We start from the raw sequence: 57,671 nt of genomic DNA on the forward strand, positions 1-57,671 counted from the left end.
CCACCACGCGGGATCGCGCCGGTCTCTTCCCACCCGATCCCAGGAGGCCCCCAGGGCCGAGTGGGATCGGGTGGGAAGAGACCGGCTAAAGGCGATCCCGCCGCCGAGGCGAAGCCGAGGCCAATAAACACAGCAGCCAACAACTCCCAGCAACAAGACAAAAACACGACAGTTACCCGCCACTACCAACACAACCCCCGCCGCGACTTCCGCGTAGGTGTTGGGTAAGCACCGTCAAGCGGACCACCACCGCCAAGGAAGCCCCGATGCCCACAGATGTCCCCGGAGAGCCCACCGGCACCCCCGAACACCCATTCGACCTGGACCTCGACCCCACCGAGCAAGGCCAACCGGTCGTCAAGCCCGTCTGGACCGGCTCCAAAACAGTCCAGGTCCGCATCCCCATCGCCGAGGACGGCTCATTGGTCAGAGTCCCCGGCGGCGGCGCAATGGGCGAGGACATCCACTTCCGCATCCGCTTCCCCACCCAGCCACGCCCGACCAAGGGCAAACGCCCCCTGTTCGCAGGCATCGGCGCCGCAGCCGTGGTGGCCGCACTCCTGGCCTGGCTGCTCTGGCCCACCGAGCCCGACCAAGGCCCCCGACTGACCGCAGCCCCGAACCTCACCGTCGACTACGCCCAGGCAGCCGACCGGCTCGCCTCCCTGACCGGCCCCGAAGTCGACGACCAGGTACGAGACTGGCTCCGCACCGCGCTCGCCGCCCACCTCGACATCGACACGGACACCCTGCGCGACAACCTGTTCGACGCCCTGCCGATCCGCGACGACGGTTTCGCCGACCTCTCCCGCCAGGCCGTCGGCCCCGGCCGCGCTCTCGTCGACGGCGACACCCTGCACGTGCTGGTCCCCACCGGCGACCCGCACGAGGCCAGGACGATCGCCCTGCTGCTCGACCAGTACCGCACCGACTCCGGCCACGACCCCGCGTCCTTGGCCGTGCACCACTACACCGACGACCGGCAGGCGAAGACGATTCAGGTAGCCGCCGACCCGGCCGAGCCGACCGCACAGGCCCGGGAACGCCTCGGCTACGTCACCGCCCCCGTCGACACCGACGACCGGCTGCGCGAGTTCCTCGCGGGCACCAGCTCACTGTCCACTGTGGAGAACCGGGCTGGCACGCTCTGGGCGGGCGGCTGGCGCTGGGCCGACCAGCCGAACCCGATCACCGCCGAGGATGTCGCGGTCCTGCAGTCGGGGTACGAGGCGGGCGGGACCCGGCCCGGGTTCTCGCTCGACCCGGCGGAGACCCCGGACGCCGCGACGCTGCCCTCGGTGGTCCCCGGCCTGACCCCCGCGACCGCGTTGGAGGTGTCCAGCGGGGCGCTGTCGCCGGAGCTCGCGGACGTCCTCGACAAGGCTGTGTACGACAACGCCCTGCCCGACCAGGCGACGGCGCGCAGGCTGGGCATACCGACCGACCGTGCCTGGCTGGTCGCGCTGTACACGATCGGCAGGCCCGGCGGCGGTCCGTCGTTCGGCCAGGCCCGCTACGAGGGCGGCCTGGCGGGCACCGAGGTCGGCATGACCATGTTCTACACCGACTACATGGCCAAGCGGTGGGCCGCCGACGGCGGTGGCGCCGATGTCGGCGCGCACGTGCCGGGATTCCTGGCCAGCAGCAAGGTCGACACCGCGTGGGCACATTGCGAGACCGGCGACGAGAGCGGTCGGTTGTGGTTCGGGCAGAACGACGGCGCGTTCGGCGGGGACGACGACCACGTGCTGCTCGGGGCCCAGCCGACCCGCTTGTTCAGTCGCACGCAGCCGGAGGGCACGACCGGCGCGACCAGCGAGGTCGAGATGGGCTACGCCCTCGGCCGCGGCATGCGGTGGTGGGACCAGCACTTCCAGGCGGTCGCCGACTACGAGCCGCAGTACGCCCGGCTCGACCAGATCATGCGCTGGTCCGGTGCCATGGACTGGATGTCGGCGCACGACGGCCCCACGCTGCCCACGACGGCCACCCCGAAGCGCACCCTCCGCTTCGACGCCTGGTACGCCGCGCACACCGAACTGCGTGAGCGCTCCGCGGTCGTCCAGGCGGACTTCGGCGACGACGAGGAAGTCGTCGTGCAGCCCATGTCGTCCGGTTACCAGGATTGCGGCGGGATCTACGTCTCCGGCGGCATCTCCCTCGCCGACCGGTCGGCGCGCAACGCCAAGGGCTCCTACACCGACGGCGTCCCCGGGGTGGGGCGCGCCGGGACCTTCGACCCCGACTCGCGTTTCTCCCGCGCCGACGGTACCGGCCGGTTCACCCGTGACGTGGTCGGCGACGGCGGCGGTCGGGCCGAGTGGACCCGCTGGGACCTGGGCAGACGAGGCGCCGACGACGCCACCGTGGACATCGCCGCCAACCCGCGCAAGGTCGCGCAGTTCGGCGAGCTGAAGCTGTGGACGGACGAGAAGAGCGACCGGTCGCTGCACGTCGATCTCAAGTCCGGGCACGGCCGGGTCGACCAGCACCTGGACATGGCGGGCAAGTCCGTCGGCGACCTCACCGCCACCAAGGACGGTGCCACCGTCCGCGTCCGCTGGTCGCGCGGCCCGCTCGACCTGGCCCGCGCGATCGCGGAGTCCGTGCAGGCCAGGATGATCGCCGATCCGCGCGCCAAGGTGACCGACGTCCCCACCGACGGCCTCTACACCATGCCGGTCGACGGCGGTTTCGCCACGAAGGTGGGCGCGGACTGGGTGTCGTTCACCGACTCCCCGCCCCCGCGCGGCACCGATCCCGCGTTCCGGCTGGGCGCGCCCACCCCCGGCGGCGGCGACGCCCGGTTCGGCTGGGGCCTGTTCGTCCACCCGACCTCGGGCAAGCCGTGGCTGGATGTCGCCGGGACCAAGGCGAACCTCGTCGACCAACGCGCGTCCGACGCGACCACGTTCAAGGTCACCACCCGCGACGGCCACACGACCGAGGTGCTGTGGAAGGACGGCCACGCCTACGCCCACCCGGAGGACGGCGTCGTCGGCCTCGGCGGGACCGCCGAGGGCGCCGCGCTGCTGCGGGACTTCGGCAAGGTCGTCGACGCGCAGCACGACGGCCTGTGGCGCGGCGTCGGCCTCGGCGCGGACGGTGTCGCCCTGGTCGGGCGCGGGGAGGTGCTCCTGGTGCCCGCCACCGACCCGTGGACGAGCCGGGTCGTCGCCGCGCTCCACCCCGACCCCGGGACCCCGAGGTACTTCCAGGTCTCCGGCGACCGGTTGGCGCGGGTCGACGACAGCCCGATGACCATCGTCGGCGGCGGCACCGAGCGCGACCTGGCCGACCTGCTCGGCGGGGACACCCCGGTCTACCTGAACGAGAAGTTCCGTCCACTGTGGTCACTGGCGGACGGGCCGCTGGTCGCCGACGCGGTCGCGCGGCACGTCACCGTCAAGGTGCAGGAAGCGCGGCCTGCGGAACAGCCGCGCGCCGCCGAGCAGCCCGAGGTCCGGGTCGCCGCGGGCGGCCGGTGGGACCTGGTGCCCGGCGGCGTCCGGGTGACGGGGCAACCACCGGTCACGGCCACCACGACCTCGGTTCCGGCCGGCCCCGGGCAGCCTGACCAGGGCGGGACGGTCCTGCTGGTCTGCCCGGTCGAGGGCTGCTGATGGCCGGACCGGCTCCGCTGCCGCCCGAGCACCCGGCGGCCCGGCACGTGCTCGACGCCGACGCCGCCTTCGCCCGGGGCGATCCGGACGGGGTGGACGATGCCTACGGGTCCGTGCCCGACCCGTGGCCCGAGCTGGCGATGGACCATGTCGCCCGGCTGGTGGCGTCGCGTCGGCTGACCCTCGCTCGGGCCAGGTGCGCCGACTACCTGGACAGGTTTCCCGGCCACCCGCCGTTGCGGTTGCAGTCGGTGGAGATCGCGTCCGCGCTCGGTGAGCACGATGTGGTGCGGGCCGGACTGCCGGTGTTGCGAGAGGCCGATCTCGGGCTCGGCGACCGCGCGCGGCTGTTGCGGGTGTGGGCGCTGGCCGATGCCGACCGGGGTGACATCCGGGGCGCGATGGACCGGTTGGCGTCGGCCCGCTCGGTGTTCGCCGAGGCCGGTGCCGACGACGCGGTGGCGGCCGTCGACCGGGATCGGTTCGTGGTGGCCGTCCGGGCGGGCGACGCGACGGCCGCCGGGGTGTTGGCTGCCGACGCGGGCCCACTGTCCACAGCGGACTCGATCAACCGGGCGCGGGCGCTCAAACGGCAACTGCGCTACGAGGAGGCCCTGGCGACGGTGACCCGGGCGCTGGCGGACCCGGCCAAGGACGTCGGACACCGGTTCACCTTGTTGGCCGAGGCCGCGGTGCTGCTGCGGTTGTGCAGGCAGGAGGAGAAGTTCGAGCTGGTCCTGCCGATACTGCGGGAGTCGGCGACGACCCCGCGGCAACAGGCCGTGGTGGACGGTCTCGTCGCGGATGGGACGGTATGCGACCTCCGGTCCGCGGACTTCGACGACACGCTGTGGCGGGTGCGGGCGGATATCGATGCCGGTCGTCCGGCGGACGCGGAGACCGCGCTGCGCGGCCTGCGGGTCGATGTGACCGGTGATCGGGACGACGCGCTGTGGCACCTGGCCGCCGGTGAGCTGGAGTTCGCCCGGAACGCCGATGACGAGGCCGCGCGGCACTTCATGGCCGCGGTCGACCGGGCCGGGGAGACGGCCCTGACCGAGGTCCGGGTGTTGGCGTTGCGGCTGCTCGGCCGGGTCCACGCGCGGAGCGCGCGGGGGACGGAGGCGGCGCATCTGTGGGCGGCGGCGCACCGGCTGGAGGAGCACGTCGCGGCCAGGCAGGTCTCGGACGAGGTCCGGGTCGGCATGTTGCTTGCCGCCAGCGACGAATACGACGAGCGTGTCCGGGCCGCCGCGGCGGGGGTGGGCACGGGTGGCCCCGGGGCGTCGGCGGAACTGGTCGTGGCGATCGAGGCCGCCCGGGGGGCGACGGTGCTCGACGGGATCGCCGGTGCGCGGGATCTGCCGGGGTTGGGGGATTCCGAGGCCGCTCGGCGGTGGTGTCTGCGCGTGACGCGTGGCCTGCCCCGGTCGCGGGTGCTGTGGATGATGCACGCCGTCCCCGACCGTGTGCACCACGTGCTGGTGACGCGGCGGGGGATGAGCAGCCTGTCGGTCGCGGTCGACATCAACCGGCTCGCCGAGGCCGTCGACGAGCTGCTCGCCTGCCAGGGGGCCGATGTGCTCGCGGCGGCCGTCGCCGGGGGCGAGTTCGACGCCGCGCTCGATCGTGTCGGCGCGCTCATCGGGTTGCCGAGGGTGCTCGCGGAACTGACGGCGGGCGCGGACCGGATCACGGCCGTGGCAGGGGGACTGCTCGCGGATGTTCCGTTGAATGCGTTGCGGGGCGAGGGTTTCCACTTGGGGGAGCGCTACGCGATCACGGACCTGCCTTGTCTGTCCATGCGTTTCCCGTTGCGCGCGCGTGCTGGTAGGACCCGAGGTGACCAGGGGTTGCTGGTGCGGCCGCCCGCCGAGGGTCTGATCGCGGCGGCGGACATGCCTCATCGCACCGTGCTCGAAGGCGACGGTGCCACTCCCGCCGCGTTGCGGGACGCGGTCGCCACCGGGGCCCATCGTCGGATCCGCCTGGACGCCCACGGCAGGCACGACCCGGACCACCCGATGCGCTCGGTGGTCGCCCTCGCCGGACCCGACGGCGACCTGACGGCCGACCGGCTCGCGGGCATGGACCTGACCGGCTGCGGCACGCTCATGGTCGGTGCCTGCGAGTCCGGCATGGCGCAGCGCCGCGGTCGGGACGAGCCGCTCGGGTTCGTGCGCGCCGCGTTGCGGGCCGGTGCCGCGGCCGTGGTCGCCGCCCGGTGGGACGCGCTCGACAGCGGGGCCGCCGCCGTGCTGGACCGGTTCGAGCACTATCTGCGTTATCTGCCGCGGGACCTCGCCCTGCACCGCGCGCACCGCGACATCGCCCGCGGCCACCTCCGCCTGCCGACCGGCGGACTGGACCCGACCCACCCGGCGGCGTGGGCGTGCTGGACCCTGTACGGCGATCCGGGCGTGCAGACGGGAGCCGGGCCGATCCGCAGGCGGATCCGCGGGACACTCGACGACCGGCGGACACCCGGCAGTGGGAGGGCACCATGACGAGGGACGGCATCGTGACCAGGGACGGCATCGTGACGAGACCCCAGGCGTTCCTGTCCTTCGCGGGCGAGGACCGCGACACCGCCGTCCGGCTCGGCGCCGACCTGCGCGCCGCCGGGATCGAGGTGTTCATCGACACCGACATCCGGCCCGGCCAGGACATCGCGCTCGCCATCAACGACGCGCTCGGCACCGCGGACTTCTACGTGCTGCTCTGGTCGCGGCACACCCCCGGCAGGCGCTGGGTGGAGGCCGAGTACTCGGCGGCCCTGATGCACGACCTGGACCAGAGCCGCGCGTTCCTGTTCGTGCTGCGCCTCGACGACACCCCGCCGCCCCGCCTGCTGGCTCCCCGCCGCTACCTGGACGCCTTCGCCGACTGGACGGCGGCGGTGGACCTCCTGATCACGGCCTGGAGCCGGGACCACGCGCTGGACACACCCGTGCGGCCCGCGCCGAACCCGTCCCAGGGCGGGATCGAGGTGTATGTGCGCAACCGGTCGCTGAAGGTCTCGCACGTGGTGCTGGTGTCACCCGAGATCACCGGCGAGGTATTCGACAAGCACGTGCGCGCGGCGTTGGTGCTGCCGGAGGAACAGAGCATGTTCGGCGGCCGCATCGGGGCCCGGTTCGGCTACTCGTTCCGGCTCGGCGACACCACGCTGGGCGAGCGGTCCATCGCCGCCGACGGGGTCACCGACGGCAGCGTGGTCGATCTGCGGGTCCGGATGGAGACCTACGGGCCGGACGGCACGATCTCGGTCGACACCTTCCGGGACGGCGACCGGGCGGGGTTGACGGCGGCGCAGGTGCGGACGTTGGTCAACACCGCCTTCCGACACCTGCTGCCCTGACCCGTCACTCTTCCGGGCCGCGACCGTCGACCGGCGCCGAACGCCGGACCTGCGCGACCCGGGATGCTCGATCTTGTGTCCACTGTGGATGAATGCCGGGATGGAGCAGTGGCGCGCACGGTCGGTCCACTACCCCGTGCCGGTCGGGAACCGGGTGTTATGGGCACTGTTCCCCTTGTCGGACAACGGAAGGAGGTAAGAGGCTACGGGTCCGTCGTCGAAGGCAGGGGAGTCGGGATGTCGAAGAGGGGCTTGGTGGTCGGGGGAGCGGTACTCGCGGCGCTGGTGGTGTTCCCGGGGCAGGCGCAGGCCGCCGCGCGGGAGTATCAGCCGGTGGAACTCCCGTCGGCCGAGGAGTACAACGCCAGCGGGGTCGCGGATATCAATGACAGCGGTACGGTCGTGGGCTATTCCATCCTGATCCCGTACCAGATACAGCAGCGTCCGCTTCGCTGGGACGGCAACTCGATCCCGGTCGACCTGGGCACCCTGGGCGGCGACCGCGGCCGCGCCCTGGCGATCAACAACCCGGGCACGATCGTGGGCGAGGCACAGACCGCGGCGGGTGCCTGGCGGGCGGTGCGGTGGGACTCGCAGGGCATCCGGGACCTCGGCACGGTGACGGGGGACGACAGCGGTCGCGCGGTCGCGGTCAACGACCGCGGTGTCTCGGTCGGGATGACCGGCACGGCGGCGGGGCTCACGCACCCGGTGCGCTGGAACCGGCACGGCGTGATCACCGCGCTGGCGCTCCCGTCCGGTTATCCGGCGGGCACGGTCACCGGCATCACCGAGCACGGCGTCGCCTACGGCCAGCTCACGGGGACCGGTGGGGAGAAGCGGGCGGTGCTGTGGGACCCGGACGGGTCGGCCCGCGTCCTGTCCACGCTGGGCGGCACATCGGACACGGTCAGTGATGTCACCGAGTGCGGGGTCGCGGTCGGTCAGAGCGATGGCAGACCCGCGCGGTGGGCCGCCGACGGCAGTGTGACCGCGTTGCCGGGACTGGAGTTCGGGCCGGACGGGTCGGCCGTCGCGATCGCCGAGAACGGGCGGATCGCCGGCCAGGTCAAACGCAAGGTCGACGGCGGCGTGGTCGCGGTGCGGTGGGACGGCACGGGTGCCCCGGTGCGGCTGGAGACCATGCCCGACGCGGCCGACACCCGGGCCTGGGACATCGACGAACAGGGCACCGTCGTGGGGCGCGAGGACCGGCCGCTGCACAGCCGGGCCGCGCGGTGGGACGTGGCGGGACACCTGACGGAGCTGCCCGCCGACAACACGGGCTACCGGTCCATCGCGACCGCCCTCAAGATCACGCCCAGCGGCCTCATCCTGGGTGCCCTGGGCTACTACGGCGCCATCCCTCGGGGCGTCATCTGGCGCTGACGGACCTTGGCCCGGTGGGTGGTGCTGGCCGGGGTCGCGGCGCACACCTCGCGCAGGCGGGTGGTCAGGACCTTCTCGTTGACGTCCGGCATCCTTCGGCGCAGCTCGCCGTAGCGGGTGCGCGCCGTCCTTGAGGTGGGCTGGTGGTGCGACCACGGCCCACTTGCCGCCGATCACGTCCACGGCGAGTTCGACCGGAATGGGGCACCCGCACGGCCGTGATCCTCTCCCGACCGGGGCGGACCCGGACCTGACCGAGCCGATGCCGACCTGGGGCCGGGGCAACGTGCGCCCCTGGCGGGGCTGACGCGGAGTTCTTTCCTGCTTTCGGGGAGAAGTCCCTCCGTCGCGGCACGTCACTGCCGAAGCGAGGAGGGAGAGGCGTCATGGTGGTGTACGACCGGGTGAGCGCGCGGCGAGGTGTGCCGAGGCATCGGTCCATAGTGGTCATCGACATCGCCGGTTCGTCCCGATGGGACAACCCGGCCCAGCTGCGCGCCAGGAGAACCCTGGAACTGTTGGTAAGGAACGCATTCCGGCGCGCGGGCATCCCGTGGTGGCGGCTGGCGGTGGAGGGCACCGGCGACGGGATGATCATCCTCGTGCCGCCCGGGGTGTCCAAGGTCGACATCCTGGACCCGGTGGTGCCCGCCCTCGCCGCCGGGCTGCGGGAGTACAACGGGGTGACCGCGCCGAGGTTGCGGATGCGGCTGCGGATGTCGGTCCACGCCGGGGAAGTGCTGCGCACGGACAAGGGCTGGGTCAGCCGAGACGTGACGACGGCGTGTCGGATGGTCGACGGGGAGCCGCTGTACCTGGAACTGGAACGGTCGCCGGAGGCGGATCTGGTGGTGTGCGTGTCCGAGCAGATCCACGAATCCGTTGTGCGGCACGGGTATCGGGGAATCGACCCGGGCGCCTACACGCGGGTGCACATCGTGCTCAAGGAAGCCGACCTCCAGGCCCGACTGTTCGTGGCGAGATGACGAACGGCCCGGCGACGGACGTGCCACGAGATCGCGGCGCTGGTCGGCGACTCCGGCAAGCCGATCTGGCTGCTGATCGCGGTGGCCAAGGTCGACCATTATCCCGCCGAGGTCGAAAACGCCCTCGCCCACTACCTGACCTCGGACTCGTCGCCGTTCGCCGCCGAGGTCCGGAAACTCGTGCACAAGGTCGGCGAATCGAATCTCACCGTCGCCGCGATATCCACCTCGGCCCTCCTGGACGACTTCACCCTCGCCGACGAGTCCGTCCCCAGCACCACGACCCGGGACCAACGCGACCGTGACCTGGACGCCTGCACGACCCGGGTCCACCAGTTCTGCGGCCACCAGTCCTGATCGTGCCGTGTGCAGGGACGGATCTCGGAATGGCCCATCGCGCCACCGGTCGTCAGTCGAGCGGGAACGCCAGTTCACAGACCTCGTCGTCCGGTTCGGCGGACATGAACTCGCCGAAGTACACCTCGCGTGGGGCGCCGCCCGGCGTCAGTCCGTGTTCGTCGATCCAGCGTGCAACCTGGTCGTAGGCGCCCAGGATCTGGGGGAACTCCACCTGGACGCGGCGCAGCGGGGTGTAGGCCTCGCGGTGGGCGGGCTCCCGGCGGATGGCCACGTCGGTGCGGTCCGCCCGGCCCGGGTCGATCGGTACGCAGACCTCGGCGGGGCCGTCGCTGTCCGCGTCGATGGTGCCGTAGTAGACGACGAACGGGTGCCCGGTCGAGCCGCCTTGGTCGACCGCCGCCGTGCACAGCCTGCGCAAGGCGGCGCCGATCCAGCAGGACAGCTCGTCCACCTGCACGTGGCGCTGCTCGGTGAGCACCCACTGTTCGGGCACGTCCCGCTGTCGGACGACGCAGTCGCTCGTGGTGCGGCCGGTGAGCTTGCCCGCCAGGTAGTCCACCAGTTCCCGTTGGCCGGTCACTCGCCGCTCGACCTCGGCCCAGTAGGTCACCAGCTGTTCGGCGGCGGCGGGCGCCGGAGCCACGATGACCTCGCCGATCCGCGCCAGCGGCATGTCCAGCCTGCGCAGCAGGCCGACCAGCCGGGCGGTCTCCAGCTGGCTCTCCAGATACCACCGGTAGCCGTTGTGCGGGTCCACCCGGACGGGCCGGACCAGGCCGAGCCGGTCGTACAGGCGCAGCGCCTTGATCGACAGTCGGGAGCGACGCGCGAACGCGCCGATGCTGAGCTGCTCCGTGGGGGACGGAGGGTCGACGGGCTCGTGCTCCACCGGGTCGAGCCTATCGGTGCGCGCGGGCCGAGCAGGCCCGGCAGGCTGGATCACCTGATCGGGAACGCGATGTCGCAGACCTCGTCGGTGTCGGCGGCCTCGGTGAAATCGGTGAAATAGACCTCGCGCGGGGCATCGGCGATGGTGTGGCCGTTGCGTGCCAACCACTCGGCGATCGCGGCGAAAGCGCCTGCCACCTGGGCGGGATCGGAGAACTCGGACTTGCGCAGCCGGACGTACGCTTCCTGGTGCGCGGGCTCGACGCGCATCGGCACGTCCGCAGTGCCCGCTCGGTCACGGCCGATCGGCGCGCAGACCTCCACCGGGATCTCCGGCGTGTCCTCGGTGAACCGGCCGTGGTAGACCACGAAGCAGTGATCCACCCGGCCGCCCACCTCCTCGGTGGTCCGGTGCAGGCGGTCCATGGCGTCCATCAGCCAGGGCTTGATGTCGGGCGCGGCGATCGTGCGCTGTTCGGTGAGTACCAGCAGCTCGGGGATCTCACGCAGCCTGACGTCGGTCATCCGGGTGCTCCCTGGTCGAACCGGTCACCCGGACGGTCGCCCGGGGCCGCCTCGACCCTCAGGCCTGCCCCAGGGGCCGGGTCAAGCGGACGTCCCGGGACGGCGTCGCCGCACCGACCGGATGGCGGCTCGTGAGCGCCCGAGGGGTCATAGCAAGTGGTGTTCTTGTTCCTGAGGGCCGGTTTCCACCAGCAGGGCGCTCCAGGCGGCGGACGGGCTGATGTTGAAGAGCAGGGCTCGGGACCCCGGGGACAGCTCTCCTTGTTCCAGTGCGGTGTAGAGGTTGAGGAATACGTCGTTCGGGCCGAGGTGCCCGTAGCGGGTGAGGTTGTCGTGGCAGGACTTGGCCACGGGCGAACCGAGGATCTCCTCAAGATTGCGCAGCGACGACGTGGACAGGTTCTGGGTGATGTGGCAGGGGACCTGGTCCAGGTCGTTGCGGTGCAGGATCCGGTCGGCGAGGGCGCGGAGGCGGTTGCGGGTCTCGACCGCCAGACGGAAGGAGTAGGTCGGCAGGTCGGTGCATTCCTCGGTCCACTCGGTGTAGGGGCGGTCGCGGTAGTCGAGGTGGAACAGGTCGGAGTAGGTGCCGCTGGTCTGCAGGGCGATGTCGCGGACGCGGACCGGGCCGTCCCGGGCGACGACCAAGGCTCCGCCGCTGTCGCCGTTGAGGGTCACCGGGTGCCGGTAGCGGGTCGGGGTGGCGGGTTTGCTGCCGTGCGCGATCAGGATGGTGCCGAGGTCCGGGTCGGCGCGCAGCAGGCCCTCGGCGGTGAGCAGGGCCGGGGTCAGGGAGGCGCAGCCCAGGCCGCCGACGGAGAAGGCCATCGCCTGGTCGGCGCCCAGGGTGGACTGCAGGCGGGTGGCCTCGGAGCTGATCAGGGTGTCGGGGGCGCGGGGGTCGACCAGGAGGATGGCGTCCAGGTCGTGCGGGGTCAGGTTTGCCGAGGCCAGGGCGTGGCGGGAGGCATGGGCGGCCAGGTCGGTCGCGGTCAGGGAGTCCGCGACCGCGATGGTGTCGATGCCCAGGGCCGCGCACGTCGCGTGTTCGGCGGGGGACAGGGTCGCCAGCTCGGGCAGGTCCGTGATGGGGACCCGGTCGGGTAGGTACCAGCCTGCGGCGGTCAGGGCGATCATGGGGCGGTGAGGTCGGCGAAGGCCGCCTCGATGTGGTCGGCCAGGGACTCCACTTCGGACTGGTCCAGGCAGGCGGTGCTGGTCAGTTCGATGTGCAGGCGTCCGTCCCGTTCGGCGATGGCGATGATCAACGGGAAGCAGGCGGTGGCGGCCGTCTTGAGGTTGGTGGCCAGGTCCCAGCGGGTGCGTACCAGGCGGACGCCGGTGTCGAAGGCGGTCAACGCGGTGGGGGCGCGCAGGACGATGGCCTGGGGCATGGGTGCGGCGCGCAGTCGCGAGACTGCGGGGGTGTGCGGGGACAGGTGTCGGAGTATGCCGTGGCCGACGCCGTCGTGGGGGACCGAACGGGTGCGTTCGATGACTCCGGGGAGGCTGTCCCGGGCGGTGGTGTCGGGGGCGATCGGGATGGTGACCGGGTGCAGCGTGGTGAACCAGCCGATGGCGGGGCCACGGCCTGCGTGTCGGTAGGGGCTGGGAGTGGTCTCGCCTTCCATGGTCAGGTAGGCCCCGGGGGCGCCGCTCCAGCGGGCCAGGCCGTGGGCTGCCGCGCATAGGGCGATCTCGCGTTCGGTCGCCGAGTCGTGCGGCGGGAGTGGGGTGAGCGTGCGGTTGACCAGGCCGCTGCCGCCGTTGCCGGGGAGTGGGCCCAGGTCGGCGCCCGCGCGGGCGATGGTGGTCCAGTAGGACAGTTCGGCCGCCAGGTTGTCGGAGGTGGCCATGTCCTGGAGGTGTTCGGACCATTGCCGCCAGGTCGGGGGATGCGGCTCGGTGGTGGGGACGCGTCCTGCCGACAGGTCGGTCAGGGAGGCTTCGAGATCGTCTATGAGCACGACGGTGGACATGTTGTCGAAGACGAAGTGGTGGATCAGCAGGACCAGCAGGCCGGTGCGGTCGTAGCCGCGTTCGTAGTAGCGGGCGCGCAGCATCGGGCCCCGGGTCAGGTCCAGGTCGGTGCCCAGGGTTCGGCAGTCGGCCGCGATCAGGTCCTGTTCTTCCTGGCCGCTCATCGGGGGCAGGACCGACACATCGAAGGGGACAGTGCCGTGTGGATCGAGTTCGATGTGTCTACTCAGATCATTGCCCCGGAAGCGATACCGCAGTGGCTCGTGTCGGGCTACCAGGGCGGTGACTGCCGCGCGGACGTGTTCGGCGGTTACCGCAGTGGAGGTCATCTCCAGCACGTGCGTCTCGATGAAGTCCCGTCCGCCGTGGGGAAGTAGCGCGAGGAACTCGTGCATGATGGGGGTCAGGGGGATCGGGCGATCCGGGGTCTTCTGCTGAGTCTCCACTGCGGTCTGCTGTCCGCCGACCACTGCGATCGAGGCCAGCTCGCCCACGGTTCGGCACTGGAGCAGTTGCAAGGGAGTGATGTGCACGCCCGCCCGTGCGGCACGGGCCGCGACCCGCACGCCGAGGACGGAGTCTCCGCCCAGGTCGAAGAAGTTGTCCGCCGGGCTGACCTCGGGCAGGGCGAGGAGGTCGGCCACGACGCGGGCCAGGACCCGTTCGGCGAACGGGGCGCCGGTCCGGTCGGGCGGGGCGGGCGCGGGGTCGGTCTGGGGCATGGCGTCCCTCCACTGTGGAGCATCGGGGAGCAGTTCGGCGAGTCGGCGGTCCGGGGTGGCGGCGACCTCGGCCACCAGCTCGGTCAGCAGCCGGGCCAGGTGTTCGGCGGTCGAGGCGTCGAACAGGGCGGTGGCGTACTCGACGTAGCCGGTCAGCGGGCCGGTGCCCTGGTCGACCACGCCCAGGGTCAGGTCGAACTTGGCGGTGCCGGGGGCGATGCCCGCGATGGCGCCGTCGAGGTAGCGGGTGCAGGCCAGGCCGCCGAGCTCGGCGGTGTCCTGGGGGACGTTCTGGTAGGTGTAGACCACGTCGAACAGGGGGTGCCTGCTCGGGTCCCGCCTGCCGAGTACGTCGGCGACGATCTTCTCCAGCGGCACCTCCTCGTGGTCGAGCACGTCCGCGACCGTGCCCGCGCACCGGCGCACCAGGTCGGTGAACGGCAGGTCGGCCGCGACGCCGGTGCGGAAGGGCAGGACGTTGTTGAAGTAGCCGATGAGGTCGTGGGTGGCGGGGTTGACCCGGCCGGAGGTGGCGGCCCCGATCACCACGTCGGTGAGCCCGGCCCAGCGGTGCAGCAGCGCGTCGACCACCGCGAGCATGGTGACGAAGGTGGTGACGCCCAGCCGCCTGCTCAACGCCCGGATCCGGTCGGCCTGCCCGGTGTCGACCTCGAACTCGACCATCGCGCCGGTGAAGTCGCGAGTGGACGGACGCGGTCGGTCCAGGGGCAGCTCGTCGGTACGCAGGTCGGCGAGGGCGCCACGCCAGAACTTCAGGCCCTCCGCGAGCACGCCGCCCGCGAGCCGTTCGCGTTGCCACGCGGCGAAGTCGGCGTACTGGGGGCCGAGCGCGGGAAGGTCGGCCGGACGACCGTCCACTCGGGCCTGGTACAGCTCGGTGAAGTCGCGGAAGAAGACCGTGGGGGACCAGCCGTCGAAGATGATGTGGTGGTATGTCCACATGAGGACGTGGTCGTGTTCGGCGAGCCGCAGCAGGGTGGCCCGGACCAGCGGCCCCCGGGCCAGGTCGAACGGCCGGACGGCTTCCGCCTCGATCAGGCGCCGGGCCTCGCGGTGTCGTTCGTGCTCGGACAACGCGGACAGGTCGTGCACCGTGAGGGTGGGCTCCTCGTCGCGGACCACGGCGTAGGGCACGCCGTCGTCGTCGGTGATGGCGGTGCGCAGCACCTCGTGCCTGCCGATCAGGTCCCGCACGGCGCCCGTCAACGCGGTCTGGTCCAGTGGTCCGGCGAGCCGCAGGTCGTGCGGGATGTTGTAGAGGGCGGTGTCGGGGGCCAGCCGGTCCAGGAACCAGAGTTGCTCCTGCCCGTAGGACACCGGAAGCCGACCGCCCCGGGACAGGAGGGGAATGTCCTGGTTGGCGCCGACGGAACCGCCCTCGGCGCGCAGGTGGGCCACGCGGTCGGCCAGGTCGCGGACGGTCGGGTGCGCATAGAGGTCGGCGAAGGTGAGGGTGATGCCGAACTCGGCCTCCAGCGACCGCAACACGCTGATCCCGGCGATGGACGTGCCGCCGAGCGCGAAGTAGTTCGAGTCGGGGGACAGGTCGTCCTCGCCAAGCACCCGCCGCCACACCGCCATCACCTGCTCGTGCGGCGCCGGATCGTCGCTGGTCAGCCGTAGTGCGGGAGTGCCGCCGGTCGGCCGTGCGGCCTGCTCGCCGGTGGTCGGGCGTGGTGTGCGGGTGCCGGTCGGCCGCAGTGTGGGATCGCTGCCGCTCAGGCGCGGTGCCGGAACGCCGATGGTCGGGCGGGGTGCGTCGAGGGGACGGCACCAGCAGCGGATCTCGTCGAAGGGGTAGGTCGGCGCGGGGATCCGGGGGATGGCCGTTCCGGCGTAGTGCGCGTCCCAGTCGAGGTCGGCGCCGAGACGGTAGAGCAGACCGAGCCGGCGGAGCACTCCCCGCCGCCCGGGTACGGCGAACAGTTCCACCAGCGGCAACTCCGGGCGCAACCGGCGGATCTCCCGGGCCAGGATCCCATCGGTGGCCAGGTCCACCAGCACCGCGCCGTCCCGGGCGAACCGCTCGGCGACACCCGCCAGCCGGGTGCGGTCCAGGTCGGTCGTCAGCGCCATCCCCCGCGCGGCCCGCCGGGCCTCGTCCAGGGTCGTCTCCTCGCGGGCCACGCGCACCACCAGGTTCCCGGCGCCGGAACCGACCAGGTGGGCGTGGCGCAGGCCCAGCGACCCGGCGAGGTCGAGCAGGGCCGCGCGCGTGACCACCAGCCGTTCCGCGTCGGAATCGGGCAACGGGACGTCCGCGAGAGACGGGAACGCCGCGCCGAGTTCCCGCCAGATCGGCTCGTCCACGACGGTGTCGCCCGCCAACAGCACCACCACCGGCCGCTCGGCTGGCACCGGCTCCTCCGGCGCGCCCGCCGCCCGCAACGCCGTGACCAGCTCGTCCTTGGTCCGCGCCGGGAACGCGCCCCGGTAGGGGTGGTCGTGCCGGTAGCGGTTCATCGCGTGTGCGACGGTCCGCAGATCGTGGTCGGTACCGGCGACGAACCGGGCCAACCGTTCGCGGTACCGGTCGAACGCGGCCGCCGACTTGGCCGAGACGGTGACGATCTCACCCCCAAGATCCGGAACCGGGACATCGACCGACGGCGGCTGTTCCAGCACGGCGTGCACATTCGTCCCGGTCAGGCCCAGCGCGCTCAGCCCCGCCCGGCGCTGTCCCGCCGGGTTCCACGGCCGGAACGCCGGGTTGACGTGCACCGGGCCGGACAGGTCGAGCATCGGGTTGGGCGTGGTGAAGTGCGCCGTCGGGTACAGCACGCCCCGCCGCACCGCGAGCAGCGCCTTGAGCAGCCCGGCCATCCCGGCGGCGCCGTCGAGATGACCCACGTTGCCCTTGATCGAGCCGATCGGGCAGCCGGGGGCGGGCACACCGGCGTCGGCGAACGCCTGCCGCAGCGCGTCCACCTCGATCACGTCGCCCAGCGGCGTCGCCGAGCCGTGGCACTCGACATAGCCAACGGTGTCCGCGCGCACCCCCGCGTCCCGCCACGCCGCCGTGACCACCTCGGTCTGCGCCTGCCTGCTCGGCGCCCCCATGCTGGCCATCCGGTGTCCATTGTGGTTCACCGCGATACCCTTGATCACTCCCTGCACCGGGTCGCCCGCCGCCAGGGCGTGGTCGAGCCGACGCAGCAGCACCACGGCGCCGCCCTCGCCCGCCGCCGCGCCGTTGGCCCGCTCGTCGAACGGGCGGCAGCAGCCGTCGGGGGACTCGACCCCGCGTGCGTGGACATGTCCTTCGACCGGGAGCAGCACCGGGCGCAGGCTGATCCCGCCCGCCAGGGCCAGATCCGCCGTACCCCGGCGTAGTTCGGCGACCGCTTGGGCGACGGCGGCGAGCGCGCTGCTGCACGCGGTGTCCACCGTGTACGTCGGGCCGGTGAGGTCGAAGTGGTAGGAGATCCGCGCGGCCAGCGCGGCGGGCAGCGAGCCCAGGGTCTGCAGGAGGTCGTCGTCGGTGTAGAGGGTCTCGTAGTCGGACGGGGAGTGGCCGAGGACGACGGCGGTCCGCGAGCCGCGCAGCCCTTCCGGGCGCAGGCAGGCGTTCTCGATCGCCTCGTGCGCCAGCTGCATCAGCAGCCGGTGATGCGGGTCCATCACCTCGGCCTCGCGCAACGGGATGCCGAAGAAGCGGTGGTCGAACAGGTCGACGCGGTCGAGGTAGGCCAGCGGCAGGTAGTCGGTGCCCGGGGTGCCGCCGGTGTGCCGCACCCGGGTCGGGGTGGGCGGCGCGACCAGGTCGCGGCCCTCGGCCAACAGCCGGTGCAGCCCGTCGAGGTCGGTGGCGCCCGGCAGCAGGGCGGCCACCCCGATCACCGCGATGTCCGATGTGGACTCTTCCGGCACGGCGCTCTCCAGTCTCACAGCTCGTAGTCCCGAGTGGATCGTTCGACCAGGGCGGCCAGCGCGCCGACGGTCGGGTTGTCGAACAGGGCGCGCGGCGGGACGTCCACCCCGAACACCGCGCCCAGCCGGGCGGTGGCCCGCAGGCAGGTCAGCGAGTCGCCGCCGAGGGCGAAGAAGTCGTCCCGCACGCCGACCCGCGCCACCGCCAGCACCTCCGACCAGATGTCGGCCACCGTCCGCTCGGCGGTGCTGCGCGGGGCCAGGAACTCCCCGACCGGCGCGGGCGGCTCCGCGATCCGTGCCGGGGGAGTCCGGGTGACGGTGGGAACGACGTTCCCGATCAGGTCCCGCAGCAGATCGGCCAGGTCGGCGGCCAGGGTGGCGATGGTCGCGGCGTCGAACAGGTCGGGGTCGTAGCCCAGGCGCAACGCCAGTGGTTCGCCGTCCCGGGAACCGCCCTCGGCGACCAGGTGCAGTGGGTAGTTCGTGCTCTCCACCACCACGACCTCCGCCACGCGCGGGCCGTCGCCGGTCGGCTCGTGGTCGAGCGGGTAGTTCTCGAACACGACGACGCTGTCGAACAGCGCCGCACCCGGCGGTATCGACGCCGACCGCTGGACCTGGGACAACGGGAGATGCTCATACCGGCGGGACTCCGCCTGGGCGGCCTGCACCCGGCCCAGCCAGCCGAGCACGTCGGCGGTGTCCACCTCGACGCGGACCGGCACGGTGTTGACCATCATGCCGATGATCGCGTCGGCACCGGGCAGGTCGACCGGGCGACCGGACACCACCGAGCCGAAGCACACGTCCCGTGTCCCGGCGTGGCGCGCGAGCAGGACCGCCCACATGCCCAGCACGACCGTGTTGAGCGTCAGCCGGTTGCGCCGGGCGAGCGCGTGCACACCCGCCACGGTGTCCTGGGAAAGCGGCACCTCGTGGGACTCCGACGAGCACGACCGGTGTGCCCGGTCCGGCGGCCGGTCGAAAGGGAGTGGGGTGGTCTCCCGGAACCCGGCGAGCACGTCCCGCCAGTGCCGCTCGGCGGCGGTCGTGTCCTGGGCCAGCACCCAGGCCACGTGGTCGCGGAAGGGGCGGCGTGGTCGTGGCATGCCGCCGGTGAGGACGGTCAGGATATCCGAGAGAAGCTGGAACACGCTCCAGCCGTCCAATAGCAAGTGATGGAAGGTCCACACGACACGCACTGTCGACTCGTCGATGTGGACGAATGCCAACCGTGCCAACGGCACCGATGCCGGATCGAGCCCGGCGGCTCGATCGTCGGCGAGCAGGCGTCGCGACCGGTCCTCCTGCTCTGCGGCGGGAAGACCGCGCCAGTCGTGCCGGGATACCGGGATCGAGACCTCGCGGTGCACGACCTGCAACGGCATGGGCAACCCCTGCCACACCACCGCCGTCCGCAGTGCCGGTGTGGTCTCGACGACGCGCGACCAGGCGCGCTCCAGCGCCGCAGGCTCGGGGACACCCGTCACGGTGATCACGGCCTGTTCCAGGTACAAACCGGGACGGGACAGGCTGTGGAACAGCATCCCGCTCTGCATCGGGGTCAGCGGATAGACGTCCTCCACCCGACCGTCGAGCCCGAGCCGGTCCAGCCCGGCCTGGTCGAGTCCGGCCAGGGGGAAGTCCGACGGGGTCAACCCGCCCGCGCCCGGCTCGGCGCAGTGCGCGGCGATCTCGCGCAAGGCGGCCAGGGTCTCCTCGGCGAGTTCGCCTACTGTCTCGGGGCTGTGGGTGCCGGGGGAGTAGGTCCACTCGCATTCCAGCTCGCCATCGGCGGTGACACTGGCGGTGATGTCGAAATGGGACGATCCCGTGGTGGCCGTGCGCTTGTCGAGCCGGATGCCGTCGGGGACCCGGGCGAAGGGGCCGTCCTGGGTGGAGTCGAAGCGGCCCAGGTAGTTCAGGCTCGCCATCGGACGGTGCGTGGCGGGCTCGTGGTCGGTGAGCCAACGCAGGACGCCATGGCTGAGGCCGTGCTCGTGGGCGGTGCGCAGCCCCTCCTTGACCGACCTGATCACCGCAGGCCAGCCCGACGCGCCGCGCAGGTCGGCGGTGAAGGGGAAGACCGTGGTGAACCACCCGACGGTGCGGGACAGGTCGACCCCGGCGATCTCCTCCCGACCGTGCCCCTCCAGCTCCAGTGGGATCCGGTCCCGCCCCGTGTGGCGGGACAGCACCAAAGCGAGAGCGGCGGCGAGAACGTCGTCGACCCGCGCGCGATAGGCGGAGGCAGCGCCGTGCAGCAGATCGGATGTGTCCTGATGAGACAGGGAGACGGTGACGATGCGCTCCGGGGAACCATCCTCGGCCGCCACGGTCGGCAGGTCGACGACCGCTCCCGCCCAGTACGGCAGGTGGTGGTCGAAGGCGCCGGTCGCGGCACGCTCGGCGAGAAGCCGTGCCCAGTCGCGGAACGAGGTCGTCTTGGGCCCCAGCGTGACCGGATGGCCTGACATCACCTGGTCGTAGCCGGTGCGCAGGTCCGCTAGGAGAACGCGCCACGACACCCCGTCGACCACCAGGTGGTGGGCCGCGAGCAGCAACACCGGACCCGAGGTGAGCACGGCCTGGAACAGCGGTCCGGACTGGAGGTTCATCCGGGCCCGGACTTGGTCCAGACAGTCCGACACCGTGGACGCGCCGACGACCAGCACATCCTCATCGGACGGCTGGGATGTCCGCTGTGTCCATTCACCGTCCACATGGGCGAATCGGGTGCGCAGCGCGTCGTGGTGCCGGGGCAGGGCCTCGACCGCCGATCGGAGTGCGTCCCGGTCCACATCGGCGGGCAGTTCGACGGTCAGCCACTGGATGAAGTGCTCGCGGTGCTCGGTGGTGAGGAACCAGCGCTGGATCGGGGTCAGCGGCGCCTCTCCGGTCACCGGACTCTGTTCGGCCTCGACCGCCGTCCCGGTATCCGCCGTCGCCGCGACCGCCGACAGGGTCTGGTGCCGGAACACGTCCCGGGGCGTGAGCCGCAACCCCAGCTCCCGCGCCCGGGACACCACCTGCAAACTCAGGATGGAATCGCCGCCCAGCGCGAAGAAGTTGTCCTCGGCGCCGACCCGCGCCACCCCGAGCACCTCCGCCCAGACCCGCGCCAACACCTGCGCGTCATGCCCGTCCGGCGGCACGTGAACCGGTGTCGCCCGGGTCGGCGGCTCGGGCAGCGCGGCCCGGTCGAGCTTGCCGTTGGGCATCAGCGGCAAGGCGTCGAGCAACACCACGGCGGCGGGCACGAGGTGCGCGGGCACCGTCTCCGCCAGGAACGCCCGCAGGCCCGGCCCGTCCGTCGCGGCCGGATCGACCACGGCGTAGGCGACGAGCTGCTTGTGGCCTGCGGCGTGGTCGCGGGCGACCACCACGGCCCCGGTCACCGCCGGATGGGCGCGCAGCGCGGACTCGACCTCGCCCACCTCCACCCGGAACCCGCGGATCTTGACCTGCTCGTCGGTCCGCCCGAGGAACTCCAGCACCCCGGCCCGCGTCCACCGGACGACGTCCCCCGTGCGGTATAGCCGCTCGCCGGGGGTGAACGGGTCGGCCACGAACCGTTGCGCGGTCAGCCCGGGATGTCCCGGATAGCCGCGCGCGAGCCCGGAACCGCCGACGTACAGCTCGCCGGGCACCCCGACGGGCACCGGGTCCAGCGACCGGTCGAGCACGTGACAACGGGTCCCGACGACCGGCCGCCCGATCGGCACCGGTGACTCGCCCGCCCCGACCACGTGCGCGGTGGCCATGGTGGTGATCTCGGTGGGGCCGTAGCCGTCGACCAATCGCAGGTCGGGCACCCGACGCAGCACCTCGGCGCAGCGCTCGGCGGAGACCACGTCGCCGCCGGACCCCAGCCAGCGCAGACGGGCGAACACCCCGGGATCGGTGGCGGCCACCTCGTGGAACAGGCCGGAGGTGAGCCACAGCGTGGTGACCGCCTCGGTGGTCAGGAAGCGGCCCAGCTCCTCGGCGGAGAGCAGGCCGCGCGCGCAGACGGCCAGGTGGGCGCCGTTGAGCAGGGCCACCCAGATCTCGAAGGTGGAGGCGTCGAAGGCGAGCGTCGAGTACTGGGCCACGACGTCGTCCGGACCGGCCCGCAGCGGTTCGCCGGTGACCAGGCGGACGATGCCCCGGTGCTCGACCAGTACGCCCTTGGGACGGCCGGTGGACCCGGAGGTGAACATGACGTAGGCGCCGCCGCGCGGATGGGTCCGGACCGGCGGAACGTGATCGGGACACCGGGACAGGTCGCTGTCGTCCAGGGCCACCGTCGGGGTGCCCGTGGGCAGGCGGTCGCGCAGCTTTGCGTGGGTGAGCACCAGGTCCGTGCCGGCGTCGGTGATCATCAGGGCCAGTCGCGGCCGGGGGTAGTCGGGGTCCAGCGGCACGTACACCGCGCCCGCCTTGAGGACGGCGAGCATCGCCACGACAGCGTCGATCCCGCGCGGCAGGCACAGGCCCACGCGCGCCTCCGGGCGCACGCCCCGCGCGAGCAGTTCGTGTGCCAGCCGGTTGGCGGCGATGTCCAGCTCGCGGTAGGTCAGCACGACTCCGTCGCAGCTGAGGGCGGGCGCGGCCGGGCGAGTGGCGACGTGGGCGGCGAACGCTTCGGGCACGGACCGGTCGGTCGTCGGCGCGCCAACGGACCAGCGTGCCAGCAGGCGGGCCTCGTCGGGCGGGATCAACGGGAGCCGGGCCAGGGGCAGGGGCAGGCCCGGGTCGGTGACCACGCCGTCGAGCAGTGTCAGCAGCTGGTCCGCCAGCCGGGCTGCGGTGGCCGCCTCGAACAGGTCGGTGCTGTACTCGACCTCCAGCCGCAGGCCGTCCTCCGCCGGGATGAACTCGACGGTCAGGTCGAACACGGCCGTTCGACGGGGGATCCCGTACTCGGTGGCGGTCAGTCCGGCGAGGTCGGGTGCTGCGGACGGGGCGTTCTGGAGCAGTACCACCACCTGGGTCAGCGGCGCGCGGCTGAGGTCGCGTTCGGGCCGCAACAGCTCGACGAGGCGGTGGAACGGGACCGCGTCATGGTCGAGCGCGTCGAGCACCGTGCCGCGCACCCTGCTGAGGAAGTCCGGGAAGGACGCGGAGAGGTCTACATCGGACCGGATGACGACGGTGTTGACGAAGAAGCCGACCAGGCCCGCCAGCTCGGTGCGGTCCCGCCCGGAGGTGACGGTGCCGACCGCGACATCGCGCTGGGCCGAGAGCCTGGCCAGCAGGACCTGGGTCGCTGCCACGAGCGTGGTGAACAGCGTCGCGCCGCGCGTCCGGCCGAGTTCCGCCAGCCTGCGCACCACATCCGGGGACACTGAGCGGATCACGCGGTCGCCTTGGCCGGTGCGGATGGCGGGTCGCGGTCGGTCGGTGGGCAGCTCCACTGTGCTCATCCCGCTGAGCTGCCGCTCCCAGTAGGACAAATGTCTGTCGAGGGTGGTACCCGTGAGATGCTCTCGTTGCGCACGAGCGAAGTCGATGTAGCGTGTGGCTGGTGGGGACGGTTCTGCCTGTCCTGAGTAGAGGATTCCCAGCTCCTCGGCGAGCACGCCCATCGACCAGCCGTCGGTGACGATGTGGTGCAGACACAGGGCCAGCACGTGATCCTGCTCGGCCACATGTACCAGCACGACGCGCACCAGCGGGCCGCGTCGTAGGTCGAACGGCTCGTCGGCGAACGCCGCGAGCACGTCGTCGAGGTCGGTTTCGGCGCAACTGATCCGGTTGGGCCGCAACGCGAACGGCGGACCGATGACCTGCGCGCCCCGCCCATCCGCCTCCCGGAAGGTGGTCCGCAGCGACTCGTGCCGCTCGACCAACCGGTCCAGTGCCGCTGACAGCGCGTCGAGATCGAGCGGGCCGCGCAACCGGAACCCGACGGCGGTGTTGTACTCGGCGGAGTCGCCGAGTTCGTGCAGGAACCACAGCCGTTGCTGGGCGAACGACAGCGGTGCGGTGGTGTCGTCCTCGTTCGGCTTGCTCGTGCCGGGATCCTCGGGACGATCGGCCAAGTACGCCGCCATGGTCTCGACGGTCGGGTGGGTGAAGGCGAACCGCGCGGGCAGCGGACGGTCGCGGCCGAGTTCGGTGGCCACCCGCATGGCCAGGATGGAATCCCCGCCCAGCGTCACGAACTCGTCCGTCACGCCCACGCGCTCGACCCCGAGCACCGCCCGCCACACTGCGGCGACCCGTTCCTCGGCCGGTGTCCTCGGCAGGATGGCGGGTTCGTCGGGCTCATCGTGTCGAGCGGACAGCGCGCGCCGGTCGACCTTGCCTCGGTCGGTCAGCGGCAGATCGGCGAGGCTGACGAACCTCGCAGGCACGAACGCGGCAGGCAGCAACTCGTCGAGGAAGGCCCGCAACCGTCGGGAACCGGGATCGCTGCCAGAGACCGGCACGACATACGCAACCAGCCGTTCGTCCCGAGGTACGACCGCGACGGCCGCAACTTCCGGGTGCCGCAGCAGCGCGGCCTCGACCTCCGCAGGCTCGACCCGGACGCCGCGCACCTGCACCTGGTCGCCGACGCGCCCGAGGTAGTCGAACAGCCCGTCGGCCCGGCACCGCACCACGTCGCCCGTCCGGTACATGCGCGTGCCCGGCCCGCCGAACGGATCAGGCAACATCACCGACGCGGTCAGACCGGGACGACCCTGGTACCCCCGGGACAAACCGGGACCGGCGAGGAACAGCTCCCCGACCGGAACCTCCCGCAACTCGTCGTCCAACACATACGCCCAGGTCCCGGCGATCGGGCGACCCAGTACCGGCCGTTCCACCTCGGATACGGGACAGATCAGGCTCTCCACTGCTGTCTCGGTCGTCCCATAACCGTTGTAGGCCGTGACGCCCGCGCCGACCAGGGCCGCGCACAATGCCGGATCGACGGCCTCGCCGCCGGTGACCACGATGGCCGGGGCGTTGCCGCCGTCCAACAGCCCGGCGCGCACGAGTTCGCGGAGCCGGGCCGGGGTGTCGTCGAGAACGTCGATCCGGGCCCCGGCCAGCGCGGCGACCATCGCGCGCGGGTCGGAGAGCGTGTCCCGGTCGAGAACGTGCAACTCGTGGCCAGCCAGCATCCACAGCAATGGCATCCAGGACGCGTCGAACGACAGCGCGGCGGTGTGCGCCACCCGCAGCCGCCGTCCGTGGGCGAAGACCTCGGTGCGGTGATGCGCATACAGGGACAACAGGCCGCGATGGGTGCCCATGACGCCGTGCGGTGTGCCGGTGGATCCCGAGGTGTGGATGACGTACGCCAGGTTGTCCGGTACGACCTCGGGCAACGGCCGGGTCGACTGGTCACCCCCGACGATGATCGTCGGCAACTGCGCGGGTAGTCGGTCCAGCAGGTGCGGCTGGGTGAGCACCACGGCATCGCCCGCCAGCGCGGCGATCCTGGCGGCGGGCAGGTCCGGCTCCAGCGGGAAGTACGCGCCGCCGGACCGCAGCACGCCGAACAGCGCCACCACCATGTCGACGCCGCGCTCCACGCACAGCCCCACCCGCGTCTCCGGCCGCACCCCGTGCCCGACCAGCACCCCGGCGACCTCCCGCGAACGGGCGTCGAGCTCGCCGTAGGTCACCCGGTCGCCGCCGCACACCACCGCGACCTGATCCGGATCGACCCGCGCGCGCTCGTCGAGCAACCCGTGCACCCCGCCGACGAAATGCGAATGTGATTTCACTGATCGACCCGGCAAGCTCACCCCAAGACGCATTCACGTCCCGTCGGTCGGGACCGAGAGGAAGTGTCCGATGACACTTCCTTTCCCGGCACCGCCGATCGGCGGACAACGAAGTCCGTGGTGCCGAATGGCGGTGCCCACGCGTACGAGGATACGAACGCCATGGTCCGTTCGGTCCCGTTTCCAGACCTCGCCGGGCGTGTTAAGTTCAAGGGTGGCCCGGCTCGGAAAGGTCGGTTGAGCACTCGGTTTCCGGACCGAAAGACCAGCGGGCCGTCTGGCCCGGGAGCGGCTGTGCTTTATCGCCGGGTCTCCTTGACGATTTCGTCGGGTTCGACGGCAACCATTCGGGCCGAGTGGTCCGGTGAATACGGATCGGACTCCGGTCGACGTCCCGATGAAATCCGTTCGCGTTCGACCCATTCGGCCCCGTGTGTGCGCCGGGAGGCATGTACGACGGCCGCGAAGTCGGGTGCCGGACGGTATGGCGGCGCGCGGGGTGGACGGTCTACGGTTCACGAGGTCGACGGCACCGGCACGGTGTCGTCGCCGCGCCTGCGGATCCGGGAGTGGCGCGTGGATCCGGGATTGCTCGTCGACGGCCCACCCCCCACCTCGACCAGGAGCGCGAACCCGATGATGACCAGGAACAGACCCCGGCCCGGCACCGACGCGACGCGGGTGGTGCGGGTCTGATGTCCGAGGAGCCGATGGAGCGCGGCACCTGGCTGCGCCGGTTGAACGCCGCCCCCGCCCAGCGCCCCGCCGAGTTCACCATGTTCGACCGCACGTGGGAGCTGATGGACGGCGTGTTCGCGCCGGTGTTCTGCCTGTCCACCCGGCTGTTCACCGAATGGACGGTGTTCCCGGTCGGCGGCCGGTTCCTGGAGATCGGCTGCGGTGCCGGGGTGACGGCGGTGATGGCCGCCGTGCACGGGTGCGCCGAGGTGGTCGCCACCGACGTGTCCGTCGTGGCGGTGGAGAACGCGGCGCGCAACGTGCGCAGGCACGGAGTCGCGGACGTCGTGCGCGTCCGGCACGGCGACCTGTTCGCCCCGCTGGATCCCGGCGACCGGTTCGACGTGGTGTTCTGGAACTCCCCGTTCATCGAGGCCCCGGACGACTTCCGCGCGGCCGACGACCTCGACCACGCGATCTTCGACGCGGGCTACCGGACGCACCGGCGGTTCCTCGCCGAGGTCGGCTCCTGGCTGACCCCCGATGGTCGGGCCCTGCTCGGGTTCAGCACGCTCGGCAACCTCGACACCCTGCACGACCTGGCCCGGGACGCGGACCTGGCGGTCCGGATGGCTGCCGAGACACCGCCCGGCACGGTGCCGGGCATGGCCTACCAGTTGGTCGAACTGCGCAACCGGGACCGCTCACGAGCGTGAGCACCCGTCGTGCCCCGACCCGACGGCCATACCAGCGCAGGCAGCACCCCATCGAGGCACCCACGCGAGAGGCGTTCGTGGTGGAGGGCGGGAACCTGCTGTCACGCCTGGGACTTCAGCACGTCGATCTCGCAACCCGGTGCCGCCGGGTCGAAGCCGTGCTCGACCAACCAGCGGATCGTCAGCAGGCCGCGCACCGACCACCATGCGCGGATCACATCGAGGTCGACGTCGGTGCCGTAGCCCGCGATGACGTCGCCGAGGTGTTCGCGGTGCCCGAGCGTCAGCATGGCCAGGTCGTAATGGGCGTCCCCCTGGGCCGCCTCGGACCAGTCGAGCACACCGGTGATGTCGTCGCCATCCACGAACACGTGCCCGACTTGCAGGTCTCCGTGGACGAACACCGGTTTCCACGGTCGGAGCGCGCCCTGGGCGATCCGGCGATTGTGCTCGACCACGTCGGCGGATAGCACATCGTCGGCGATGAGCCACCGGCATTCGCGGTCGAGGTCCGCCGCGATCTCCTCGGCGGAAGGGCCGGACCGCGTAGGCAGCGGCGCGTCGTGCAGTGCCCGAATGGCGGTACCCGCGGCCGCCCATGCCGCCGGGGACGCGGTCGACGGCCTGCCGAGGCAGCCGAGTGCCGTGCCGGGAAGAGCGGCGAGCGCGAGCACGGGCGGCGTGTGCCACAACACTTTCGCGGTGGGGACCGGCGCCATGGCCATCGCCGCAAGCTCGGCATCCACCCGCCGCCGATCGCCGTCGACCTTCAGGAACACGGCACCGACCCGCAGCGTGGCCCGCTCGTCATGGGCGACGACGACCTCGACCCTCTCCATACCTGCCAGTATCAAGAGAACGACCACCGGTGTCGTCGCCTTTTCCGCTCACGGCAACGTATTGCGGCGGCAGCGGAGCCGAGAAGGCGGACAGTGCCGCGGAAGTCGCGTCCCGGCAGGCCAAGCAGGTTTCCGGGGCACTCGCCGACCGGTGGGAGTCCTTGTGCCTTGCGGATCTCGTGGAGAACCGGAATCTCATGCTGAACACCGAGTCGGGCATCCGCGCCCTGGTCGCCTGCGAGATCGGCGACCTGCACGAGCTGACCGCACGACCTCCCTCGCGCCGGTCCGTGGGTACGGCGCGAGGGGGCGGATCGTGTCGGCGGTCGGGTCAGCTCGTGACCGCGTCGGCCCGCTTGACGGCGTCGACCGGGTCGGGGGTGCCGTGTCCGTCCTGGGTGAGCAGCAGGTCGCGCAGCAGCGCGGACAGCTGCTCGCGGGCCTCCGGGCCCACCCGGTCGATCACGTCGGCGGTCGCCGCGGAATGCGCGTGCACGGCCCGTTCGGCGAGGTCGACACCGGCGGGGGTGAGCGCGACGAGCAGCGACCGGCGGTCGCCGGGGTCGAGCCTGCGGGCGACCAGGGCGCGGTCCTCCAACCGGACCAGCCGCTTGGTGAGGCCGCCGCCGGAGATCATCAGCCAGCGGTTGAGCGCGCTGGGGGACAGCTCGTGCGCCCGCCCGCTGCGCAGCAGGATGGCCAGCACCTCGAACTCGCCGGGGTCGAGGCCGAGCGGGGCGAGGGTGTCGACCGCGAGCCGTTCCAGGTGCCGGGCCAGCAGGCTGATCCGCTTGGACACGGCCATCTGCCGCAGGTCCAGGTCGTAGTCGGACCAGCCCCACTCCCCGAGCATCCGGTCGACGTCATCGCGTTCGCTCACCCGGCCAGGGTACTTCACCCCAAGGGTATTTCGCTCGAATATAGTATGCTGGAAAAATAAACGCCAGCGAAGCAATCCCGCAGGAGAGCCGCATGAGCTCCACCAGCACCACCGACCCGACAACCGGCGCCCCACCGACCCAGCCGCCCGGCGCGGGCACCGGCCGCCCAGTGGCCGTGGCGGTCGCCTTCCTGACGCTGCTGGTCATCGGCACCGACCTGTTCGTGGTGTCCCCGCTGCTGCCCGCCATCGCCACCGAGTTCCACGTCTCGCCCGGCGCCGCAGGCTCGACGGTCACCGTGTTCTCCCTGGCCTACATGCTCGGCGCCCCGCTCGGCGGCGCGCTGGCCGACCGCGCGGGCCGCCGGACCGTGCTCGTCATCGGCCTCACCGGGTTCGCCGTCGCCAACGCGCTGACCGCGCTCGCCCCCGGATTCGGCCTGCTGCTGGCCGCCCGCGTGGTCGCGGGCCTGTTCGCCGCCGGGGTCACGCCCTCGCTGCTGGCCCTGGTCGGCCAGTCCGCCCCGCCCGCGCGCCGCGGCGCCTGGATGTCCATCGCCATGGCGGGGTTCCTGATCTCCCTCACCACCGGTGCCCCCACCGGCACCGCCGTCGCCTCGGTCTGGGGCTGGCAGGCGCCGTTCGTGGGTCTGGGCGCGTTGTCCACGGTCCTGGCCGTGGTCAACCGCTTCACCTGGCCGCGTGGCGCCCCGGTGGCCGCCGTGGGTCAGACCGCGGACAAGATCCCGCTGATCCGCAAGCTGCGCGCGGTCTCCGTCACCGGGATCTGGGCGTTCGCCGTGTACTCCTTCTACACCTACCTCGGCAGCGGACTCGCCGATGTCGCGGGCCTGTCCACCGGGGCCATCGCCACCGCGCTGATCGTCTACGGCCTGGGCGCCGTGGCGGGCAGTCTGGGCGGCGGTCGGCTGGCCGACCGGTTCGGCTCCCGCGTGGTCGCCACCACCAGCCTGATCCTGGTCGCCGCGACCCTGCTGGCCGTCGACCTGCTCCTGCACGCCCCCGCCTGGCTGCTCCTGGCCGCGCTGGGCGTGTTCGCCCTGGCCGCCTACCCGTGCCTGCCCGCCTACCAGTCCCGCCTGGTCGCCGCGTTCCCCACCGCGAGCGGCTCGGTCATGGCCTGGAACAGCTTCTTCATGTACCTGGGCACCTCGCTCGGCTCCGCGGCGGGCGGCCTGCTCCTGTCCTCGGCGGGCTTCCCCTGGATCCCCGTGGTCGGCGCCGCGGCCGCGCTCCTGGGCGCCCTCGTCTACCAGCACTCCCTGCCCCGACCGACGAGGCCGTGACCCCGCCGCGAAGGGAGGGCCGATGACCGGGCAGGCAACCGAGAACCGCGCCGCGATACCCGTCACCACAAGGGTTTCCCTCCGCGCCAACGGCGTCGAGCACCATCACGACGGTGGAGGGTCTTGGCACGCCCGAGAACCGCATCCGGTGCAACGCGCGTTCGTCGCCAAAGATGCCCTGCAGTGCGGTTTCTGCACCCGGCCGCGTGATGGCCGCCGCGGCCTGCATCGCCGAGGGGAACGGGCCACCTATCCGGTGATCGCGCAGGCCCTCGTGAGCACGGCGATCGCGGTGGTGGCGACATGGTCGAATGTGGACGGGTCGGCGTGGGCCCTGGCGATGAGCACGGCACCTTCCAGGGTGGCGAGCAGGACAGCGGCGTGATCGTCCGGATTCCCTTGTGGACACAGGGTTCCCGAGCGCTCGCCGTTCTCCAGCAAAGTGGACAACCACTCCCGGTTGACGCGGAAGAACTCTGTGACACCGGCGGCGATCGCGGGCGGCACGGCGGCGATCTCGGCCGCGATCACCCCGCACAGACATGCCTCCCCATCGGACAGTCCGTCGCGGTAGAGCGCGGCGTACCGCCGCAGTGCGTCGACCGGGTCGGCGGCGAGCCGGTCGATGTCGGCGAGCCGGGCCTGGAACCGCTCGGTGTAGCGGGTCACGAGCTCGACGCCGAGCTGTTCCTTGGTCGCGAAGTGGTGGTGCACGCTGGCCTTCCGGATGCCGACGGCCTCGGCGAGGTCGGCATAGCTGAACGCCGCGTAGCCCCGCGTCCTGACCAGCCGCGTCGCATGGTCGAGCAGGGCGCCCCGGGTGTCGACTCGGTCCATGCCGTCACCCTACCTGTCGATAGGTAGGCGTGACGACGATCTCACTCCCTTGACGGTCCCGCCGTCCATGACCAGGCTCTGCGGTGCCCTATCTACTAGTAGGTAGACTACCTCGAAGGAGTCTCGATGCCCAGACCACGGCGGATCCTCGTCACGATGTCCTCGCACGCCGACCTCGGTGTCAGCGGGAAGAAGACCGGCACCTGGTTCGAGGAGGTCGCCACCCCGTACTACGTGTTCACCGATGCGGGCTTCCAGGTCGTCTTCGCCTCACCCCGAGGCGGCGAGGCCCCCATCGACCACCTCAGCCTGCAGGCGCCGTTCACCACCGCGAACACCGACCGCTTCCTCGACGACCAGACCGGGATGCGCGCCATCCGCGAGACCAACGCGCTGGCCACCGTCGACCCCCACGACTTCGACGCCCTGTTCTTCCCCGGCGGCTACGGCCTGCTCTGGGACCTGGCCGCCGACTCCCGGGTGATCCGCATGGTCGAGCACGCCCTGGCCGCCGACACCCCGGTCGCCATGGTCTGCCACGCCCCCGGCATCCTCCGCGACGTCAAGACTCCCGACGGCACCCCGTATGTGGCCGGGCGCACCGTCACCGGGTTCTCCAACACCGAGGACGACGAGCTGGACCTGTCCCGCCACCTGCTCTTCTCGCTACAGGACGACCTCACCCTGCGCGGCGCGAACTTCACCAGGTCCACCGCCGACTGGCAGCCGCACGTCGTTCAAGACGGTCCGCTGGTCACCGGTCAGAACCCGGCCAGCGCCCCCGTCATCGCCAAGACCCTCGTCGACCACCTCGCCTGACCCGGCGCGGCGGCCTGCCTTCGAGTCCCAAGAGGACGGGGTCGGCCGCCGCACCGGTCGTTCGTCAGCCCGGACGATGGGCGAGCACCCACCGACACCCGCCAGCCGAAACCGGGACATGTCCACATGACCACCTGGCATGTTCCGGAAAAGTCGAACAGTCACGCCTGACACGAGCCGCCGGGCCGATCGTCATTGCCGACGTCCCGTCATCCGGTGATCGATGCGCCGATAGTCGACGGCAGCGAACCGTTCCTCGGCAATGGCCGGTCTGGTTCATCCACGAAAACCCACTCACCCGACCGGTCCGGTTACGAACCGGGACGCTTCGACGATCAAAGCAGTGCCAGTATCGACCGCCCATGGAGGGCTGACCATGGCGTCTCGCCGGAGTCGACTGGGGGCCTGCCTGTTCGTGTGCGCCGTACTCGGGGGATGCGCGCGGATGCCCACGATCACCGAGACCCCGACCGTCAGCACACCGCCCCCGACCTCCACCACGGCCCCGCCGATCGTGGTCACGATCCCCGCGCCGGGCGCGGGCGAGGCAACGGGCGCGCTCCAACCCACGCCGACACCCACCACGCCGACACCCACCACGGCGAACCACCGCGCCACCACCACCCGTCCTATGGCCGCATCACCGCCCGGACCCGGCATCGCACCGCCGGTGCCGCCCCCGGCACCCGCGCCGACGACGGCACCCTTGTCGTTCGTTCCGGGCGAGACGGACCTGCGGGCGGCGCTGCTCACCCCGGCGGAGCTCCCCGCCGGTTTCGCCGACGCGCCGGGAGCCATCGGGTTCGGCTCGCTCGCCGACTGCCCGATCCTGGCCGACGACCCGCCGGGCGCGACCGCCTCGGTGACGGCCGCGTTCGTCGACGAGGCCGCGGGGTTGACGATGACCGAGACCCTTCTGCAGTTCAACGAGCACACTGCGGGCGCTATGGCCACCTTCGCCACCCTGCCCACCGCGTGCGCGCGGTTCGACGGGTCCCTGCTGGGGATCGACCTGGTGTTCACCACCGCCGCCCTGTCCGCCGCGACGGTGGGGGACCGGAGCGTGGCCGTCCGGATGACCATCGCCACCCCGGACGGGACCGTGCTGTTCTGGCAGGACGTGCTCGTCGCCGCCCATGGCGGCACGGTGATCATGGTGTCGATGGTCAACCTCACCGGGGACCCGGCCACCATCGAGGCTGTGGCTCGGCGCGCCGTCGACAAGGTGTCCGCGCGGTGGTGACCGCCGAGCCGACCCGCGAGCGGTGCCAGGACCTGTTGACCGACAAGAAAGTCCTGCCCACCGGCCTGTCCCTGCGTTTCGCCGTGCTGGTCCTGGTGATCGTCGCGACCTCGGCCACCGTCTACGGTCACCTCTCGCTGCTCGCCGAGTCAGGCGCGGAGGCCACGGCCCGCACGTGCCTGGGCCGTGTTCCCGCGGGGGCCGCCACCGGCGCGGGCGCGACTCCGTTGGCGGACGTGCAGTGTCTCCGTCGGTTCACCGGGTCCATGGTCGTGTGGTCGCTCGTCGGCGTGATCTTGGTCGTGTCGCTGACGTTGCTGCTCTACCTGGCGCAACAGTGGATCCTGGCCAGGTTCTGGACCGGGCGCGGGTGGCGGGGATACGACGAGGTGACCGATCCGGACACCCTCACCCGGTTACACGCCCTCACCAGACTGTTCGAACTCCCCACCGCACCAAGGTTCCTGGTGTATCCCGACGAGTCCCGCACCGACGCCATGGTGTTCGGAACCGGTCGCCGCGTCCAGGTCCTTCTGGGCGCGGGACTGCTTGGCACCGTGCCTCCGGGATGGTTTTCCGGAACGATCCGGCACGAACTGGGACACGTGCGCAACCGGGACTCCGGACCGACCTATCTCACCATCGCCGCGTGGCGTGCCTTCGTTGTCCTGGTCGTGTTGCCCTATCTGGTCTCGCTTGTCGTACCAGGTGTCTTCGGGGCCGGGCCCGACGCGCCTCGGTGGAACGGGCACATGGTCGCCGCGGTCATCGTGTTGGTCGTGTTGGTGTACCTGACCAGGGCTTCCGTGCTGCGGGCCAGGGAAACGCTCGCCGACGTCACCGCGCACCGACACGACCCGGACGGTGACCTCGCCGCCATGATCCGCTCGACAGCCGCACGCAGGCGGCTCCGGTGGAACCCGCTGGCCCCGCACCCCCCGACCGAGACCCGGTTGGACGCGCTCACCGATCCGGCACAGCTGGTCGGGCCGGGTGCGTTCGCGATGTTCGCCGCGGGCGTCGGGATGTCGTTGACCGTCATGACGCTGGTGGTCACCGGCTGGGTCGGACTGCTGGCGACGGGGGTCATCAGCGCGAGCGGCCTGCAGCGGATCATGCTGAGCTCGCCCGGGGTCGCCGACGCCCTGTGGTTGGTGATCGTGAGCTTCGGTCCGGCGACCGTGCTGGCGCTGGTCATCGCCGCCGGGTTCGCCGCCGTGCTGGGCTGGCGGGACGCCGTCCTCCTCCGCCACACCGGCCGGTCCACCGCCTCCTGGCGACGCGCGGTGCCGGTGGCGGTCGGGTTCATGGTGGGGGAGCCGCTGGCCACCGTCTACGCCGACGCGGGTACCGTGGGCGTCTTCGACGCCACGACCTGGGGCAAGGTCCTCGATGTCGGCATCTCCACGGTCGGCCTCGCCCTGATTCTCACACTGCTGTTCCGGTGGGCGCGGGAGACCGCGTTCGCGTGGTCGTCGGCCACGTCGCTGCGGCGGAGCTGTCTCGCGACCGCCGCGTGGGGAGTCCTCGGACTGCTGCCCCCGATGTCGATCTGGGTGTCGGCGCACAACACCTTCAACGTCCGCCTGCTGACGGCACCGGACCACGAGTCGCCCGCGCTGCTGGCCTGGCCCGCCGCGAAGATCCTGATGTACGACTACGCGCCGTTGTCCGCGCTCGTCGCCGTGCCCGGGGTCGCGTTGCTCCCGTTGGCCGCCTGCCTGTTCACGTTGTGGGGTGCCCGTGAGCGTCCCTTTCGAGCGGCCCTGCTCGCGGCCGCGTGGGTTGCCGCGGTGACCGTGGTGGTGCTCCTCGCCGGGGCGTGGGTGGTGAACCTGGTGGACGGGCAGGAGCTGTATACGACCGTCGTCACCGTTCCGCATTTCCTGGAGTACCTCACCTTCGCGATCATCGCGACGATGACGGTGGGTGCGCTGGTCGCGGGAGTGCTGTCGGCTCGTCGGGCAGGTCGTTTCACGCTGTCGGCCTGCCTGCTGGGCAGCTTGGTCTGCGTGGCTCTGGTCTCGTTGTGCGCGACAGTGCCCTACTACGTGGCGGTATGCGGACCGGCCGCGTTCACCTGCATGGGCCATGATTGGTCACATGTCGGCGCCGTCTACAGCGGGCTCACTGTGCTCGGCACGGGGCTCGCGACGGCCGCCTGCCCGATCGTCCTCGCTGTCGCGTATCTGTTGCCTCGCACGGAAGTTGTGGAACACGGTGGAACGCACACCGCCCGCGTGCTGGTCGCGCTGGCGCTGTTCTCGCTGGTGTCCGGGCTGATCGTATACAGTCGGGTGTTCCTCGAACTGTGGTGAGTCTCAGCTGTTCCGCAGGTTTCGCAACATGGCTTCGACGATCTCCCCGGCCTGCTGCTCGGTCAACCCGGCCCGTCGTGCGGCCTCGATCCCTCGGTGCCGCATCAGTTCCACCCGGACGTCGTCGAGTTCCGCCGCGAGTTCCTCGATGGTCCGCGCCCGCACAGTGGGTCGCTTGCGGATCTTTCGGATCATCCGACCGAGCAGGCCCCCGGCGGCGTCCACCGTCCGCTCCGCCGCCGCGTCGACCACGGCCTTGGCCACGACCAACGCCCCCGACGACACCGCGCCCACCACGAAGTCCAACCCGGACCCCAGCACGTCCGGCCCGCGCCGTGGCGTTCCCCGCAGCCGACCGGAGTCGTCCAGCCGCGCCCCGGCCACGGCCTCGAAGGCCGGGAGCTCGCCCGGCGCCACCTCCGCGACCCCCGACCTGGCCAGCCTCGTGATCAGCTCGCGCGTCATGCCCGCCCCTCCACGTCCGGTCACTGGAGAAGTCGTCCCACCGCCCAGGACGTTAGGGGATCGCGGGTCGTCACCGTGCCAGGGTGAGCAGGCCGCAGCCGTACCCCTTGGCCGGGCCGATGCCGTGCGTCAGCGAGTGCCGGAACGCCTCCGCGTCCTCGATCGCCAAGCGGCCGCCGAAGGTTGCGGTCGCCAACGTGACGTCCCGGCTGTCCCGTCGGAACGTCCACACCCGCCTGCCCTGCACCGCCACATCCGGTTCCCCGCCCACCGCAGGCATGATCCGGAACCCGAGCCGCTCGCATCGCGTCAGCAGCCATTCCGTCTGCTGCCGCACGGTCACGTGCCCCAGCCGTTTCGACCGCTTGGCCGTGGGATCCAGTTTCGTCTGGTACACGGGATTCGCCGTCAACCGGAACGCCCACTCCTGTCCCACATCCAACTTCTCCAACAACGGCCGGTACGGCTTCGTCTGCCACGCCTCCGTGGTCGGCCACCCGGCGACCTCGACCACGTGCGTCAGATCCGGCTCGTACGGGCTCACCAGGTACAACAACGCCCGGTGCTCCCGCTGGTCGACCCGCCACAGGATGCGTCCCTCGGGCCGGGCCTCCCGGCGGTCGGTGGGAAAGGCCGCCTGGACCGCGCCGTGCAACCGGTGCGGTGAGGCCAGCAGCTCGCGGCTGCCCCGGCGGGCGGTGTTGAACTCGAATCGTGTCAGGTACATCAGAGGAGGCTCATCGGGTCGTGGTCTTCTCGACCGGGGTTGGGGACGGTGATCTCGCGGCGGATCACGCTGCGCCAGCCGTACTGGCGGTGGCGGGGGTCGAAGGAAAGTGGAACGTCCTGGACCAGGTCACTGGTGGGAGTCCCGGGCGCGCAGTCCAGCACGGCGTCCAACCGCACCTCCGGGTTCCGGTCTCGTTCCCGCACGGCGCGCGCGGCCAGCCACGGTGTGTGTGTCAGTGCGGACAGGACATCGCCATCGACCACCCCGTGGACGAGCTTCCCGGCGGGGGGACAAGACCGTCGTCCCAGGAACAACGGATACGCGGGCCGTTTGAGCGCGGCCACGAGTTCGTCGATCACCGCGTCGGGCCCCTGCACGGCCGCCACGAACACCGCGTCCGCCAGGTAGAACCGGTACGACAACGGCATGGATTCCGTCCCGTCCCGGTTCCGCGCGGTCTGGAAGTCCCGTTCCAGTTGCCCGGCCTGCTCGATCCGCACACCCATCGTCAGCGCGCGGAACTCGTCCAGGGACTCGTCTCGTTGGACGCCCTTCGCCGCCGCCAGCAGCCCGATGACCCCGCTGCGGCTGGGCGCGCGGTCGGTGTTGCGCCGGGTGAACCGGCTGCGCGTGCCCCACGACTGCAACGGCGCCGCCAGCCGCAACACGAGCGTGCTCACGACGGAGCCCGTTCGGCCACCAGCGCTCCCAACGCCGCCACGGCCCCGTCGAGGGTCACCCGTTCGCCCAGTTCCGCCAGCGGTTCCACCCGTTCACCGCCGCCGAACGCCCACACCCGCACCGGCGTCTCGTCGAACGCCTCATGCAACTCCCGCGCGTGGTCGGCCAACCGCCGGATCGACGCCGCGATCCGGCCGCCCTTCTCGCCCTCCCCGACGGCGTCCTCGAACGCGCCCACCAGGTTGATCGGCTGAGTCTCCCGGGCCACCAGCAGCACCGCGTCCGGCAGCGTCCGGTTCGCGAACGTGTTCTGCTTGCCCGTCGGCATGCTCATCACGAACGCCCGCGCGAACGCCTCCACCGCACGCCGGGTCGCGTCGGTGTCGCCGAGGTTCCCGCGCAGGAGGTCGACGTCGAGCGCGGCGTAGCGGTAGAGGGTGGACGAGTTGAACTCGACCGTGCCGATCATCCCGGCCCCGGAGTCCTCCTCGTCGTCGGCGGACTTGTGGTCGTCCACGGCGGTGAAGTAGTCGTACTCGTTGGTGACCCCGTGCACGCTCAACGCGTGCGCCACCTGCACGGCGGCCTCCACATTCAGGTCGGGCAGGTTCGCCACCATCCGCCCGAACAACGACACGTCCACCGAGTGGTCCCGGTCCGCGCGCGCCTTGGCCTCGCCCTTGTCGACGGCGATCTTGTCCCCGGTCGCGGTCCGGGCCGCCTCGACGGCCAGCGCGGCCAGGTTCCGGACCTGCCGGTGGGACAGGAACAGCAGGAACTCGGACTCGTCCTGCGCGTCCTTCTTGCGCGCCGCCTTCAGCTTGAACCCGGCCGCCTCCAGCACGGCCGTGGCCAGCTCCGGCGCCCGTTCCGCCAGGTCGGGCTCCTGCTCGGCGATCACCCCGCCGATCATCTCGACGACCTGCTTGGTCCGCACGCCCAGGTTCTCCCGGTCAAGCAACCGGTCGAAGGCGTCCCGAGTGGACCGTTTCCACGCCTGACTGGACACCCGCGCGCGGCGGACGCCGCCGTACACGGCGGTCTTGGGACTCCCGGTGTCGTCCCGGTTGATGTTGCTGGGCGGGACGGTCTGGATGACGTGGACGTCGATGATGGTGCGTGACACGGCTGGGTCCTCAATCGTCCTGGGTAGCCCGTTTGGGCGGATAGTGGAAGTCCCGTCCCCACTTCAGCCGGACGCGTTCCGGGCCGCCCCGGAACTGCCAGGTGATGAGGTCGCGGGTGAGCAGCTCGTAGTCCAGCGCCTCCCCGGCCGCGCGTAGCAGCTGGATGACGCCGCGCAGGTGGTAGAGCATCTCGTCGAGCTCGTCGCTGGTCCCGAGCATGGCGAACCGGCGCGGGATGGGATCGGTGGGCCGGATCCGGTCGCCGGGGTGCAGGCTGCGGATGGCCCGGCCCAGCCCGATGTTCTGTCGGTGCATGGCCTGCTTCTGCGACTGCTGGTGCAACGCGTAGAGGGCCATCGCGTGGTGGGCGGCGGTCTCGAAGTAGCTGGGCTCCTGGTCCCGGCGGCCGATGAACTCGTCCGCGAGGGTGTACTGCAGGACGTCCAGCACGCTGCCCGGCGGTTTGCCCACCGCGCGCCGCAGCCGGGCCAGGGCCGCGACGCTCTCGGAACGGTTGTTCCGGTATCCGTGCTGCAACGCCCGGATCCGCGCGACCACCACCTCCTCGGGCCGCGGTCTCGGCTCCGCGTCGGTCATTCGTCGTCCTCCGTCCGGACGGGCGCCCGCGCGGTGGACAGCGCGGCGGCGAGGTCGAGCACGAACTTGCGTTCCGCCCGGGGCGTGTTGACCCAGTTGTCCCCGTTCATCCGCCCCTCCCAGGCCACCTGGGGAGCACCGGCGACCAACTGCCTGCCCAGCTCGCGCACCACGTCCCGGGCTGTCCCGTTCCATTCCGTCTCGACATCCAGCACGGCCGAGTCCGGGCCGAGCGCGGCGACCCAGCGGCGGAACAGGGGGTCGAGTTCGGAATAGGCGAGTTCCGTGGCCCGCGCACGGGTGCCTTTGTGCTCCAGCGTGTCCGGTGTGACCCCGGCGGCCAAGGCCAGGTTCGCGGCCAGCAAGCCCAGGACGTAGGCGGCCTTGTCGGTGGCGCGGACCCGGCCGAGCACGGTCTGTCGCAGCTCCGTCGCGCCCTGGCTGAGCAGGATCGCCTGAAGCGAGAGGCGGTCGTCGACCACCTCGGCGGTCGTGGAGCTCTGGCTGCCGTAGCTCATGCCGATGGTTCGCAGCCTGATCGGGTGAGTCCTCGGGATCACCTCGTCCACGATCAGGTCGGCGATGTGGTTGAGGACGAGGGGTGCCAGCCGCGGCTCGGCCTCGGCATTGGCCCTGCTGGACCTGACCACCGGCAACAGCGACTCCAGGCCGCGCCAGATCACGCGTTCCGGATTGTGTTCCAGCGGCATGTAGACGGTGGGTAGGCGCAGCTTCTGCTCCTGGGTCTCGCTGCGGCGCCACGCGGTGTGTGTCTCATGCTGTTGCATGTTCTGCGGGACGATCCGGTCGCCGTTGCAGACCAGGACACCTGTGACCCGGTCGCCGGAACGGAACAGGCGGATCCGCCTGCTCTGCCAGGTGTAGAGGTCGATCGGTCCCGTCGCGTCCCGGTCCTGGTCCCGGGGCCCGAGTTGCGGGCGTTCCCATGCAGGCAGGTCGTCCTTGCTGCCCGGGACGAGATTGAGCAGAAGGGTCTCCAGGAGTGTCGTGCCCTCCACGAGCACACCGCCGAGATGTCCCGACCAGCCCACGCCGATCGGGTAGCCCTTGCCGTTCTTCACCCGGTCGTCGCCTTCCGCGCCGGACTTGATCCCGGAGGGGTCGAACGCGTGGCAGTGCACCACCCAACGGGCGGCTTCGGCGAACGACAGGGTGAGGTCGCGGTCCATGCGCATGGAGAAGAACGGGTTGCCGTTCGGCACGTCGGCGACCAGCTTGCTCAGTTCCGATACCTCGCCCTTCGCCGTGCGCAGTGTCGGGACCTGGAGGAACGGTGTGGTCGGGTGTAGCAGGTCGAACCTGTCGCGGTGCTTGTCCAGGTAGGCGGCGATCCTGTCGACGGGCAGGGTCTTGTCCTGCCACATCCGCACCCAGGCATCCGGCTCGTGGTCGAGTGCGCGGTGCAGGATCGCGAGCAGCATCCGGACCAGGGCGAACGTCTGCGTCGGCAGGTCACCGATCAGCTCGGTCAGAGTGCCCGCGCGGTCGAAGACCTCCAGCAGTGACAGCTCGACCGTCTCCCCGGTCTTGTCCTGAGCCCGCAGCCACGGACTCGTGACCAGATCGAACGACGACACGGCGTCGTGTGTGTGGTGGACCAGCCCGCGATGGAGGTCGTAGCGGAGATGATGGTCGAGCAGACGCGTGTGGCGGTTCTCGTCCAACGTGAGAACAAGGTGGCCGCTGAGCAGCGGATGGTCCTGGAAGGCCGGAACACGGTTCTTGCGGAGTTCCTTGAGCACGTCCCGGACGATCCCGCCGTGGCTGAGCGCGACCGGGAGCCGCAGCGTGCAGGTGGCCAGCGCCCTGGCCTGGTCCCAGCCGATCCCGGTCCCGATCGGCGTCCCGGCTTGTTGCGGAATCCAGTCCGGAACACGCAGCCCGTCCGGACCGCACACGACCACGAGCACCTCAAGCGACTCGGCCCCGTCCCTGACCTGGGCGACACCCAGCGGGTGATCCTCGCTCGCGTCGTCGGTACGCCCACGCAGCCAGTTGACGAGATTGCCCTTGGCAACGGGCGCGTCGAGTAGGAACACACTCGCGCGCTGGATCCGCTCCCGCTCCTGGGCCTTGGCGGTTCGCTCTGCGGCTGACATCGCCGTGCGCCAGCCGGCAGGTCCCAGCGGTTCCGAACCGTAGGCGCTCTGCACGAGAGGTGAGATGTCGTGGGGGAGTGCTAGGGAGTGGCGTTCGTGCAGTAGCGCGGCTGCTCGGAGGAGTAGGTGCTCTCCATAGACACGTCGCGACCCCGCGACCGCGCGTACCGGGGTCGCCTGCCAGTCCTCGACACCGACGATCGCGAAGCTCGGTTTCGCGACGCCCTTGGGTCGCTTGCGCTCGTGCCGGTGAAGTCTGCCCAGGCGCTGGAGGAGGAGGTCGATAGGGGCTAGGTCCGTGACCATCAGATCGAAGTCGATATCCAGCGACTGCTCGACAACCTGGGACGCCACAACGATATGCAACTTGGGCCGTGCGGTCGTCCCCGGCCCGAACCGGCGCAGCAGCTCCTGATCACGAACCGCCCGATCACAGGCGAGGAACCGCGAGTGTGTGACGGTCACCGCGTCCTCGCCGAACTCCCTGGTCAGCCGGTCGGCGGTGGCCTGGACCCTGGTCACGGTGTTGCGGATGACGGCCGCACAACCCCCGGTGGACAACTTCGCGCGGAGGTAGCCGACGAGGGCGTCCAATTCGTCGTCGAGCCGGTCGAGAATGACTTCGGTGGACTTGTCGACGAGAGGGACTTCCCGAGGAGAGAGGCCGGTGGCGGAAATGACGGGATAGGCGGTGGATTCGGCGGCGGTGGATCCGTCGTACGCGCGCAACAACTCGGCCCTGCGGTGATGGGGGAGCGTTGCGGAGAGGAGAACGACGGGGACTTTGTAGGCGCCCAACCAGGTCAGCACACGATGGAGGAACTGTGACATATGAACGTCGTAGGCATGAACCTCATCAATGATCACCACCTTGCCCGCGACGGCGAGATGGCGCAACATGACGTGGCGACTCTTGAGCCCGGCGAAAAGCAGCTGGTCGATCGTGCCCACCACGAACCGAGCCAACCCACCCTTCTTTCGCCCACTGAGCCACCAATGCGCAATAGCCGACTCGTCTCGCTCCTCGCCGATGCCGGTGAACCGCCCACGCCGCACCAGCCCGGAATACTCGTCATTCAAATGCGCCTTGCCATGCGCGAGATTGACCGTGACCGCCCCGTCCTTCCCGGGAAGCCCGTCCAACCACGCCCGAACCCGCCCGAACATCGCATCACTGGTCGCCTGCGTCGGTAGAGCGACGAACACCCCACCCGCCCCACTCCGCCCCGCAAGAACCTCGGCGGCCGCCAACGCGGCTTCGGTCTTCCCCGACCCCATAGGCGCCTCGATGACGACCAGCCCCGGCCGGGGCTGGCTACTCGCCACCTCGATCGCCGCCTCCTGCATGGCCCGCGCCCGCCGCCCGAACCGCGCCCGAAAAAGCTCGCAGGCGTCCCCGCCGAACGCCTCCGGAACCCAGACCCCGCCCAGGTTCAGCTTCGCCCACGCCCCCGCGACCCGCTGCTCGGTGACCAGCTCATCCGGCTCCTGAGCCGTGATCGCCCCATCCCGCAGCGGAAACAACTCCTCATTGGACGCGATCCAGTCAGCCACAATCACAATCGCCGTCAACAACACCAACGCAGGCGTCCCAAGATCCACATCCCGGTACGCCGCCAGCGCGTCCTTACCCCCGATCCGCTCGGCCGCCCGCCCGAGAAACCGATCCCGCACCTGCTTCCAAGCCCCCGTGCCCACCAATTCCGAAAGCCCACTCACCTCGGCGATATGCACGCTCTCCGGCGGCACCCCATGATGACTTCCCACCACCGAAGCCAACTGCTTCGCAATCCCCCGAGGCGCAAACCCCAACTCCTGCGTCAGCCAGGTACGAACAACGAGATGCCCGGCCACCGCGTGATGGACACACCCCCGGTCACTGTGCCTCTTGATCCGCGCGTCAATCCCCAACCCCACCGACCCCATACGCGCCGCCAGCGCGTCCACCATGCAGGCAAAAGCCGGAGAACACTTGGCGATGTCATGCACGGAAGCCAGCCACACAACCAACTTCTCGACCCCGCAGGCCCCGTCGGGCAGATCCTCCCCGATCCGCTCGACCACCGACCGAGGCAACCACTCCCGTACCAACAGCCGTGCCGCCCCAGCAGCATCATCAAGATGCTGCTGCAAGGGCAACCAACTCCGCTGATCCCGGCCCGCCTTCCCCCACACGGACAACCACGAGTCTTCCACCAACGGCAACGCCCACGTCCTCCTCACGCACATGATCCCGGCGAAATGTAGGGGGGCACTACCTGACCGGCAAGGCAAAACCCCACACAGTCCCGATATTGGCCACCAACTGTCCTGCGCGACAGAAACAGGACATGCCGACACCTCGGACTGTCAGCGCCACCCGCGCGGGCCGTCGCGGACGGCTCGCCGGGAGCCTCGGACAGCGCCCGCTTACCACGATGTGGAAGACGTGGGTGGCGTTACCCGACGAAGCCGCTGATCAGAGGGGCTTCCATGATGCGGGAACGCGCGGGTGGCGATTGACGTGCCGGTGTCGGCGTCCCTAGCGTTCCTGGCATGAGATCGCCGGGGCTGACCGTTCGTCAGCATGTCGACCTGCTTCGGGTCGCCAGTTCGTTGTGTCCGGCGCGCTGAGCCGCACCGCAGTCCACTTCGGCCGGTAGACCGCGTCCCGAGTCATGGGTCGCGGGGATTCGGCGACCGACACTCTCGCACAGACTCCTTGTGACCTAAGGGTAAGCAGACACGCTCATGGGTACTTTCGCGCACTCCAGAATCGCCCGGATCATCGCCGCCGTGGGGCTCGTCGTCGGGTTGGCCGCCTGCGGCAGCTCAGCGGACGCGCAGGACGGGGGCGTCGTGGTCAAGTTGATCGACCCCGGCAACTACGGACCGTTGGCCTACGCCAAGAAGCACGGGAGCTTCGACGGGCCGCTGGCCGCGTTGAACGCCAAGGTGGAATGGGGTGGGTCGTACGCGTCGTTCACCGCGACGACGGATGCCATTCACTCCGGGGCGGTGAACTTCGCCGAAGGGGCGTTCTCGCCCGCGTTGGGGTATCTGGCCACTTCGGACGACATCCGGATCGTGGCGGTCAAGGATGTGGTGACCGACCCGCGTGCGGGCGCCGGTGACGGACTGATAGTCCAACCGGACAGTCCGATCAAGACTGTCCAAGACCTACGTGGCAAGCGGGTCGCGGTGAACAAGGCCGGGCGCGGCGAGTACCTGCTGCTGCTCGCGCTCAAGCAGGCGGGCATCCCGGCCGACCAGGTGCAACGCGTCTACCTGCAGCAGGACCAGGCCGCGTCGGCGTTCGCGACCGGGCAGGTGGACGCCTGGGTGGCCATCGTGCGGGCCTTCCCGCAGGCGCTGGCCAAAGGGGCCCGGGTGGTCTTCCGTGGTCGTGACCTGCCCTCCGACGACCTGAACATGTTCGTCGCGCGCACCGACCTGCTCGACAAGAACCCCGAGGTGGTGCGCACACTGATCCGCGTTCTGTCCGAACTGGATGAACAGGAGAAGGCGAAGCCGGAGGAGTTCCAGAACGTCTTCGCCGCAGAGGGGCCGACCGCGGCGTCCGGGGTGCAGCTGGAGAACAACATCGCCGTCGCCCGTTACGACAACATCCTGCGCCTCCCGCAACCCCAGGATGAGGACCGGCTCGCCGGAGTGTCCGCAGTCTTCGTCGACAACAAGGTGCTGCCGAAGGCCTCCGACCCCAAGAAGGTCTTCTACGCCTGGGGCGACCGGAAATGACCGCCGCGTCGGTCCTGCTCGCACCCGCCCTGGAGGCCCCGGAGTTCCTGGGCGCGAAGACCCGCAACCGGTGGCTGTCACTGCTGCTGCGGGGAAGCGTGCCCGCGCTGGTCCTGGTCGCCTGGTGGTACACCACGACGCACGGCCTGGTGTCCACAGAGGTCCTCGCGTCGCCCGGCCAGGTGGTGCAGGCATTCTGGGAGCTGGTGAACACCGGGCAGCTGTGGGAGTTCGGGCTGGCCTCCTTCCAGCGTGCCGGGCTCGGCGTGGCGATCGGGGTGAGTGCCGCGCTGGTCCTCGGCCTGGTCAGCGGCTTGTCCCGGCTCGGCGAGGAACTGGTCGACGCCACCGTGCAGATCATCCGGGTCGTTCCGTTCCTGGCCCTGGTACCGCTGTTCATCTCGTGGTTCGGGGTGGACGAGGCGTTCAAGGTGGCGCTGATCGCGGTCTCGTCCGCCTCCCCGATGTACGCCTACACCTACCTGGGCGTCCGCTCGGTCGACCGCAAGGTGGTGGAGGCGGCACGCGGGTTCGGGCTGCGCGGTTGGCGGCTGGCGGTCGGTGTGGTCGTGCCCAGCGCGTTGCCGAACATCCTGATGGCGCTGCGGATCTGTCTGGGCATCAGCCTGGTCGGGTTGATCGCGGCCGAGCAGGTCGGGGCCACCGCGGGCATCGGCTACCTGGTGACGCTGGCACAGCAGTACTACCGCAACGACTACATGGTGCTCTGCATCGTGATCTACGCGTTGATCGGGATCGGGGTGGACCTGGTGATCAGACTGGTCGAACGCACCGCCATGCCCTGGCTGCGGCACGGGACGGCGACCGCATGAGCGCGACCACTGTGGACATCGACCGCGCCACGACCCCCACGGACGTGGTCGTACGGCTGTGCGGCGTGACCAAGAGCTTCGGCGACAAGCGAGTCCTGGACGGCATCGACCTGGACATCGCGCCGGGCGAGTTCGTGGCGCTGCTCGGCCCGAGCGGCACCGGGAAGACCACCCTGCTGCGGCTGCTGTCCGGCCTGCAACGCCCCGACGCGGGCACGGTCCTGGTGCCGCCGGTGCGCACGGTCGTCTACCAGGAGCCGCGCCTCGTGCAGGCCCGACGGGTGCTGGCCAACGTCACGATCGGTCAGCGCGGCAAGCCGGCCCGGGAACCGGGGCTCGCCGCGCTGACCGAGGTCGGCCTGGCGGACAAGGCCCGCGAATGGCCCGCCACGCTCTCCGGCGGTGAGGCGCAACGGGTCGCGCTGGCCAGAGCCCTGGTCCGGCAGCCGCAACTGCTGTTGCTGGACGAGCCGTTCGCCGCGCTGGACGCGTTGACCCGGTTGCAGATGCAGGAACTCGTCGCCGACCTGTGCGCGCGACACCGCCCGGCCGTGCTGCTGGTGACCCACGACGTGGACGAGGCACTGCTGCTCGCCGACCGCGTGATCGTCCTGCGCGCGGGCGGCTTCGCCCTCGACCGCCGCATCGACCTGCCCCACCCACGCGACCGCGACGACCCCGCCGTCGTCGCCCACCGCCGGGATCACCTCTCCGCGCTCGGGGTAACGCCCCGCCATTCTCCCCAGGAGCATTGATGAGCACGCTCGAACAGGACCGCATCTGGTACACCCGTTGCCCGGTGCCCACCGCCAGCGGCCTTGCGCACAATCTCGGCTGGCTGGCCGAGGAGTACGCCGCCGATGGCCTGGAGGTCGGGATCCTGCAGGACGCCGCGCCGGAAATCGCCGCCCGGCACTTCGACCACCGCCTGGTCGGCCTGTTCCGCGAGGGCGGCAACGTGCCCGCCCTGGTGGCCAGGTCCGAGGGGGCGCCGACCCGCCTGATCGGGCTGACCTGGATCGACGAGTCGCAGGTGATCGTCGTCCGCCCGGACTCCGGTATCACCGCGCCTGAACACCTGGCGGGCAAGCGGGTCGCGTTGCCCGCGTTGGCCGCAGACCGGGCGCGCAGCTTCCCGCGCGCGATGGCCCTGCACGGTTTCGTCGGCGCGCTCGGCACGATCGGACTGTCCATCGCGGACGTCACGCTCGTCGAAGTGCCCACGGGGCAGGGAGATGTGGGCCGGGGCGCGGAGGGTGGGTCGTCGCTGTTCGGGATCGAGGCGCTGGCCGCGGGCGACGTCGACGCCGTCTACATCAAGGGCGCGCAGGCCGCCGAGCAGGCCGTCACCCACGGTCTGGTTATCGGTATCGACCTGGACTCCTTCGCCGACCGCCGGTTCCGGGTCAACAACGGCACACCCCGGCCGATCACCGTGCACGAACAGCTGCTGGCCGAACGGCCCGACCTCGTGGTCCGCTTCCTGGTCCGGACACTGCGCGCGGCCGACTGGGCGGCCGACAACCTCGACCAGGTGCGGGAGATCCTCGCCCGGGAGACCCGTGCCGGTGCCAAGGGCGTCGAACTGGCCTACCGGGACGGCTTCCACCGAGCACTGCACCCCGATCTCTCCGACGAACGCCTCGGTCTATTGACCCGACAGAAGAACTTCCTGTTGGCGCACGGTTTCCTCGCCCGCGACATCGACATCGACGCGTGGGCCGCACACGAGCCGCTCGCCGAAGCACTGCGGCAGGTGGACCGGTGAGCGAACCACGCATCATCTGGACCATCCCCACCCGCGGCGACGGCCCCACCGGCCGCGGCTGGAACCCGACGCCCGCCCTGCCCGGGTTCCTGCGCGACGGCCGCGCGGGCGCACCGGCGTTCACCCCGTTCGACTACCTGCACCGGATCTCCCGCGCCGCCGAGCTGGGCGGCCTGGCAGGCGTGTACGTGCCGTACGACCCGCACGGCGAGGAGTCGCTGGTGGTCTCCGGGTCGCTCGGCCGGGACAGCAGGTTCCTGGAGGTCGTGGCCGGTTTCCCGGCCGGGATCGCGACCCCGGTCTACGCGGCGAAGCTGTCCGCGACGCTCCAACGCGCCTTCGGCGGCAGGCTGGCCTGGCGGCTGGAGGTCGACCTGGACGAACGTGTCCAGCGGACCCAGGGCGACTTCGTCACCGGCCCCGACCGCTACGCGCGGGCAGCCGAGTTCCTGACCGTGGCCAAGGCCGTATGGCACGGGCGGGACGTGGATTTCACCGGCCGGTTCTACGAGGTCGTCAAGGGCGGGTTCGACGGACCGCTGGCCGGGCTGCCATTCCCGACCGTGTACCTGTCCGGCACCTCCGACGAGGCGTTCGCGCTGTCGGCCGAGCACGCCGACGTGCATGTGTTCGACCTCGCCCCGGACGACGAGCTGGACCGACACCTCGCCCGCCTCGACGACCGTGTCCGGCCCGCGCTCCAGGCCACCGTGCACACCCGCGAGGACGAGGTCGAACTGTCCGGCGCGGCCGGACTGCGCGGCACTTACGAGCAGGTGGCCGCGCGGATCCTGGCCTACCGCGACCGGGGCGTCGATTCCTTCTTCCTCTCCGCCGACCCCCGGCTGGAGGAGGCGCTGCGGATCGCGCAGCACGTCCGTCCACTGCTAGTGGTGCGACCCAGAACGTCGACCGCGTCTCGACCCGCCCACGACGTGCCTGACGGCACCGCCGGAAACGACCAAGTACATCCAGTACGAGGCCGTCCCGGCGGCACCGCCAGACACGCCGTGGACCCGCCGATACACGGCCGACGTCCTGAGTCGCACCACTAGGGAGGCCCTGACATGACGATCGACATCTGGTGGCGGATCGGGATGGCGGGCGACCCCACCTCGCTGCGCACCGCGCACCGGCAGTCCCGCGGCGACTGGGCCGCGCCCGGACCGGACAGCATCACCCCGGGCCTGCGCGGCGGCGAACCGGACGGCTACGGCCTGCTCGACTACCTGGTGGAGACCGCGCGGGTGGCCGAGAGCCTGGGCTTCCACGGCGGACTGCTGCCGTCGTTCCCCGGCACCGACGACCCCTGGGCGGTGGCGTCCGCGCTGGCCAGGGAGACCAAGGCGTACAAGTTCATGATCGCTTTCCAGCCCGGTTTCCTGAACCCGGTGCAGGCCGCCCGGATGACCGCGAGCCTGCACCGCGCCACCGCGGGCCGGGTCGCCTACAACATCATCACCGGCGGTGGCGGCCCACCGCAGCTCTGGTGGGGCGACAAGGTCGCGCACGACGATCGCTACGCCCGCACCTCGGAGTTCCTCGACGTGCTGCGCGGAGTATGGGACGGGGGACCGTTCGACTTCGACGGCCGGTTCTACCGGGTCGAGGGCGGCGGACTGCCCGGTCCGCTCGCCGGGCTGCCGTTCCCCGAGGTCTTCTTCTCCGGCTCCTCGCCCGCCGCGATCGAGGCAGCCGGGCGGCACGCGGATTACTACCTGTCCTGGTTGGAACCGGTGGAGGCACTGCGGGCAAAGTTCGACGCGGTCCGGGCACGCAGCACGGCGCCGAAGTTCGCCGTCCGCATCGATGTCCTCGCCAGGGAGACCGCCGAGGAGGCGTGGGCGGAGATCGAACGCGGCTGGCAGCACGTGCGACCGGAGGAGGTCCGGGCGCAACTGTCCCGTGATGGCGGCGACTCGTTCGGGGTGCGCCGGGCGGTCGCTTTCCAGCCCGAGTCGTTCACCGGCTTCCGCGACTTCGAGGTCGAGCCCGGTGTGTTCGCGGGCCTCGCGCTGATGCGGCCCGGACCGGCGTTCGGCCTGGTCGGCAGCTACGAACAGGTCGCCGAACGGCTCGACGACCTGATCGAACTCGGCGTGGACGCGTTCATCCTGGCGGGCGGACCGCACCTGGAGGAGGCCTACCGGGTCGCCGAGGGCGTGCTGCCGCTGCTGCGCGGCAGGCTCGGCGAACGCGGGCCGGTGACGCTGAGTGCGTAGACTGACCGGCGACCGACGACCGGGGGCCTGGTGATGGCGACGAACACGGCGCCCTCGGGCGCGCAGGCGGTGCGCCGCGCGCTCGGCGTGCTCCAGTGCTTCCGCCACGACGGCCCCGAACTGGGCGTCACCGACATCGCGCGCGCCATGGCACTGCCCATCAGCACCGCGCACCGGCTGGTGCTCACCCTGGTCGCGGCGGGTTTCCTGGAGCGCGACCCGACCACCGCGCGGTACCGGCTCGGCACCTCGGTCGCCGAACTCGGCCAGCTGCACTACTTCCAGCATGGCCTGCACCGGCTCGACCCGGTGCTGGCCCGGCTCGCCCGCGCCACCAAGGCGTCGGCCAGCATCGCGGTGCGCAGCGGGGACGACGCGCTGGTGCTGATCGGCGGCACGGTCGGCGCGGAGTCCTCCGACGGCATCCGCACGCCATTGCACTCCACCGCCATGGGCAAGGTGCTGCTGGCCTGGGCACCGCCGGGCGAGGACGACCTGGACGCGCTGCCCGACCCGGTCCGGCTGACCGACCGCACGATCGGCGACCGTGACGAGCTGCGCGCCGAGCTGGACAAGGTGCGCGCGGCGGGCTACGCGGTCAACGACGAGGAGAGCGAACTCGGCATCCGCTCGGTCTCGGTACCGGTACTGGACGCCGACGGCTTCAGCTACGCCGCGCTGACCCTGCGCGCCACCCCCGAGCTGATCACCGACGACCGCGTGCGCTGGTTCGTCGACCAGGCACTGGCCCGCGTCGACCAGGTCGCCGCGCTGCTGCTGCCGACTCGCTAGTTCTTCCCTGCACCAGGGACTTCACTTCAACCCTTTCTGGAGGACTGTCATGTCCGTTCGCGTGGGCTATTTCCCGCACAACAACTCGCTGTTCGTGCTGCGGCACACCGGAATCCTGGAGCACAGGCTCCCGGACGTCACCTGGGTCGACCTGCGGTCGCTGCCCCAGGGCGAGCAGCCGGACCCGCGGTCGGGCCTGCCGACCGTCCACAGTGACCTGCTGTTCGCCGACGGCGGCTACGACGTGATCGGCACCGGCTTCACCCCGCCGATCACCGCACTCGGCGCGGGCCGCGACATCGTCTACATCGGAGTGTCCGGGCCGCGCACGGAGAACGGCAGGCTGGTGGTCCGCGCCGACAGCCCGATCCGGGAGGTCGCGGACCTGCGCGGCAAGCGGGTCGGCATCGCGCACGGCTCCTGGCAGACCACGCTGCTGCTGTTCGCCCTCGACCAGGCGGGCCTGACCTGGTCGGACATCGAGCCGGTCAACACCGGCGGCGACGCCGCCCAGCTCTTCCTCGACGGCGAGATCGACGCCTGGACCGGCTCCTACCCGGACCTCGACCGGGTCGAGGCGCGCACCGAGGTCCACACCCTGGTACGCACCGAAGGCCTGTTCAGCCACCCGTCACTGTGGTTCACCCGCCGCGACTTCGCCGAGAACCACCGCAGCGAACTGACGGCGATCATCGAGTCGCTCCAGGAGTCCGACCGGTGGATCACCGAGAACCCCCGGGACGCGGCCCGCTTCTTCGTCGACGACGCCATCTCCCGGGGCTTCGACGCGAGCCTGGACGCCTGGGAACGCGCCCTCCGCAACCGCCCGTTCGGCATCCACCCGGTCGGCCCGGAGTTCCTCACCGAGCAGCAGCGCGCCGCCGACCTGCTGACCGCCAACGGCCTGCTGCCCCGCTCGGTGGATGTCCACAACGCGGTCCTGCCATGGGTGAACGACGTCGTCTCGGCCACCCGGACAACCCACGCCTGACCCGCGTCGACTTCCGACCACTCGTAGGCTGTGTCCGGAATGGACTGGCACCGCCGAGAGGACACCCGATGGGCTGGGATATGAGACAGGCCAGGGACAATCCGGTGATCCTCTCGGCGGCCGTCGTCGCGGACCTGCGCACGCCTGGCGGCACACCGACTGGACATTCCCGGTGCCACCGGAACAGGAGTGCGTGGTCAGCCGAACCTGGTCGAGGTCGACCCCGACGGCGTATCGTCACCGGCCGCCTGGTGCGTCTCCACCCCGAGGTCGCCGACGCCCACCACAGTGCGGCGCGGGGCCTTCACTTCGTCGAGAGTGTCGTCGTGACTCTCGGGTGGACACTCCGTAGTGGACGATGAATGCGGTGGCGCGGTCGTGGAGAGCGGCACGCAACCATTGCGGGGCCAGGGCTTCCGCGTTGACACCGAGTTGCCACAACGCCCACTCGGCATGTCGTCGATCCTGGAAGGCCAACTCCAGACGCAGCCTGCCGTCCGGTTCGACTTCCTCGCCGGTGACGGTCAACGCGGTGCCCACCAGGTCCTCGCGCCGCTCGGGGCGCACCCGCGCCAGCACGGTGACCTGGTCGCCGCCGGTGCGGAACCGCGTACTGCGTTCCTGCCAGGCCCGGTCCAGGTCGACCCGGTCCGGCCGCTGAGCGGGTTCGGCGAGTTCCTCGGCGGCCAGGACCCGGGACAGCCGGTAGGTGCGGTCCGCGCCCGCTCTCATGGCCAGCAGGTAACCCTGGTCGCGGACGGTGACCAGGCCGATCGGGTCCACCGTACGCCACCTCGGGGCTTGGTCCGTGGCCGCGTAGTGGATGCGGAGCTTGTGCCCGGCGAACACCGCGCGCCGGATCTCGGCCAGCACGGCGGCGGGCACGTCCTCGGCGACCAGCCTGCGGGCAAGGAGGTCGGTCTCGGGATCGACGAGCAGCCGCCGAACCGCGCCCGCCGCCGTGGCCCGCGAACTCTCCGGCAGCGCGTCGACCACCTTGCGCATGGCCGACGCGAGCGCCCCGCCGAGCCCGAACGCCTGCGCGCCCCGGCGGGACCCGACGACCAGACTGGCCATCCCTTCCTTACTGGTCGAACTCGAAGCAACCGCTGTCGCGTGAGCCGCCGGACCGCCTCCGGCTACCCGCCGGAGACGAGCCGCAAGCGCAGCCCGCAACATCAGGAGACGACGGTGACGATCAGTGCGGCGAGGAGAGTCACGAGGATCAGGGGTATGGCGACGAGGGCGAGGGCCGCGAGGGCATGTGGGAGAGCCCAGTCCTCCCCGGTTGCCGCGCAGTAGGCGGAGTGGAGGCCGGAGGCGGCGATACTGAGAGCGGCGGTGAACAACAGCCCGAAGCAGAGCGTGGCAGTGCCGGGCAACTCCTCGCGAACCTCCCCGTCCGCCAGGCGTACCGCGAGGCGGGTGCCCTCCGGGTACAGGCCGTCGGCGTGGGCGAGGGTGATGCCGGACGTTGTTTGTCCGTCGCTCCGGAACGTGCCGGAACAGCTTTGGTAGCTGTTCATCGGGTCCACCTCCTGGCACGAGGCAACCACGTACTCCCCGGGCGTGCCGGTGTAGCCGGACTCCGCGAGGGCGCTGTCCCACAACGAGAACGGAACAAGCACCGCGCAGGTCAGCAACACTGCGGCGAGGACACCCTGGGCGAGTCGGAGCACAGCACGGTAGATACCCGGTTTGTCCCGGAACGTGCAACAGCCCCGTGTCCGAGGACACGGGGCTGTTGCAACCGGTTCCGTTACGGGAGGGAGTTCAGGAACGGCCGGTGGGAGTTCTGGAACTCCCAGTTGTAGTACCGGTCCCAGTTGATCGACCACGTCATCAGGCCGCGGATGCCCGGTGACGCGCCGCCGCGCAGGGTGTAGCTGCCGCAGCCCTGGTTGCGGGCCAGGCAGTTCATCGCCTGCTGGACCGCGGCGGGGGAGGTGTAGCCGTTGCCCGCGCTGACCGCGGCCGGGAGGCCGATGGCGATCTGGTCCTCGCGCAGGCCAGGGAAGACGAACCCGGTGTTGGCGACCGGGAAGCCCGCCTTGAGCATGTCGGTCATGGCGATGTGGAAGTCCGCGCCGCCCATGTTGTGGTACTGGTTGTCCAGGCCGGTGACCGGGCCGGAGTTGTAGTCCTGCACGTGCAACAGCGTCAGGTCGTTGCGCATCGCGTGGATGACCGGCAGGTAGGCGCCGGTGCGGGCGTCGCCGCCGCTGGTGCTGCCGCCGTAGAACTGGTAGCCGACCTGGACGAAGAACGTCTCCGGGGCCATGGTCAGCACGAACTTGGCGCCGTACTTGGCCTTGAGGCTCTTCAGCGCGGCGATCAGGTTGACGATCACCGGCGTGGTCGGGTTCCGGAAGTCCTTGTCACCCGAGTTCAGGTACAGCGAGTGGCCCTCGAAGTCGACGTCGAGGCCGTCCAGGCCGTAGCGGTCGATGATGGCCGACACCGAGCTGACGAACTTGTCGCGCGCCGCGGTGGAGGTGAGCTGGACCTGGCCGTTCTGGCCGCCGATGGACAGCAGCACCTTCTTGCCCTTGGCCTGCTTGGCCCGGATCGACGCGGTGAAGTCCGCCTCGCTCTCCACGCCGGGGCACTCGGTGACCGGGCACAGCTTGAACTGGATGTCACCCGAGGTCACCGAGGTGGGCTCGCCGAAGGCCAGGTCGATGATGTCCCACGAGTCCGGGACGTCGGCCATCTTGATGTAGCCGGAGCCGTTGGCGAAGCTCGCGTGCAGGTAGCCGACCAGCGCGTGCTTGGGCAGCCCCTGGTCCGGGCAGGCGCTGGTGACGGCGCTGACCTCGTTGGACTTGGGTGACTCGGCGGTGGCCGTGGTGGCGGTGACGGTGAAGGTGTAGGTGGTGCACGCGACCAGGCCGGTGATGGTGGCGGACGTGCCGGTGACGGTCGCCTTCACCGTCGAACCGTTGTACACCTTGTACCCGGTGATGCCGTCGCCGGTCGACGCGCCCCAGGTCAGGCTGACGGAGCTGGCCGTGGCGCCGGTGACGACGGGCGTCTTGGGAGCGGTGGGCACACCCGGGCCGGGTCCGGGGCCGTCCCCGCCGGGGCCGTCGAGGACCACGTCGTCGACGTTGAAGGTGCCCGCGCCGTACCACCCGTGCACGTACAGCTCGGCGCTGGTCTGCGTGGCGGCGCTGGTGAAGGTCAGGGACAGCTGGGTGTAGTTGGCGGCGGCGGTCCAGGTGGAGTTGCCGCCGGTGATGCCCAGGTAGACGGGGTTGCCCTTGACCCAGGCGGACACGGTGTAGGTGGTGCTGGGCTTGACCGACACGGTCTGCGCGCACTTGCCGGTCATCGCCCCGGCTGCGGTGGACGCGAGCGCGTACGAGCCGGAGTGCACCGGCGTGCCGACCACGGCGCCCGAGTCGCACGTCCACCCCGAGGTGGACCCGCTCTCGAACCCGGGATTGGTGAGCAGGTTCGCCGCCGCCGCGGGACCGACGGCGACGAGACCCGCGAAGAACACGGACGCGACCGCGGCCAGCGCGGTCACCCCCCATCGCATCCGGCGACGGGGGCGAGGGACGTGAGTCATCGACGACCTCCAGGACGCGGTGTTGCAGGGGGACACCGCTGGATATTGTCTAGACCAATCCGGGGCCCGTGTCCAGCCCTCGGCGCTGGTTGGCGGGGGTGCGCGGGCGGCATCGACCTGGCGTGTGTCGCAGGTGTCGAGGGTGTGGTGGCTGCCGGGGCCCGTCGGTCGACCCGGTGCCGGGATCCGTGGATCGCCCGCCCGGCTGTGGACAACCGGCGGGGGGACCCCCGAAATCCATTCTACCTGGGCAAACGGGTTCGCTGCCGGCGTGATGATCGTGGCTGTGGACAACCTGCCCGACACTGCGGGAGCACCGTGGCGGCGTTCGTCAACCGGGGCCGCGTGACTGTGGATGGCTCGCCTGGTCGTGGATAACTCCGAGGGGGTCCCCCTATGTCCATTCTACCTGGGGGAACAGGGAACGTGCCGGGCTGACGATCTTGGCTGTGGATAACCGGCGTGCGTCCGTACCGGCGTCCGTCGAGCGGTGAGGTGAGCCCAGCAGAAGGCGCGGGGCCGGTCGGGAGGGGCCACGCCGGGAGGCCGGCTTGTCCGGGCGCTCGGCGGCTCGTCAAGCGCTGCGCTCGGCCTGGGGATGGTTTCGCGGGATGTGGACAACCCCGGGAGGGACCCCCGAGATCCATTCTACCGGGGTGGGCGGGGTGGCGGGTGGTTGTCGATCTTGGTTGTGGACAGCTCCGGGGTGACCGGGTGTTGGTTTAGACCATTGCCGATCACGGGCGAGTGGGAGCGGGCGGAGAGGAGTGCGGAGGTGAGTGGTGTTCGCGACTCTCCGGGGAGTCGGCCTGTGGATAAAAGCGGCGGGGGAATGGACGGGAGCGGGTAAGTGGAGCGGTCGGAATCGGTTGGTTAGTTGTCCACTGTGGCGATTGGACTGAACCAATGTGGCGATCGGCGTCCGTTGCGAACCGGGTGGTCCGGATTGTCCTGTGTGGACGAAAGAACGATCCGCTGGTCCGATCAGCCCAGGTGGGGACCGGTGCGCTCGCTCGGATGGAGTAGTCCGGGTGGTTGGTCCGGGTGGCCCAGTCCGGTCCGCCGTTCGTCCACCGTCTATCCACTATGGACGTATATGTCCATTCGGCCTAGTCACGCGATGGCGCCTTTTGGCGTATCGACGGGAATCGCGGGGTCGCCATATGCTCACGCGAAAATCGGCGGTCCCGTCGAGGATCGACCAGCGGAGGGAGGGGTCTGACATGCGCAACGTCCGCGAGGCCTGAGTGGCCAGATAGCGCTAGCAGACACAGCGGACGTGGCCGCCGAGCCTGGGTGGCCACGTCCCCTCCCCGGGAGACGAGCAGAACCGATGCCCCTGGACCCCCAGTTCGAGCGGTACCGCGAGCGGCGGGCCGAGCGGCGGGTCACCCCGCTCTACGAGATGACCCTCCAGCAGGCCCGGGACGAGGACCTGCGGTCCATCCGGGACGCGGCGGGCGTGCCGGAGGCGGTGGCGGCCGTCGAGGAGCGGGTGGTGCCGGGGCCGGGCGGGGAGCTGGCGCTGCGCGTCTACCGGCCGGGTGCGGCGGGGCCGAGTCCGGTGCTGGTGTACTTCTTCGGTGGGGGCTGGACGCTGGGCACGATCGACACGGCGGACGCGATCTGCAGGCGGTTGACCAATGCCGCCGGGTGCGCGACCGTCGCGGTCGGGTACCGGTTGGCGCCGGAGCACAAGTTCCCGGCCGCCGTGGACGACTGCCACGCCACCGTGCGCTGGGTCGTCGCGTACGCCGCCGAGCTGGGGATCGACCCCGATCGAGTGGCCGTCGGCGGGGACAGTGCCGGGGGGAACCTCGCGGCCGCAGTCGCGCTGGCGGCGCGGGAGAGCGGGCCGTTGCTGGTCCACCAGCTGCTGGTCTACCCGAACACCGAGTACGGCTCGGACACCGAGTCCATGCGCGACAACACCGATCGGTACCTGTTCAACCGGGAGTCGGTGGCCTGGTACTGGAACAACTATCTCGCCGACCCGGCCGACGGCGCCGACCCGCTCGCCTCGCCGATGCGTGCGGCCGACCACTCCGGTCTGCCCCCGGCGACGATCATCACCGCCGAGTACGACCCGCTGCGCGACGAGGGCGAGCGCTACGCCGCCCGACTGTCCGACGCGGGTGTGCCCACCCACCTGACTCGGTTCCCCGGCATGGCCCACGGCTTCTTCGCCATGTTCGGCGAACTCCCGGCCGCCGCCGAGGCCGTCTCGCTCGCGGCCACCCGCCTGCGCGCGGCATTCGGGACGGAGGGCGCATGACCGACATCCAGGACGCGCCCGCCGCCTTGCCGCAGCGGATGTCGTTGCGGGCCGAGGAGTTGCACCGCAGCCTCGACGACCCGCTGCTGTCGGCGATGACGTTCCTCAACGAGGTCACCCACCGCTTCCCCGACGCCATCTCGTTCGCGCCGGGACGCCCCTACGAGGGGCTGTTCGACCCGGCCGAGATCACCGACTACCTGGCCGCGTACCGGGACCACCTGGAACGGGACCGCGACTTCGACCGGGACGCCGTGCGGACCGCGTTCTTCCAGTACGGCCGGACCAACGGGCAGATCCACGACCTGGTCGCCCGCACCGTCGCCAACGACGAGGACATCCACGTCCCGGCCGAGGCGGTCGTCGTCACCGTCGGGGCGCAGGAGGGCATGCTGCTCGTCCTGCGGGCCCTGTTCACCGGACCCGACGACGTCCTGCTCGTCAGCTCCCCGGCCTATGTCGGCATCACCGGCGCGGCCAGCCTGCTCGACATCGGGTTCGTCGGTGTTCCCGAGACGGAAGCGGGACCGGACCCCCGGCGCGTGGCCGAGACGGCGCGCAGGCTGAAGGCGGAGGGGAAGCGGCCGCGCGCGCTCTACATCGTGCCGGACTTCGCCAACCCGTCCGGGACGAGCATGCCCGTCGACCGCAGGCGCGAGCTGATCGAGGTCGCCGCCGCGGAAGGCT

The 57,671-nt window shown here is 70.9% G+C and carries 40 protein-coding genes and 1 pseudogene (1 of these 41 running past the window's edge); 22 read left to right on the plus strand and 19 right to left on the minus strand.

Annotated features, from left to right (window positions below):
• Positions 1 to 266: 266 nt before the first annotated feature.
• The 4 genes from C503_RS0108280 to C503_RS0108295 all read left to right on the plus strand — a co-directional run bounded on the left by C503_RS0108280 (position 267) and on the right by C503_RS0108295 (position 8,373).
• The gene (locus C503_RS0108280) at positions 267 to 3,623 is read left to right on the plus strand and encodes a hypothetical protein (RefSeq protein ID WP_018681721.1); all 3,357 of its coding nucleotides are present in this window, start codon (positions 267 to 269) and stop codon (positions 3,621 to 3,623) included.
• Positions 3,623 to 6,130 carry a CHAT domain-containing protein gene (locus tag C503_RS0108285; RefSeq protein ID WP_020608205.1) on the plus strand — a complete coding sequence of 836 codons (2,508 nt, stop codon included), beginning with the start codon at positions 3,623 to 3,625 and terminating at the stop codon, positions 6,128 to 6,130. Before C503_RS0108280 ends, C503_RS0108285 begins: the two co-directional genes overlap by 1 nt.
• A complete protein-coding gene (locus C503_RS0108290) occupies positions 6,127 to 6,984 on the plus strand; it encodes a toll/interleukin-1 receptor domain-containing protein (RefSeq protein ID WP_018681722.1) in 858 nt (285 codons plus the stop codon). The genes C503_RS0108285 and C503_RS0108290 overlap by 4 nt, the downstream gene beginning before the upstream one ends.
• Positions 6,985 to 7,221: 237 nt before the next feature.
• A complete protein-coding gene (locus C503_RS0108295) occupies positions 7,222 to 8,373 on the plus strand; it encodes a hypothetical protein (RefSeq protein ID WP_018681723.1) in 1,152 nt (383 codons plus the stop codon).
• Here the strand turns inward: C503_RS0108295 and C503_RS48830 are convergent.
• Positions 8,337 to 8,465 (minus strand): hypothetical protein, encoded by a 129-nt coding sequence (locus tag C503_RS48830; RefSeq protein ID WP_018681724.1) that lies wholly within the window; start codon positions 8,463 to 8,465, stop codon positions 8,337 to 8,339. The genes C503_RS0108295 and C503_RS48830 overlap by 37 nt on opposite strands.
• Before the next feature lie 294 nt (positions 8,466 to 8,759).
• On the opposite strand from C503_RS48830, the gene C503_RS0108305 reads away from it, so the two are divergent.
• Positions 8,760 to 9,359, plus strand: a complete 600-nt coding sequence (locus tag C503_RS0108305; RefSeq protein ID WP_018681725.1) for a hypothetical protein — start codon at positions 8,760 to 8,762, stop codon at positions 9,357 to 9,359.
• Positions 9,360 to 9,440: 81 nt separating this feature from the next.
• Positions 9,441 to 9,716 (plus strand): hypothetical protein, encoded by a 276-nt coding sequence (locus C503_RS0108310; RefSeq protein ID WP_018681726.1) that lies wholly within the window; start codon positions 9,441 to 9,443, stop codon positions 9,714 to 9,716.
• A 52-nt stretch (positions 9,717 to 9,768) separates the two neighbouring features.
• On the opposite strand, the gene C503_RS0108315 is transcribed toward C503_RS0108310, so the two are convergent.
• The 6 genes from C503_RS0108315 to C503_RS46730 all read right to left on the minus strand — a co-directional run bounded on the left by C503_RS0108315 (position 9,769) and on the right by C503_RS46730 (position 26,102).
• Complete coding sequence (locus C503_RS0108315; protein WP_018681727.1) at positions 9,769 to 10,608, minus strand: MerR family transcriptional regulator; 840 nt, start codon at positions 10,606 to 10,608, stop codon at positions 9,769 to 9,771.
• 50 nt (positions 10,609 to 10,658) lie between these two features.
• A complete protein-coding gene (locus tag C503_RS38605; protein WP_018681728.1) occupies positions 10,659 to 11,132 on the minus strand; it encodes a GyrI-like domain-containing protein in 474 nt (157 codons plus the stop codon).
• A gap of 147 nt (positions 11,133 to 11,279) precedes the next feature.
• Entirely contained in the window at positions 11,280 to 12,269 is a 990-nt protein-coding gene (locus tag C503_RS0108325) for a 3-oxoacyl-[acyl-carrier-protein] synthase III C-terminal domain-containing protein (RefSeq protein ID WP_018681729.1), read from the minus strand.
• Positions 12,266 to 17,743, minus strand: coding sequence for a condensation domain-containing protein (locus C503_RS0108330; protein WP_018681730.1), 5,478 nt, complete (start codon positions 17,741 to 17,743; stop codon positions 12,266 to 12,268). The genes C503_RS0108325 and C503_RS0108330 overlap by 4 nt, the downstream gene beginning before the upstream one ends.
• A complete protein-coding gene (locus C503_RS0108335; protein WP_018681731.1) occupies positions 17,740 to 25,404 on the minus strand; it encodes a non-ribosomal peptide synthetase in 7,665 nt (2,554 codons plus the stop codon). The genes C503_RS0108330 and C503_RS0108335 overlap by 4 nt, the downstream gene beginning before the upstream one ends.
• Positions 25,405 to 25,949: 545 nt before the next feature.
• Positions 25,950 to 26,102, minus strand: coding sequence for a hypothetical protein (locus C503_RS46730; protein WP_018681732.1), 153 nt, complete (start codon positions 26,100 to 26,102; stop codon positions 25,950 to 25,952).
• A gap of 27 nt (positions 26,103 to 26,129) precedes the next feature.
• Between C503_RS46730 and C503_RS0108345 the strand changes: the two genes are divergently transcribed.
• A complete protein-coding gene (locus tag C503_RS0108345) occupies positions 26,130 to 26,828 on the plus strand; it encodes a methyltransferase (RefSeq protein WP_018681733.1) in 699 nt (232 codons plus the stop codon).
• Positions 26,829 to 26,929: 101 nt separating this feature from the next.
• Here the strand turns inward: C503_RS0108345 and C503_RS0108350 are convergent, their stop codons facing one another.
• Both C503_RS0108350 and C503_RS38610 read right to left on the minus strand, forming a co-directional pair.
• Positions 26,930 to 27,667 (minus strand): phosphotransferase family protein, encoded by a 738-nt coding sequence (locus C503_RS0108350; RefSeq protein ID WP_018681734.1) that lies wholly within the window; start codon positions 27,665 to 27,667, stop codon positions 26,930 to 26,932.
• A 331-nt stretch (positions 27,668 to 27,998) separates the two neighbouring features.
• Entirely contained in the window at positions 27,999 to 28,547 is a 549-nt protein-coding gene (locus tag C503_RS38610) for a MarR family winged helix-turn-helix transcriptional regulator (protein WP_018681735.1), read from the minus strand.
• A gap of 92 nt (positions 28,548 to 28,639) precedes the next feature.
• Here C503_RS38610 and C503_RS0108360 point away from each other — a divergent pair, with 92 nt between their 5' ends.
• The gene (locus tag C503_RS0108360) at positions 28,640 to 29,854 is read left to right on the plus strand and encodes an MFS transporter (protein ID WP_018681736.1); all 1,215 of its coding nucleotides are present in this window, start codon (positions 28,640 to 28,642) and stop codon (positions 29,852 to 29,854) included.
• Positions 29,855 to 30,103: 249 nt separating this feature from the next.
• Here the strand turns inward: C503_RS0108360 and C503_RS38615 are convergent, their stop codons facing one another.
• Positions 30,104 to 30,691: a TetR/AcrR family transcriptional regulator gene (locus C503_RS38615; RefSeq protein ID WP_018681737.1), complete on the minus strand. Its 588-nt coding sequence runs from the start codon at positions 30,689 to 30,691 to the stop codon at positions 30,104 to 30,106.
• A gap of 126 nt (positions 30,692 to 30,817) precedes the next feature.
• Between C503_RS38615 and C503_RS0108370 the strand changes: the two genes are divergently transcribed.
• The 3 genes from C503_RS0108370 (at position 30,818) to C503_RS0108380 (ending at position 35,071) form a co-directional block, all read left to right on the plus strand.
• Positions 30,818 to 31,510, plus strand: coding sequence for a type 1 glutamine amidotransferase domain-containing protein (locus C503_RS0108370; protein WP_018681738.1), 693 nt, complete (start codon positions 30,818 to 30,820; stop codon positions 31,508 to 31,510).
• A gap of 445 nt (positions 31,511 to 31,955) precedes the next feature.
• Complete coding sequence (locus C503_RS45770; RefSeq protein ID WP_018681739.1) at positions 31,956 to 32,753, plus strand: hypothetical protein; 798 nt, start codon at positions 31,956 to 31,958, stop codon at positions 32,751 to 32,753.
• Complete coding sequence (locus C503_RS0108380) at positions 32,750 to 35,071, plus strand: M48 family metalloprotease (RefSeq protein ID WP_156893076.1); 2,322 nt, start codon at positions 32,750 to 32,752, stop codon at positions 35,069 to 35,071. Before C503_RS45770 ends, C503_RS0108380 begins: the two co-directional genes overlap by 4 nt.
• A 3-nt stretch (positions 35,072 to 35,074) precedes the next feature.
• Here C503_RS0108380 and C503_RS0108385 read toward each other — a convergent pair whose 3' ends face one another.
• The 6 genes from C503_RS0108385 to casA form a co-directional block, all read right to left on the minus strand.
• Positions 35,075 to 35,536 carry a hypothetical protein gene (locus C503_RS0108385; RefSeq protein WP_018681741.1) on the minus strand — a complete coding sequence of 154 codons (462 nt, stop codon included), beginning with the start codon at positions 35,534 to 35,536 and terminating at the stop codon, positions 35,075 to 35,077.
• A 70-nt stretch (positions 35,537 to 35,606) separates the two neighbouring features.
• Positions 35,607 to 36,263 (minus strand): type I-E CRISPR-associated protein Cas6/Cse3/CasE, encoded by a 657-nt coding sequence (gene cas6e / locus C503_RS0108390; protein WP_018681742.1) that lies wholly within the window; start codon positions 36,261 to 36,263, stop codon positions 35,607 to 35,609.
• The gene (cas5e, locus tag C503_RS0108395; RefSeq protein ID WP_018681743.1) at positions 36,263 to 36,946 is read right to left on the minus strand and encodes a type I-E CRISPR-associated protein Cas5/CasD; all 684 of its coding nucleotides are present in this window, start codon (positions 36,944 to 36,946) and stop codon (positions 36,263 to 36,265) included. Before cas5e ends, cas6e begins: the two co-directional genes overlap by 1 nt.
• The gene (gene cas7e, locus C503_RS0108400) at positions 36,943 to 38,073 is read right to left on the minus strand and encodes a type I-E CRISPR-associated protein Cas7/Cse4/CasC (RefSeq protein WP_018681744.1); all 1,131 of its coding nucleotides are present in this window, start codon (positions 38,071 to 38,073) and stop codon (positions 36,943 to 36,945) included. The genes cas5e and cas7e overlap by 4 nt, the downstream gene beginning before the upstream one ends.
• 10 nt (positions 38,074 to 38,083) lie before the next feature.
• Positions 38,084 to 38,671 carry a type I-E CRISPR-associated protein Cse2/CasB gene (gene casB, locus C503_RS0108405; RefSeq protein WP_018681745.1) on the minus strand — a complete coding sequence of 196 codons (588 nt, stop codon included), beginning with the start codon at positions 38,669 to 38,671 and terminating at the stop codon, positions 38,084 to 38,086.
• Positions 38,668 to 43,020: a type I-E CRISPR-associated protein Cse1/CasA gene (casA, locus tag C503_RS47765; RefSeq protein ID WP_156893078.1), complete on the minus strand. Its 4,353-nt coding sequence runs from the start codon at positions 43,018 to 43,020 to the stop codon at positions 38,668 to 38,670. Before casA ends, casB begins: the two co-directional genes overlap by 4 nt.
• 306 nt (positions 43,021 to 43,326) lie before the next feature.
• Between casA and C503_RS48835 the strand changes: the two genes are divergently transcribed.
• From C503_RS48835 to C503_RS0108455, 9 genes are all read left to right on the plus strand, one after another.
• Entirely contained in the window at positions 43,327 to 43,404 is a 78-nt protein-coding gene (locus C503_RS48835; protein WP_425393511.1) for a putative leader peptide, read from the plus strand.
• Between the two features lie 117 nt (positions 43,405 to 43,521).
• Positions 43,522 to 44,529, plus strand: a complete 1,008-nt coding sequence (locus tag C503_RS0108420) for an NrtA/SsuA/CpmA family ABC transporter substrate-binding protein (RefSeq protein WP_018681747.1) — start codon at positions 43,522 to 43,524, stop codon at positions 44,527 to 44,529.
• Entirely contained in the window at positions 44,526 to 45,362 is an 837-nt protein-coding gene (locus tag C503_RS0108425) for an ABC transporter permease (protein WP_018681748.1), read from the plus strand. The genes C503_RS0108420 and C503_RS0108425 overlap by 4 nt, the downstream gene beginning before the upstream one ends.
• Complete coding sequence (locus tag C503_RS0108430; RefSeq protein ID WP_018681749.1) at positions 45,359 to 46,117, plus strand: ABC transporter ATP-binding protein; 759 nt, start codon at positions 45,359 to 45,361, stop codon at positions 46,115 to 46,117. Before C503_RS0108425 ends, C503_RS0108430 begins: the two co-directional genes overlap by 4 nt.
• A complete protein-coding gene (locus C503_RS0108435) occupies positions 46,117 to 47,130 on the plus strand; it encodes an ABC transporter substrate-binding protein (RefSeq protein ID WP_018681750.1) in 1,014 nt (337 codons plus the stop codon). Before C503_RS0108430 ends, C503_RS0108435 begins: the two co-directional genes overlap by 1 nt.
• Positions 47,127 to 48,185, plus strand: a complete 1,059-nt coding sequence (locus C503_RS0108440) for an LLM class flavin-dependent oxidoreductase (RefSeq protein ID WP_018681751.1) — start codon at positions 47,127 to 47,129, stop codon at positions 48,183 to 48,185. Before C503_RS0108435 ends, C503_RS0108440 begins: the two co-directional genes overlap by 4 nt.
• 12 nt (positions 48,186 to 48,197) lie before the next feature.
• Entirely contained in the window at positions 48,198 to 49,352 is a 1,155-nt protein-coding gene (locus C503_RS0108445; protein WP_018681752.1) for an LLM class flavin-dependent oxidoreductase, read from the plus strand.
• Between the two features lie 33 nt (positions 49,353 to 49,385).
• Entirely contained in the window at positions 49,386 to 50,144 is a 759-nt protein-coding gene (locus C503_RS0108450) for an IclR family transcriptional regulator (RefSeq protein ID WP_018681753.1), read from the plus strand.
• A 49-nt stretch (positions 50,145 to 50,193) separates the two neighbouring features.
• Complete coding sequence (locus C503_RS0108455) at positions 50,194 to 51,135, plus strand: ABC transporter substrate-binding protein (protein ID WP_018681754.1); 942 nt, start codon at positions 50,194 to 50,196, stop codon at positions 51,133 to 51,135.
• Between the two features lie 237 nt (positions 51,136 to 51,372).
• Here the strand turns inward: C503_RS0108455 and C503_RS38625 are convergent.
• From C503_RS38625 to C503_RS0108465, 3 genes and pseudogenes are all read right to left on the minus strand, one after another.
• A pseudogene (locus tag C503_RS38625) lies at positions 51,373 to 52,218 on the minus strand (helix-turn-helix transcriptional regulator); the annotation flags it as partial.
• Between the two features lie 95 nt (positions 52,219 to 52,313).
• Positions 52,314 to 52,814 (minus strand): hypothetical protein, encoded by a 501-nt coding sequence (locus C503_RS38630; protein WP_018681756.1) that lies wholly within the window; start codon positions 52,812 to 52,814, stop codon positions 52,314 to 52,316.
• Positions 52,815 to 52,894: 80 nt separating this feature from the next.
• Positions 52,895 to 54,679 carry a chitinase gene (locus C503_RS0108465; protein WP_033400394.1) on the minus strand — a complete coding sequence of 595 codons (1,785 nt, stop codon included), beginning with the start codon at positions 54,677 to 54,679 and terminating at the stop codon, positions 52,895 to 52,897.
• Positions 54,680 to 56,042: 1,363 nt separating this feature from the next.
• Here C503_RS0108465 and C503_RS0108470 point away from each other — a divergent pair.
• Positions 56,043 to 56,984, plus strand: coding sequence for an alpha/beta hydrolase (locus C503_RS0108470; protein ID WP_018681758.1), 942 nt, complete (start codon positions 56,043 to 56,045; stop codon positions 56,982 to 56,984).
• A protein-coding gene (locus C503_RS0108475) for an aminotransferase-like domain-containing protein (RefSeq protein ID WP_018681759.1) crosses the window boundary here: on the plus strand, positions 56,981 to 57,671 show its 5' portion. The gene runs 641 nt beyond the window's last position; 691 of the gene's 1,332 nt are visible here — the first part of the coding sequence; it begins with the start codon at positions 56,981 to 56,983; its stop codon lies off the right edge, out of view. Before C503_RS0108470 ends, C503_RS0108475 begins: the two co-directional genes overlap by 4 nt.

The sequence above is a fragment of the Actinokineospora enzanensis DSM 44649 genome, from assembly GCF_000374445.1.
GTDB classification, from domain to species: Bacteria; Actinomycetota; Actinomycetes; order Mycobacteriales; family Pseudonocardiaceae; genus Actinokineospora; species Actinokineospora enzanensis.

What these genes read in the sequence shown, in the direction of transcription:
- C503_RS0108280 (WP_018681721.1), top strand. Translation starts at nt 267, where the DNA reads ATGCCCACAGATGTCCCCGGAGAGCCCACCGGCACCCCCGAACACCCA.
- C503_RS0108285 (WP_020608205.1), top strand. Translation starts at nt 3,623, where the DNA reads ATGGCCGGACCGGCTCCGCTGCCGCCCGAGCACCCGGCGGCCCGGCAC.
- C503_RS0108290 (WP_018681722.1), top strand. Translation starts at nt 6,127, where the DNA reads ATGACGAGGGACGGCATCGTGACCAGGGACGGCATCGTGACGAGACCC.
- C503_RS0108295 (WP_018681723.1), top strand. Translation starts at nt 7,222, where the DNA reads ATGTCGAAGAGGGGCTTGGTGGTCGGGGGAGCGGTACTCGCGGCGCTG.
- C503_RS48830 (WP_018681724.1), bottom strand. Translation starts at nt 8,465, where the DNA reads ATGCCGGACGTCAACGAGAAGGTCCTGACCACCCGCCTGCGCGAGGTG.
- C503_RS0108305 (WP_018681725.1), top strand. Translation starts at nt 8,760, where the DNA reads ATGGTGGTGTACGACCGGGTGAGCGCGCGGCGAGGTGTGCCGAGGCAT.
- C503_RS38605 (WP_018681728.1), bottom strand. Translation starts at nt 11,132, where the DNA reads ATGACCGACGTCAGGCTGCGTGAGATCCCCGAGCTGCTGGTACTCACC.
- C503_RS0108325 (WP_018681729.1), bottom strand. Translation starts at nt 12,269, where the DNA reads ATGATCGCCCTGACCGCCGCAGGCTGGTACCTACCCGACCGGGTCCCC.
- C503_RS0108345 (WP_018681733.1), top strand. Translation starts at nt 26,130, where the DNA reads ATGTCCGAGGAGCCGATGGAGCGCGGCACCTGGCTGCGCCGGTTGAAC.
- C503_RS0108350 (WP_018681734.1), bottom strand. Translation starts at nt 27,667, where the DNA reads ATGGAGAGGGTCGAGGTCGTCGTCGCCCATGACGAGCGGGCCACGCTG.
- C503_RS0108360 (WP_018681736.1), top strand. Translation starts at nt 28,640, where the DNA reads ATGAGCTCCACCAGCACCACCGACCCGACAACCGGCGCCCCACCGACC.
- C503_RS38615 (WP_018681737.1), bottom strand. Translation starts at nt 30,691, where the DNA reads ATGGACCGAGTCGACACCCGGGGCGCCCTGCTCGACCATGCGACGCGG.
- C503_RS0108370 (WP_018681738.1), top strand. Translation starts at nt 30,818, where the DNA reads ATGCCCAGACCACGGCGGATCCTCGTCACGATGTCCTCGCACGCCGAC.
- C503_RS45770 (WP_018681739.1), top strand. Translation starts at nt 31,956, where the DNA reads ATGCCCACGATCACCGAGACCCCGACCGTCAGCACACCGCCCCCGACC.
- C503_RS0108385 (WP_018681741.1), bottom strand. Translation starts at nt 35,536, where the DNA reads ATGACGCGCGAGCTGATCACGAGGCTGGCCAGGTCGGGGGTCGCGGAG.
- cas6e (WP_018681742.1), bottom strand. Translation starts at nt 36,263, where the DNA reads ATGTACCTGACACGATTCGAGTTCAACACCGCCCGCCGGGGCAGCCGC.
- casB (WP_018681745.1), bottom strand. Translation starts at nt 38,671, where the DNA reads ATGACCGACGCGGAGCCGAGACCGCGGCCCGAGGAGGTGGTGGTCGCG.
- casA (WP_156893078.1), bottom strand. Translation starts at nt 43,020, where the DNA reads ATGTGCGTGAGGAGGACGTGGGCGTTGCCGTTGGTGGAAGACTCGTGG.
- C503_RS48835 (WP_425393511.1), top strand. Translation starts at nt 43,327, where the DNA reads ATGAGATCGCCGGGGCTGACCGTTCGTCAGCATGTCGACCTGCTTCGG.
- C503_RS0108420 (WP_018681747.1), top strand. Translation starts at nt 43,522, where the DNA reads ATGGGTACTTTCGCGCACTCCAGAATCGCCCGGATCATCGCCGCCGTG.
- C503_RS0108425 (WP_018681748.1), top strand. Translation starts at nt 44,526, where the DNA reads ATGACCGCCGCGTCGGTCCTGCTCGCACCCGCCCTGGAGGCCCCGGAG.
- C503_RS0108430 (WP_018681749.1), top strand. Translation starts at nt 45,359, where the DNA reads ATGAGCGCGACCACTGTGGACATCGACCGCGCCACGACCCCCACGGAC.
- C503_RS0108435 (WP_018681750.1), top strand. Translation starts at nt 46,117, where the DNA reads ATGAGCACGCTCGAACAGGACCGCATCTGGTACACCCGTTGCCCGGTG.
- C503_RS0108445 (WP_018681752.1), top strand. Translation starts at nt 48,198, where the DNA reads ATGACGATCGACATCTGGTGGCGGATCGGGATGGCGGGCGACCCCACC.
- C503_RS0108450 (WP_018681753.1), top strand. Translation starts at nt 49,386, where the DNA reads ATGGCGACGAACACGGCGCCCTCGGGCGCGCAGGCGGTGCGCCGCGCG.
- C503_RS0108455 (WP_018681754.1), top strand. Translation starts at nt 50,194, where the DNA reads ATGTCCGTTCGCGTGGGCTATTTCCCGCACAACAACTCGCTGTTCGTG.
- C503_RS0108465 (WP_033400394.1), bottom strand. Translation starts at nt 54,679, where the DNA reads ATGCGATGGGGGGTGACCGCGCTGGCCGCGGTCGCGTCCGTGTTCTTC.
- C503_RS0108470 (WP_018681758.1), top strand. Translation starts at nt 56,043, where the DNA reads ATGCCCCTGGACCCCCAGTTCGAGCGGTACCGCGAGCGGCGGGCCGAG.